The organism is Shinella curvata (assembly GCF_022899935.1).
Lineage (GTDB): Bacteria > Pseudomonadota > Alphaproteobacteria > Rhizobiales > Rhizobiaceae > Shinella > Shinella curvata.
The window spans coordinates 1-56,212 of record NZ_JALJCJ010000010.1 but is presented as its reverse complement, the minus strand read 5'-3'; the positions used below and the strand labels follow the sequence as shown (position 1 = coordinate 56,212).

Here is a 56,212-nt window from a genome sequence, read left to right as displayed (position 1 = left end):
ATTCCCCTGCAACTCGGTAGCTAGTGGGCAGCTCGAATATCTAGCCCTAGCTACCGGTATCATGCACCCCATTTGAGCATCGCCCACCGTCCGGCGCGAGCATAGACAGGTAGATTTCACATGGCCGAACGAAACCTCATCCCCATCTTCGATGGGCATAACGACGTTCTATACAAGCTTCACTATACCGACGAGGCCGACAAGGTATCCCTCTTCACCAAGGGCTCCCCTGACGACTGGCATATTGACCTGCCACGCGCGAAACAGGGAGGGTTCGCTGGCGGCATGTTTGCGGTATTCGCGCCTTCGCCAGACACGCCGACAGAAGCTGTCGTGGAGGGCGCGTCGGTCTTCGCGATCGATGAGCCATTACCACCGGCGCTTTCGATGGACGATGCACGTCGGACCACCATCGCCATGGCGTCCATTTTGTTCGAGCTTGACCGTGCCGGAGCGGTCGCTCTGTGCCGGTCTGCGGCCGACATACGAGCGGCGAGGGATCGCGGCACGATCGCCGCCGTTTTCCACATCGAAGGGGCAGAGGCGATTGATCGCGACTTGGTAATGATCGAAACGCTCTACGGAATGGGTCTGCGCTCGATCGGACCGGTTTGGAGCAGGCCGAACATGTTCGGTCACGGCGTACCTTTCCGCTACCCGTCTGCGCCAGACACCGGGCCAGGCCTGACCGACGCGGGGAAGGATCTTGTGCGCGCCTGCAATGACAAGAAAATCCTTGTTGACCTATCTCATCTAAATGAGCGTGGGTTTCGCGACGTTGCCGCGTTGAGTAACGCGCCGTTGGTCGCCACCCATTCGAATGTGCATCGCATTTGCCCACATGCCAGAAACCTGACCGATTGGCAGCTTGGTGCGATCCGCGACACCAAGGGGCTGGTGGGATTGAACTTTGAAACAACGTTTCTTCACTCCCCGCCGGCCGGATCGGGTGTCCCGGATGCTGAGATCTTGCTCCGGCATATGGATGCCCTGATCCTCGAGCTCGGTGAAGACGGTGTCGGCCTAGGTTCAGACTTTGACGGCGCCGATGTACCGAAATTGATCAGCGACGCATCCGGACTTCAACGGCTTCTCGACGTTTTTCGGGAGTATGGATACGGCGAAGGTCTCATCGAAAAAATCGCGTGGAAGAACTGGCTCTCCGTGATCGAAAGAACAATCGGCTAGCAGTCGACCGCACGCGCAAGGCCGTTCTTTCACGTCGATGCCGCCCCCGAACTTTAGAGGTTTGCTATGGATGAAGCGTTCCGATGCCTTATCGATAAGCTCGACTCTGCGAGGGGTCACGAGTTGATGGTCGGTGCGCTCCGAGATTTTGCGGCGAGTATTGGATTTGAGCGGTTTGCCTACCTGCAGAAAGAGGGAATGCGCGTCAGGACACTAAGCTCTTATCCCGAGCCCTGGAAAAAAATCTACTTGGAGCGACACCTCGTTCGTATCGATCCCGTGGTGCGGGAGGCTCGTCTCCGACGGGAGCCTTTCGCCTGGTCGGCAGATCAGTGGAAATCTACCGACGATCGAGAGATGAGGGACTTTCGCAACGAAGCGATCTCGCACGGTATCAGGTCCGGAATTACGGTTGCAGTGGAGGGTAGTTTCGCTTCAACGCTCATGCTGACCCTCGCGTCACCGCGCCGTGAGATCAGCACTACTTTTTCCCAGCATGGCGCGAAAGCTATTCAGGCTTTGCTCTCGGTCCACTATAGATCGCTGGTCCGTTCTACTCGCGTAGATGTAGGCCCGCGACAAACGCTTTCTCCAAAGGAACTGCTTTGCGTCGAATGGGCGGCGCGAGGGCGAAATGGCCCGCAGATCGCAGACATATTGGGGATGAGTCCGCGCACCGTTCAAGACCACCTAGATAAGGCGCGAAAGAAAGCGGCTGCGAGCACCGTCCCCCATCTAATCGCCATTGCAAAAGACAGAAGCTGGCTTTGATTTCAGACTGGAACAATGGGTACGTAACCTAGAGCGTCCAAAGTTTCCGCAAGGATCGCTTGTTGCTCTGCCAACTTTGTTTGTCGCGCTGAATACTCATCGCGCAGCTGTGCAGAGATGGACGCCGGCATGCTCGGATCATTTTGGGCCCTTAGCAATTCCTCATAGACAACTTCGTCAGCCGCCATTTGCCGGCGTTGTGACTGGATTGCGGCTATTGCAGCCTCTTCTAATGCGCGTTTTTCAATAAGAACTTTCATCGTCACGTCACATTCTCCATAACCCGGCGGGCATTTCACCTTGCCACACGGAGCCGAAGCCTAGGAATTATCGAAGTCAACGGCGCTCCATAGGCCTCTGTAGAGAATACTCCGTGGAGGAATACTCTTCAAGCGTTTGATCTCCGCTACATGGAGATCAAAGAAGTCTTTGCGCAAAACTTGCGAGCGGCGCGTCAACAGAAAGGCCTGTCGCAGGAGGAGCTTGCGCATCGTGCCGAGATTGACCGCACGTACATTAGCTCCTTGGAACGCAGCATTTACAACGCAAGCATTGATGTGGTTGAGCGACTCGCGATCGCGCTCGAGATCCAAGCCGCTGATTTGTTAAGGCGCCCACCAAGCGATACCTGAAGGATTTCGTTCAAAGGGCTTCAAAAATGTGGGCAGGCGCGATATATCTTCTTCCCAAGGAGAATGATTATGCCAACTTCTTATCGTGCGTATACGCCGACCGAAGCCGCAGCGTTGAGCGAAATCGCCGTCAAGTCCGTCCACAACGCCATCGACAAGCGCGTCATATCTGCCGGTTCCGTTGGCGGTGAAGGTCGCGTTTTATCCGATGACGATCTCCTTCGGTTGAAACTCTGGTATGGCGTCGGCTCGATCCTCTCAGCTGAGCGACGCAAACGTTTGTTCGACACGATCGACGAAAACCCGCACGCTGATACGGTTCGGGCGGATGACTACTTGATTGTCGATGTCGCCCGGGCGAGGGAACAATTGGCCGCGCGAGCTGAAGCTTTGCGCGAGGCAAAAGCTATTGTCGAAAGCAGCAAGGGCGTTATGGGTGGAGAGCCTGTCTTCAAGTCAACGCGCGTCCCTGTAAGGGCGATTGCAGCGATGAGGAGGCAGGGCGCGAGCATACAGGAGATCGTCGACGGGTATCCGGCGCTTACCTCCCGCATGGTTGAGCTGTCCGAAATCTGGGCCGCGGCTCATCCTGCAAGGGGTAGGCCCCGCAAGCTTTCCGATTTCGGGATCACGGCGACGTCCACCAAGCGCCTTACCCTCGGAACAAGACCAGAAGTAAAGCGCGCCGGCTCATTGTCGTGAAATTTCTGATCGACGAATGCCTTCATACATCACTCGTGGCCGTCGCGCAGGACAACGGCCACGATGGCTTCCACGTGAACTGGCTGGGACTGAGCGGTGAGGCAGACTGGGACCTCATGCCGCGCATCGTGGCAGAGGACTATACGTTCGTCACAAACAATGCGCGAGATTTCCGGAAGCTTTACAGCAGAGAACAGCTGCACGCGGGCTTGGTCATCATTGTACCCTTCGTTACCCCTGCATTGCAGAGAGAGCTATTTGATATAGTTCTTCGTGATCTGGCGGAGGGTGAGGAGTTGCTAAACGAAGTGATCGAAATCAGCTTGGACGGCAAGGAAGCTGTTTTGACCCGGTACGCGCTGCCCGCAGCGTGATCGGTCAGCTACCGGCCGCCAATCCTCGACAGGTCGATGCGCATCTCGGCCGCGCCGACTTCTGTTACTGCGACGGGCGGCTGCACGGAATCCTCTTCACCCGGCTTCGCATCAACTTCCTGAGAGTCCTCCTCGGTTTGACGTTTTGATAGTGGCTTCCCGCTCACGAAGGTCGCCCCTCCCGGGTCCTCAACCTGAAAAACCTTGGTACCCTCGAACTCGCCGGTGCGCCATGCGTAGACGGCGTCCTCGAACATCTGAGGTATAACCTCCTTGCTCGTCGGGCTACCGTACCATTTCGTCACGATACGGGAGATTTTGCCAAACAGCGCTGTGCCGCGCTTGAGATTCTCGCAGGGGTCAACAAGCGCAGTATCGAGCTCAGCGATGTCGGTGATGCCAACGCCGGCGGGATATTGCGTGAGACCGACTCGAACACTCGCCTTTCCCACATGCTGGCGCATGATCTCCAACGCTGCCTCGGGTGATTGCGGTCTTGAGACGAGGACAAGCCTGCCGCCGGATTTCACGGTGATGGCCAACGGATCGGCGGAGCCGGCTGCCGCCACGAACTGCTCGACGATGGCGGGCGTGAGCGAAGGATCGGCACATCTCTCGATAAGAGCGACGTCAAGCATAGGGAATGTCCAGTCAGGTGTTGAACGAGAAGATGACGGGTTTGCTGAAGAGGCGGCTCCAGGCCTGTGCACTTGCGCGCTGAATGTCGACGATCGAGGTCCCGGTCGTCCACCAGCCGTTGCCCACAGCAACAATGACGTCTGGATCATGCAGCATGGACTGCAGCACCGGCCAGACAATGAGCTGTTCATAGCAAATCAGCGGGGCAATCCTGGAGCCTACGACCTCGATGACAGGATTTGCGAAGAAATGCGCCCGGGCGCCGCCAGCCTCTCCCAGCAATTTATTCCACGGTTGCCACATCGATCCGGGAACCGGCATCCTCTCGCGATAGAGGATGGTGGCGCCATCAGCGCTGATCGAAACGAGCACATTATCGTAGCCGTCCGTGTCGATGAGCGCAGTCCCGGCGATCACCGTGGTGTTGGTGCCGGAAAGCGCCGTTCGCCACAACCTCGCAAGCGTGGGCGTCCAAAAGCCGAGAGCGCTCTCGGGCAGGACAACGATATCAGCCGCCGCCTGACGACCAACCATCTTGATTAGCGCTTTGTGCCGCTCGAGGCTCGTGTCCCGACCGAGAGAAGCCCCCATTTCCAAGTCGACACCCTGCCACGACGCAGGTAGACTCGGCTGCGTCCACTCAGCGGCGGACCAGAGCCAGATGCCCGTGAGGGCCATGGCTGCAGCCGGCCAACGGGGCGTCGTCATCATGGCCAGGCCGGCTGCCATCGCAACTATCCCCCACCAGCCCCAAGCCGGAAACAGAGCCCCGGCCGCGGTGATCGGATGCGCCCATCCAGTGATACCAAACGGCGGAAACGCCATGATCACACAAGCGATCAGGAAGCGAAGCGGTTTTCGCCAACCTGTGCCGTCTGTCCAGAGCGCCGTATGCACGACGACGAAGCCGACCGAGGCGATCAGCCACAGAAGCAGGCCAGGCCAGATATCCGAGGAATAGAAGTTTGCCACACCTTGAGGCAGGCCTCGCGACGCAGCCAGGAAATACGCTGCCGAAACTGCGGCCGCTTGCCAGCGCCTTCCCGAGAGCGACCACATAACCGGGAAGAAGATAACGGTCGGAAGGGACAGGATATTGCCACTCCAACCGATCCAGCCAGCCGCGACCGAGCCGATGATCAACGCCGACGTTCGAAGATGGTCAAGGCGCATAGGTCCACACCTCCTGCGCCAATCCGAGAATCCCGTCAGTTGGAAGAGGGCCGACATAACGGCTATCGAACGACCCCGGGAACTCGGAGTGCAGAAACACCATGTCAGGTGGAACGACACCACCGTCATAAGTGGCCATCACGCGCCCCTGGCCATCCCACGGTGCGACACGCGAGTGGGGTAGCGACTTCCCGTCGACACGCACCGCGCCATCGATCTCGATGGTCTGTCCGGATATCGCTGCGACGGTCTTGATCAGGGGCGCGACTTGTCCGTCGCAAAGACCGAAACGAAGATATCCACGTGAGCGCGCCTCGCGCATCTGCTCGGTATCGGGCGGGCAAATGAAGACCAGATCACCAACCAAAACCGGGCGATCAGGATCGACAATGCGCCATAGACCGAGCGGTTCGCTCGGCGTGAGATTGACCCTGAAGCCGGCTCCACCGAGCATCACGAGAAGCCCGAGCGTCAAAAGGCTGACGCTGCTGATCCGATAGAACCAGACGAGCCGATGGATGCGCCGAAGCACGCTATGTCGATGGCGCACCTTCATTTCAGCGTCAGTCCCTGGCTCTTGGTCTGACGCATGGCCTCAGCGGCTTTTAGCGCGGTCACAGTTCTTTCATGAGCAGACAACTGCTGCACGGTCCGCATCGTGTTCCAGGCCTGGCCGACCTCGCTCTTCTGCGTTGCGTTCATGCCAGACGTGACCCGTTGGAACGCCTCGCCGTTGGCATCCTTGGCGGCGAGAGGCAGGAATGTCCGTTCCCCAAAACGCTTGGTCACCGCCTTGGCAAAGCCTTCGAGTTCGGCCTTCACCATCTTGTCCGCCAAGGCATACTCAAGGCCGGCTGGCAGATCGTTTCGATCAATGGCGTCGCGAACACGTTCGAGCACGCTCTTTGCATTCGCCGAAAGTGCAGGGATTTCAAGCGCGACCTGTTTCCGAACCGCCAGCTCCTCAGCGTGGTTTCGCCGCTCTGCATCGCCGCGCTGGCGCAGATAGTCGCTGATGCTATCGGCCAACGGCGTGACATTCCTAAGCGCCCGATCTCGGTCCGACTTATCGGCCCGGCTCGCGAACACCCCTGTCTTGCCCTTCAGCGCACCGAGCACCTCCGGCTCTGCGGCAATCTTTGCAATCGCCTTCGCCGCGGTCGCCTGATCGATCAGCATTGCATCCACATTCGCCGCCTTGAAGGCCGCTTCTGGCTGTGCGTAGACATGATGGAAGCGCATCGAGACTTCTTCCCATTGCTTCTTGAGCGCGGGGTCGGCCGCGAGCTTGTCCTCGACGGCCTGATCGATCGATTTCGGGAAGGTCGTAATACCGGCAACCATGGGCCTGGCCTCCTTTGCTGCGATGGGAATTGTTCTCGCCGCCGACGTTGCGAAGCCGAGCTTGGCACCGATGGCCGCAAGCCGGCCGGCGAGATCGGCGTGCTTTTGCTTCTGCCGCACCGTCCATTCGAGACGGTCGCGCGCGATGGTCCTGGCGACGTTGACGATGTGAAGCCCGCGCGTCTCGGCAAAGCGGAGCGCCTGCTGATAGATGCTGCCGCCCGCATAATCGAGCGTGGTTTCCTTGGAATTCCTGCGCGACAGGATCTCGACGAGTCCACCGGCCTTGGCGAAGGATCGGCTGCCGTAGTAGACGCCGAGATCCTCGCGGTGACGGGTCATCGCTACATAGGTCAGGTGACGATCGAGCGAGAGAGATGCCAGCACCTTGACGCGATCGACCGTCGCGCCTTGAGACTTGTGAACCGTTGTGGCGTAACCGTGGTCGATGTTGTTGTAGAATCGCTGCTCGAGGTTGACCTCACGTAGATCATCTCCCTCGCCGATCGCCACGACGATACGACCTGACGCCGCTGCTACGATTTTGCCCAGCATGCCGTTCTTGACGCCAAGAGAACCCTCGTTTTTCAGGAAGACGACCTGATCGCCAGTGGCAAAATTGCGGTCTCCATCAGCAGTCTTGAACGCGAAACCCTGATCAATGACGCCGCGCTCTATGAGCTTTGCGCGCGCCAAATCGTTCAGCATCCGGACATCACGGCGCAAGTGAGCGAGGATCAACGTCGACTTGGCGGGATCGTAGTCGCGGTTCCAGTCGGCAATGAGGTTGGTGACGGCATCAGCCTTCAGCTCGGAGCCCATCATCTTGCCGTTCGCCTGATAGGCAGAGACAGCCTTGCCGATTTCTCCGCGCGCCAGATCGAGCGATGCCTCGCGCATCCACTGCTCGCGCTGGCGATAGATGGTCTCCAGCTCCGCATAGCCGATGCGCTCAGTGATCGCCCGAAACGCAGCACCCGCTTCGATCGGCTGAAGCTGCTCCGGATCGCCGACGAGCACGAGCTTCGCGCCAGATCTGGTGACCATTTCGACAATTGTCGCCATCTGCCGAGACGACACCATCCCGGCCTCGTCCAGCACGAAGACTGTCTTGTCATCGAGCTGCCCGCGTCGCTGGTTCCAACGGAGTTCCCAGGATGACAACGTGCACGAGACGATGCCCGCTTCCTTCTCCAGACCTTCGGCTGCCTTGCCGGCGAGCGCGCCACCGACAACACGATAGCCGGCGGCTTCCCAGGCTTCGCGGGCCGCCTTCATCATCGTGGTCTTGCCCGCGCCGGCCCGGCCGATCACGGCGGCGATCCGCTCGCGACCGGCGACATGTTCGATGGCGGCTTTCTGCTCGTCGGACAGCCGGTCGTGGAGCCCGACCGTCGCCTCGAGCACGGACTTGCGGACACCATGCGACGACTGCTGCGAGAGCCAGATCGCTCGATTGGCCATATCGGCTTCGAGCCTGAGCAGCTCGCGTGTGGTATATTTTGCGGGCGCACGCACCCCGGTCACGAAGTCCAGCCGCTCGCGATCAAGACGAAGGGTTTCGGGGCTCTGAAGGATGCGCGCCATCAAGCTACGGAAGAGGCCCGCATCGTCGATGTAGCGGTGCAGGATCTTTGCGACGTCGCGCTCATCGAAGACACTTTTTTCCCGCGTGATCAGGTCAAGGACGATCTCCGGACTGCGCTGGATCCTGCGAGCGTTCTCCGCCCGCCGCTCTTCCTGCAGTTCCAGGCGTTCGAGCGCAGCTTTCTCATCCGCCCTCCCATCCCCGCTGGCCGCCTTCCTCTCGATCGCCTTCGTGCCGACGCCGAGATGGATCGTCGGGGTCAGCTCGATGCCCTGCTTTTCGAAGGAGCGCCCGTCGACGCGAAGGTCGAGCCCGGCAAGAGCGAGATGCCGGTTCTGGCAGGCGAACCAGCCATCGCGAAACGCATTGAAGTCCTCGAGCCCGCCGGCCCAAAGCTGATAGACGATCTTGCCGCTATCGTTGCGCAGCACATTGCCGTCGGGTCCAGTGACCGCCGCCTTTTTCGAGCCGAAACCGTCCTCTGTCAGCGGCCGCAACGTTGTCATCAGATGGATGTGGGGATTGCCCGGCGCGTCATGGAAGACCCAGTCAGCCACGATGCCTTGAGCTGTGATATGCCGAGCCACGAAGTCTCGGACCATTTCAATGTTTTGCTCTGTCGAGAGTTCGATCGGAAGTGCGATGGTGACGTCCTTGGCGAGCTGCGCATCCGACCGCTTCTCGAAATCCTCCACCCGGTTCCAGAAAGCCTCCGAGGCACCGGACACCGAGCGCTCGGCGATCATGGACCGGAGCCATTCCGGCGCATCGGCGGGGATGACGAACTCCTCGTGCAGCAATCCCTGTTTGCGGGTGTAGTCGATCGTGCGGGCTTCCCGCTCATAGTCCATCTTGGCGCAGTGCCTGTAGGCAGCCGACAGCACAGCACTGCGGCCGGAGCCGCGGGCGACGATGCTGACTGAGAAATGCGGGACGGCCACGGCGGAAAGCGCTCCTTCGATCGAACGAATTCAATGTGTTCGTGGAGAGCGGACGGCCCCGCCAGGGGGCAAAAGCAGAGCGTCGCATTAGCGACGTATAATTGCGCCCTTCGGATCCGTCCTTGCGAACGGATGGGATCATTCACAAAAGCATCGCCCTTGGCGATTGTAGGATTCACAGTAGTGCGTTCCGCACTCCAGTCTGAAAACCTTTGCCTGTCGGCATCGATTTTCAGGCCAAAGGAGACAGGAAATGCGGAAATCAACGCAACAAATCAGAAATGACATCGCCAAGATGCAAGAACAACTCAAGGCAGCGGAAACCCGCGATGCCGAGCGGATCGGACGCATCGCATTGAAGGCCGGTCTTGCTGAGATCGAGATTGACGACGCCGACCTTCAGGCGGCGTTCGAGGACGTGGCGAAACGGTTTCGCGGGGGCAAGGCCGGATCGCACGGGAAGGAGAGGGGAGGTGCGAACGGCGGGCAGACCTCGGCGAACCCGGCTGGCGAGGCTGCGAGCAGCGCTGGCGAGGCTTGAACGCATGTCGAAAACCTTGACATCGGACGCCCGCAAGAAAGACACGCGCGAAAAAATCGAGCTCGGAGGGCTGATCGTGAAGGCGGGTCTAAGGTTTGAAAAGCGCGCGATGCTGCTGGGTGCATTGCTCGAACTCGCCCGCCGGCTCAAAGCGGATGCCGGCGAGCGAGCACGATTGACTGCGATCGGTGCAGAGGCATTCGGCAATGACGGTGAATAGAGTTCTTCTCGCCATCGTGCCAGCCATGCTGATCATCGCGGTCACCATCGTTGTCTCCGGGTTTGACCAGTCGCTTGCCCCGTTGGGCAAGACCGAAGCCCAACGCTTGATGTTCGGCAGGATCGGCATCGCGATGCCCTACATTGCCGCCGCCGCAGTTGGCCTTGTCTGGCTCTTCGCGTCGGCGGGATCGGGGAGCATCCGGTTCGTTGGCTGGAGCGTGGTCGCTGGAAGCGTCGGCACTATATTGGTGGCAGCGGCGCGCGAGACATCGCGCCTGGCCGCATTCGCCGACAAGGTGCCCGCGGGGAAATCGATCTTCGCCTATCTCGATACCGCCACGATGATCGGTGCGGCTGGAGCGCTCATGGCCGGTTGTTTCGCGCTTCGTGTTGCCGTGATCGGAAACGCAGCTTTCGTTCGACCGGAGCCCAAACGGATTGTCGGCAAGCGAGCGCTTCACGGAGAGGCCGACTGGATGAAGTTAAGCGAGGCCGAACGCCTGTTCGCCGATACTGGCGGCATCGTCGTCGGAGAACGATATCGCGTCGATCGCGACGGCGCCGCGGCGCGTGGGTTCCGGGCGGATGACAAGGACAGCTGGGGCGACGGAGGGAAAGCTTCGTTACTCTGCTTCGACGGCTCCTTCGGGTCATCGCACGGCATCGTCTTCGCCGGCTCCGGCGGTTTCAAGACGACATCGGTGACGATCCCGACCGCTCTAAAATGGGGTGGATCGTTGATCGTGCTCGACCCGTCGAACGAGGTAGCACCGATGGTGTCACAGCATCGGGAAGGGGCGGGGCGCAGGATCCGCATCCTCGATCCGCGCCAGCCGAAGACCGGCTTCAACGCACTCGACTGGATTGGAAAATTTGGTGGCACCAAGGAAGAGGACATTGCGTCTGTCGCGTCATGGATCATGAGTGAAAGCGGGCGCGCCAGTGGTGTCCGTGATGACTTCTTCCGAGCGTCAGGCCTTCAGCTTCTGACCGCGATCATTGCTGACGTCTGCCTTTCCGGCCACACGCCGGCAGAACAGCAGACGCTCCGCCAGGTGCGGGCCAATCTGTCGGAACCCGAGCCCAAACTGCGCCAGCGCCTGCAGGACATCTACGACAATTCCGGCTCAGACTTCGTCAAGGAAAATGTCGCGGCCTTCGTGAACATGACGCCCGAGACGTTTAGCGGCGTCTATGCCAATGCGATCAAGGAAACACACTGGCTGTCCTACCAGAACTATGCCGCGCTCGTTTCCGGATCGGCCTTCTCCACCGATGACATCGCGTCGGGCAAGACGGACGTGTTTATCAATATTGACCTCAAGACATTGGAGACACATGCCGGGCTGGCGCGCGTCATCATAGGGTCGTTCCTGAATGCCATTTACAATCGGGATGGAGCGATCGAGGGCCGTGCCCTGTTCCTTCTGGATGAGGTGGCGAGGCTCGGGTATATGCGCATCCTGGAAACAGCGCGCGATGCAGGGCGCAAATACGGCATCACGCTGACCATGATCTACCAGTCTATCGGCCAGCTGCGGGAAACCTATGGCGGGCGCGATGCATCCAGCAAGTGGTTCGAGAGCGCCAGCTGGATTTCCTTCGCTGCCATCAATGATCCAGAGACGGCGGATTACATATCGCGCCGCTGCGGCATGACGACGGTCGAGATCGACCAGGTGAGCCGCAGCTTTCAGGCGCGCGGCTCGTCGCGGACGCGATCGAAGCAGCTGGCAGCAAGGCCCCTGATCCAGCCGCATGAGGTACTACGAATGCGCGCCGACGAGCAGATTGTCTTCACCGCCGGCAATCCGCCGCTGAGATGCGGTCGCGCAATCTGGTTCCGGCGCAACGATATGAAAACCTGTGTCGGGCAGAACCGGTTTCATCGTCCAGCTACCTCATCGGAAACCATCCCGGAACCGAGCAAGGCAGATCCAAAATGAACACGAAGGGGCCGCGCATCCTGCGCTCAATTGGGAAGACCGCGATGCTTATAGCTGCTGGCATCATCATTTCCGCGACAGGTGTCGCGACGGCGCACGCGGACGGCCTGTCGGCCAACTTTACGCTTTGCGGTGAACGGCGACGGGTGAACTGCGTTGCCGACGGCGACACATTCTGGTTTCAGCGCCAGAAGATCAGGATCGCGGACATTGACGCCACTGAGCTCAGTCCTCCGCGCTGTGCCTACGAGCAAGAAAAGGGTGAGGCGGCCAAGCGCCGCTTGCTCGTGCTTCTCAACGCTGGTCCATTCTCGTATCTTCGAACGGCCGAGACCAAGATCGTTACGGCCGCAAACTCAGGATCGTGGCGCGGGGCGGGCGTTCGATTGGACTAGCATTGGTCGCCGAAGACCTTGCTAGAAAATGGTCCGGCGCACGGAAGCCGTGGTGCGAATGAGCCATAGAAAGCGACAGGATCGTCACCCGGATGGGCGGAGACCGTATGCGGGCTTCGGTCGCTTGCGACTTGAGCCGTGCGCCGTAGGCGTGTCGCCCGAACACACTTCACCGATATGAATCAATCGCACCCGAACGATTCATAACACTCGTTGGACGCCGGTAGGATAATTTCCGATTCTGTCGTCATGACCACACAGCCCTACCATCTCTACGTGGAACGAACGGATGCCTCCAGGAACATGGCTCGCTACTACGCCATGGACATTACACCTACCTTGTTCGGAGAAATCTGTCTTACCCGGCTGTGGGGACGCATTGGACGACGCGGGCAACGGATGAGCCATCACTTCGATCGGGAAGAGGACGCTGTGGCGCTTTTTCTTTCGATTACCCGCCAGAAGCGGGCCAAGGGATATCGCCCCTGCAATCAGGCCCGGACGAGCGCCACCTAGCCAAATGAACATGTTGTAGCGGGCGGATAGCGGGCCACCGAAGTGACCCGATCGTGCGTTACTCGCTCCGCTTGCCATCGAGCTCGTCGCTGACCTCGATCTCGACGAGGAACGGGATCTTGATTGCGAGCTTCAGCCCGAGTTTGCCCTTGCGAAACAGGTGACAGACGACTTTCCCGAGGTTGCGAAGCTGACGCCCGGTGGCTGCGAGGAATTGTGCGAGGCGTTGCATGATGATTTCTCCTTGTCGATTACTGACATCGCGGGGATAGGCCGCAGGCCGGGACAAGGAGGGCCGCACCGTGGGTCCCCGTTGCGCACGCGCAATGGGTGGCGCGAATGGCCGCAGCAAAGCGGAGGACCTGTCGACGACTGAATTTGCTGCGCGAGGAGCCGCGCCGCAGCGGGGAAAATTCTGGCGGCGACGGGTTTCTGCCCGACGACCGGACTGCAACATTCCCGATGTCGATGACCACTATCGGCAAGGAGAATTGCCACGCCTCGATTACATCGCGCCTGTCAATCTCATCAGCGAGTGTAAAAAAATGAGACATGTTTTGCAGGTGTACCGCTCAGAACGGCGGCTCCGCTTCCAGGCGTCCGTCCTGCTCGGCAATGATGACTGCGAGTTCCGCCTGAGCGCAATCCAGCTCGGACTGGATCTCACGGCGCTCGCTGACGTCAGAGGCATTCCGCAGCTCGGCGCGCAGTTCTCCGATGTGCTGTTCGATGGTCATCGTCGTCATCTCCTGATGTTTGAGAAAGATGACGACCGCGGGCGTGGCGCGTGGGCGGGGTCAAGGAGCGCGGCAGCGACCGCGCAGCGGCCAGGTGGGGGAGCCGAAATGCGCAGCATTTTGGGGGAACCGCCAGGTCCTTGAGGCTGCGCGCGCGACACGGCACACTCGCTCTCTTCCTGAGCAGACCTCCCCTCTCGTATGGCACCAGAAAAGCCGGAGACGGGCTCGATGCCTGTCTCCGGCTTGTCCAGGGAGAGGGAAGAGCCCCGCCCATTCGGGCGGGGCCTGGGCCGTCTCAGTCGCGGTTCGGGCGGGACCAGATCAGCTGGTATCCATCTTCACCTTCGACCTCAGAGAGCGTTGCGTAGATCGGGGCAGGGAAGCTCGGATCGTCGAGCTTGACCGAGAGGTAATCGCGGTCGGTCTGTTCCGAGCGCTTCTGCCAGGCGGCGCCGAGTTCAACGGCTCCCGCGAAGATCCGGAACTGCGGGCCCTTGTCGGAGGGGTTCTCGATGCGGGCGATGCGCGCCTTGACGTTGAGTGCGAGGGTGCGGATGGAGCCGGTGAAGCCGTTTTCGGTGGAGGTGAAGGTGCCGATGGTAGCCATTGTCGTATTCCTTTTCGCTGTTTCGGGCCGCTCCATTGCGGCCTCGATGGCAGTCGCAAAGGCCGGGGACGACCTGACCGCACCCCCCGGGGTCCCCATTGCGCGAGCGCAAAGGGTGGGCCTTAGGGCTGGAACATCGTGAAGGGCGGCGCGAAGACACTTTCTTGTCGCGCGAGGAATGACGGCGGAGCCGGCAGGGGATGAAAGTTTCGCAGCGCCGTTGCGGGATTGAGGTCGAGGCGAAGCCGGTCTCCGGTCAGACCTGCCCCATCGAGCCCGCACATGGAGCCACGGTGATTGGGCAAAAGGAAACGACAATGGCGATCCGCACAGGGGAACCCAGGCCAAATGGCCTCATCCGGTCCCGAGCACCTTCTATAGCCTCGGGGAAGATATGCACCCTCGTAGTGTGATCTCCGAACAAGTCGGCTTGCGAGACCAATCTGCCGCGATAGAGTTGCGCTGCGATTCGTCGCCTGGAGGAACAATGCGTCAGCAGACAAAGCCGTTTATCGTCGAAATCAAGCAATCCCGAAAGCTGAAACCAGCCACCCAGAAACCGTCGATCTGGGGGACGTTCGATTTGAGCGTTTCCGAAGATCATGCCGTTGCCGCAATGGTGACTGAGCCAGCCACTGCTGAGCGCGGCGACCGGCTCTAACTCACCCAAGGCACTCAGGCCGCATGGCGAGCATCCTCCCTATCCGGCTGTAGGTCATGAAGGAATGCGGCTGCGCGTTGAGCATGGGCAGCGGCCTGAAAGATCGCTCGCTTGTCGCCAGCCAATACTTTCAGCCATGACTGAAGGTATGAGGCGTGGTCAGGCCGTGGCTCGAGCTCAGGAACGATCCCGAGGTCGGCGCATAGGAAGCAACTGCCGAGTTCAGCGATCAGCTCTTCGCGCGCACGCTCGCTCCTGTCTTTGGCATAGCGCGAGAGATCTCGGCCGACGCGGCTCTCGGGCGCCGTCCAATGGGTCGCCTCATGGCTGAGCGTGGCATAGTAGCTTGCGGCGTCCTTGAACGTTTCGAAGGGCGGCATCTGGATGTAGTCCATGACCGGCGAGTAGTAAGCTTGGCTGCCGCCATGACGGATGATCGCACCTGTGTTACGGAAGAACCGTTCTGCGTTCTCGATACGTGCGATAGGATCCTCCACCGGCTCCGGTCGGCGATAGTAGTGCTCAGGAAGCCCATCGATCTGTTCCACGTTGAACACGGAATAGGTCTTGAGGAACGGGATTTCGCGATCGACCTCGCCACCTTTTTCGCCGGCCTGCGACTTCGTAATCCGGGATGCAAACACGACCGTCGACCCGGTCTCGCCCTTCCGAACGGCCGCCCCAAGCTCGAGCGCCTGCTTGAACGTCATCCACATCGACGACGCGAAGTCGCGCGACATCTGCTCCGACCAGAGCAGAAGCACGTTCATGCCACTGTAGGGCTGTCCATTGTGACGGAGCGGGCGAGTGATCCGTCCGTCCGTATTGCCGGCATTCCAGGGCTTCATCCATGGGCGCACCCCGCTGGCGAGATCCTCTATGATCCGATCGGTGATCCGGGAATAGATGTCTGTCCGCTGGTTTTCGTTCGTCGTCCTCATTTTTCATCTCCACAATTGCGAGCCGCTCCATCAGCGGCGCCGTCGCGGAGGCCAGAAGCAGGAGCTATGAGCCCGCGGCCTGCACCGGAACGGCCGAAACGACGTGGAGGACGGCGAAGCCGTTGCGGGCTGTGGGCGGCTCCTGCAGGTCCGACGCCAGAGACGGGCCGCCCGGGCGCGGGCAGAAACTCTTCTCCATCTTTCTTCCGCGAAAGCCGGCATGAAAAAAGGCCGCCCCCGAAGGTGCGGCCTGAACGGTTGCGGCGGGGCGACCCCCCTCGTGATGGCGTCAGTCGAAGGCTGACATCTGGGCTGCTGCGGCTTTGCGGTCGACGGAATGCCCAGGATTTTCGACCGGTCGATCGAACGGCTTCCAGGCCTCACCGACGATATGCTTGTAGGCTGCGACGGCACCTTCGGCAGCCATGCGCAGGGCGTGTGCCTGGATACCCATGTCAGCGGCGAACTCCCGCTTGCGGTGGGCGGCGCTGTCATAGCCGACCGGACCGTCAAGATCCTCGTCGCGGGCGTCGTTCGCAGCCTTGGCCGTGGCGTCGCGCGCCTGGGTCACGGCATTGCTGTAGAACTGGCCGGCACCATGGGCGGATCCGACATAGGCGCCTACGATCCGCTGCAGGTGGATCTGCATGGCGCGTTCGCCAAGGCCTTCGCTAAGAGCATCTGCCGTCTCGGAAATCAAGCGCTCATGGAGATCGCGGATCCCGTCGCTGTCGATGAGGGCTGTGCCAAAGCTCTCGGCGATCTTCAGCGCCTGGGCGCTGTCCGGGCATGTCAGCCGGACCATCTCGACGGTGGCGCCTTTGCGGAGCTGGACGACACGTGCGGCTGGGCGGACGGATTCCAGACTTCCTTCTGGTCCTCGAGCGATGCGGCTGCGATCGTGCGAAGCTGTTGTTCGTTCGGCATGTCCCCCCTGGCCATCTGGTCGAGCATGGCCGGCAGGACGTTGGCGAGAAGACGGAGCTTGCGGATCTGGCGGACGGGAAGCGCGAGGGCGACGGCAATCGCCTCCTCGGTCCAGCCGAGGGCAACAAGGCGCTCGATACCGCGCCACTGATCCACCGGGTTCAGTGGTTCGCGGGCAATGTTTTCCACCATCGAGCGCATGGCGCCGTTGTCGTCCGCCGCCTCCTTGACGAGGACCTCGATTTCTTCGAGACCCGCGGCGATCGCGGCCTGCACGCGGCGATGACCGGCCTGGATGATATAACCGTTTCCACCGTCCACCTGCGGTGAGACCACCGGCGGCTGGATGATCCCGACGGCCTTTACCGTGGCGAGAAGCAAGGCGTCAGCCTGGGCGGGCGATTTCGACTGGCGGGCATCGTCGGCGTTTTCGTTCAGTGCACGCGGATCGATCTTGATGATTTGCATGGAAGTTGCTCCTGTCCGGTTGCGGAACGGCACGGCTGCCGCTCCTTTCTGTCTTCATTCCTTTGGAAGACACTTTCCGGACCGCGGGGCGGACAGGCCGGCGCAACTGCGACCGAGCAGCCCTGTTCCGAAGAACGAGCGGGGTTTACAGCCCCGCGAAGGGCGAGGGACCGGGATGAGGAGGTGGCGGTTGAGTGTCAACAGCGCCAGGCTGGCCGACCTGCGATCGGGTGCCTTTCAAATTTCTTCCCTTTCTCCTTTTCTGGTCCTCCGATATAGACGGCGATCCACTCCGGATTGGACGAGCTTGAACTCCGAATTGGACGACGGTAGTTTCCGGATGGGACATATGACTAGAGATGCTTTCAGGAGTTTGACGTTTGACCGGCGATCTCAAGGGTAACGCGCTTTTCCCGAGGGGCGCATCTGCGCGCGTGGCGATCGCGATGACTGATACGCCGGTCGTTCTGGTGAACGGGCCGCGCCAGTGCGGGAAGACCACATTGGTCCGCTCTCTATTGCCTAAGGAACGACCATATTTCACTCTGGATGACGACACGACACTGGCATCGGCCAAAGCCGATCCCGTCGGCTTCATGCGGCAGATCGATACCGCAATCCTTGACGAAGTTCAGCGAGCTCCCGAATTGCTTCGCGCTATCAAGGGCGCCGTCGACAACGACCGACGACCGGGCAGGTTTCTCCTGACAGGATCCGCCAATATCCTTGCACTTCCAACAGTGTCGGAAAGCCTTGCCGGCCGAATGGAGGTTGTGACACTGCTGCCCCTGGGACAGGCAGAGATCCTGCGGGAGAAGAGTAATTTTGTCGACAGGGCATTCTCCGGCGAGCTTAAGGCTCCTAGCAACATCATTGTCGGACCTGCTCTGGTAGAACGCGCACTGACTGGCGGATATCCCGAGATGATCGCCCGCACCGACCCTCGTCGTCGCTCTGCCTGGGCGAGAGAGTACATTCGTGCGATTGTTGAGCGCGACGTCAGCGAGATTGCCGATGTCGAGCGCCTCGACCAGATGCCGCAACTTCTTCGCGCCCTTGCACATCACTCGGGGAAACTTTTGAATTTCGCGCAACTGGCCGGGCAGATCGGTCTCGATGACAAGACCGCGCGTCGTTACATCGGCATTTTCGAGAACCTCTTCCTAGTCCGCAGGATCGAACCATGGTTCCGCAACCCTCTGAAACGCCTCGTGAAAACTCCGAAGCTGTTTTTTCTGGACAGCGGACTTCTCGCGGCACTGACCGGGTTATCGCAAGATCGCATTGCGAAAGACCGATCGGTCCTTGGCGCCCTGCTGGAGACTTTCGTTGCCAACGAGATTCTTAGGCTTACGACATGGAGCGATGCACGACCGACAATCCACCACTATCGTGACAAGGATCAGGACGAGGTCGACATCATTCTGGAAGATGAAAGTGGTGACATCATCGGGTTAGAGGTAAAGGCCGCGGCGACGGTCACCGCCCAAGACTTCAAAGGGCTGCGAAAGGTGTCGGCAGCGACCGGAGGTGCGTTCAAGGCGGGTTGGGTGCTCTACGACGGCGACAAGATCCTCCCATTTGGCGAAAAACTGGCCGCGGTCCCGCTGTCCTGCCTCTGGAGCAACTGAAGACAAGTGCATTGGTCCATATCAGAGAGGAGGAAACCGTCTTGACGCCGACAGAAAAAAGGGCCGCCGGCAAAAGCCGCAGCCCATAAAGTGTGGAGATCTTGAACCTCCAGAGGGGAACAGCTGCTGCGGCGGAACTGGGAGGAAGCCGCCATGTGCATCAGCTGCGCGCATTATGATGAATTTTTGATCGGACTGCACCCACAATTTGTGCAGCGCACCTATGCAACTGGCGCTTGGCTTGCTCCTGCGATGATATCCGCAGCAAGAAGCGCCTCATTCTCCCTCAACTGCCGACGCTTCTCGTCAAGCTCGTCGGCGAAGGCGAAGACGCCGCCATCGCGGGACCGATAGGAGACAAGGCGCCGTTCGGCACTCTCGAGTTGCTGGCGATACCGACGCTGCTCGTCTTCGAACCCTTCGAGAGAATGCTCTAGCCGTGAGATCGCCCCGAGAGGCGTAACCGTGACGGCCAGATCGATCTCGTAGTCTGCACCGGTTCGCTGCAATAGGATCTGGTAGTGGAAGCTCTCCTTGCCGATCCGTTCGCCATCGAAGGCGAGATCGAAACCGCCGATCGTCGCGAGATGGACCTCTCCCTCCTGTTGGAGCTGCACGAGTGTCAGGATTTCCTTCATGATAGCGCGGCCCGCCTCCTTGCGCTCGGCATAAACCTGGCCAAGCGCCGTCATCGTGAAAGCATCTCCATGGGTCGGGACCAGCCGGTCGATATCCTGGCCGATCTCCCCGATGCGCCGGCTCGCGTGCTCGATATCGCGCTGTGCGACGCGGATCTGTCGACGCACCGCATAGAGGTCGTCGTCATGCGCGGCGCGGAGGCGCTCAAGCCGGGCGATGTCGGCTTCGAGCCCCGCCTTTTTCATCAAGCGTTCGTCGCCCGAGGCGATCGCCTTGGCCATGGCAAAATGGTTGGCCTGGCCTTCGCCGAGGTCCTCGAGCCGGCGGATCGATGTGTTTCCGGAGAGGGCGGCGGCGATGAAGCGAGCCTTGCGCTCGTTGTTCTGCCACATGCTGGCATCGAGCGAGCCCTGCGTGGCATAGGCGAAGATATCGACGACATCGTGCTGATTGCCCTGGCGGACGATCCGGCCCTCGCGCTGCTCGATCTGGGACGGCAGCCATGGGACGTCGAGATGGTGGAGCGCCTTCAGGCGAAGCTGGGCGTTGACGCCAGTCCCCATCGTTTCGGAACTGCCGATCAGAAAGCGGACCCGGCCGGCGCGGACATCGCCGAACAGACGTTGCTTGGCCTCGGTCTTCTTGAAGTCCTGCATATAGGCAATTTCCGACGGCGGGACACCGAGACGGAGGTGGCGGAACTGCACCGGCAGCTTGGCGGAGACCTCATCATCGGTCAGATCATCCAGGAGCTTCAGGATTGTCCCGTTGGCGCCACTCCAAAGCATGATCGTGCGCTGCCCTCGCACCGCCGGCGGCCAGCGATCGCCCGCGTAACCACGATATGCGTCGACAGTGGCGCTCCAGATGTGCTCGAGGCGCTCATCGCGCGTCATGGCGCGGACCGGTCGGCTCTCACGTTCGACGATCGCCAACCGCATCGCTTCCACGGCCGAGCCGTCGGACAGGTCGCAATAGCCGTGGAAATGGCGAACTACCCCGTCGATCTGAAGCGCGAAGAAGATGGAGGTGACCGAACCTGTCATGAACTCCCGCATGGCAAACATCGACCCGCGGATCCACAGCGGTGGCAGGATTTCGAACATGTAGTCGTGTTCGGCCTCCGAGATTTCGAACCACTCACCGGCGTAAAGTGCAGCGGCTTCATCCTCGCCGCGCGTCGGGCGTTTGGCATGACGATCGAAAAGCGAGAACATTTGTTGGCGGGTCGCGGGCCCCTCAAAGACCTTGCGGATGACGGAGGTGTTGGACATGGGCTGCTCCTTCGGGTTTGGCGGACCGAAGCGCCGAGATCCTAACGACCCCGCCTTCCTCTTCAGCCCTTCATAACCCCTTCCGGATCGCCGGCTTGCCCGTCGGCCGGGTCAAGGGCCGGCGCAGCCGGGCGAAGCCTCCCTTGATGCGGCTGGCGGGCATGCGGCACGGCCTTTCTCTCCACCCTTCTTCCACTCTTCTCTCTGCTTCAGCACCTCGTTCCAGTCATCAGCGGGCGGCCGCAGGCGCAACCACGAGCAACCGGCGTCTTCCGCAAGAGCGCGCAGCCGATCGGCATAGACATCACCTTGAGAATTGCCGTCCGTCGCCGCGACAAGCTGAACGTCAGGCAACTCGGAAAGGCGTCGCAATGCCGCCGCGGTTGCCGACGCCCAGCCTCCGCCTGTGCTCAGATAGGCGGTTCCCGGTCGCATCCCTTCGATCGCGGCCAAACTCATGGCATCGATCGCCGCTTCGGTGACGCACAGCCTCTTTGCGTGTCGGGCACCAAGCCGAAACAGGGTCTTGCTCCCGCCGGTCGCGAAGCCGCGCCATTCAGGTCCGCGGCCCTCCCAGCCAGTTGCATTGCCGATGTCATCCGTATGCGCCGCCCACATGCTTGCGTAGGGCCCCTCGCGCAGCAGATCTTGATTGATGGCAGCGCGAATCACGAATGCGGGAAGTGACCGCTGCCACCGCAAATACCGCCATGTGGCGGAACCCGGCCACGGTGATCGACGATGGGCCCATGCCTCGGCGATAGAGGCTTGGGGCGCGGGCAGGAGATCTTCTTGCTTCCACGTTGCATTGGTGGGCTGGAGTCCGGAAATTGTGGCGATCCGCTCGCATGCCTCCGCAAAGTCGCATCCCTCGAGCGCGGTCATCAAACCGAAGATGTCGCCTTTCGCGTCACTCAAAGGATCAAACCATCCGCGACCTGAATGCGTGACGATGATGATCTCGCCGCCACGGCGATACTTGAGTGCGCGCTTGGTGCTTTCTTTGGCATCGAGGGCGAAGCCGACAGGTTCCAGCACCACCTGGCAGCCCACCATCTCGCGCAGCTTCTCGATTTCGTCTCTCGTCATTCTTCTTTCCGGCCACGTGGCGGCCGACCTTTCATCTGTTTCCTTGCCGCACTTTTGCGCGGCAGCTTCGGACGGGCGCGAAGAGCAAAGGCCGCAAGGGCGCGCCTGGCAATTGCAGGATTCGACAATTCATTCATCAGGCGCGGCGAAGCCTCCCTTGCGGCCGCCGGCTCGCAAGCGGCAGCCGGAACGGCAAAGCGGGGCTCAGTGAGCCCCAAATGGATGGAATTCATGAATGATCTCGAGGTCGTCGCTGGCGTCGATCTCGTCAGAAGGAAGGACGCCATATTCGCCGTCGACCTCGAAGACGGTCACCGGGACCATGAGGTCGCGGGAAAGCTGAAAGGCGTGGGACTGTGCGAGAGAGAGATCGTGCGACATTTGAGAGGCTCCATCCGGGAGCGGGCCAATTCCCGCTCGATGGCTCCGAAAAGGCGCGGGGCCGGGCGCGATCACCGCGCAGGCAAAGCCAAGCGGCCGCAGCTTGCTAGCGGATCCCTTGCGGGTTGATCGTGGAAGATCCGGACCGGTGCCAGGACGCCATCACGAGAGAGCGGGATTGGTTTGTTTCCGGGCGGTGCTGTCCGACAGGCGCTCGTTGTTTTCTGTTATCATGCCGTCGTTGCGTCGTTCTCGTACCGGAATGCAGGGTGCACACCGCCATGCCACTGAACAGAATTTGTACTTAAATTTCGGACAGCCCGCGACAACGTGCTGATGTCAACGTTGATATTTGGCGAGGTCTCGAAGTTCGAGGATTTCGTGGGGAGCATCTCTGATGCTGGAAATATTTGTGAACTCAGCTGCTAGCTCGTAATAGGGCGCCGCGGTAACGCGATGTAATGTTATAACTTATCACATAAGACTTATTATGGAACTTTCGGCAGCCAGACTAGGGTATTCGTAAGATGCAGACCGTTCGACTTTTCATACCACGAACGTATCATGAACTTTTGAGTCAGCGGTGCCGTCATTCATTAAGGTCACCCGGTCGGCAGCGGCGCGGGCAAGGGCCATTTCGTGGGTGACGCAAACCATGGTTATGCCGTCGCGCGCCAGGCTCTTCATCGTATCGAGCACTTCGGACACGATTTCTGGATCGAGGGCGGATGTCGGCTCGTCGAACAGCGTGATGGCCGCTCCATGCACAGCGAACGGGCAATCCAGGAATTGCAACGCGGTCTTGCGGGGGATGCGGACGCAGCAGATGCAACTCAGACTTCGCCGTTAGGGAGTGGAGAAATCGTCTACGCATATTGGGTGAGCCAAGAATTGTCGGACCGGCTCTTTCTCAAAAGCCCCCTTCGGCGCCAACAACGAGAACTTTTGATGCGCTGATGCAGAGCCAGCCCGCGACAACAAGCCGATTTGACGACAAGAGATCGTCGATAATCGGGTGCCAGCCGAGAGCAACGCGGAGCCTCAGCCGCTCGACTTGAACTCGAGTGTAGAGCCTGCGCGCGCGGAACGCGGTGAGACGGTGCTGGTCATGGATGCGACGAACCGCTGGTGCGAATGGTCGCCGCCGAACAACCCGAGGAGCTCGCTTATACGATTCTCGAGGCCGGCGACGGCTCCTCGGCCCTGAAGATTTTAAACTCAAGCATTCCCATTGATCTCCTGATCACCGATGTGGGACTTCAGAATGGCATGAATGGCCGCCAGCTCTCCGACGCTGCCCAGGTAAAGCGCAGCGATCTGAAGGTCCTCTTCATAACCGGTCATGGCGAGAACGCGGTCCTCAATCATGGCCATCTCGACCAAGGCATGCACGTCATGACGAATCCGTTTCAGATGGGCACATTGCTCGCCGCGTGAAGGGACTTATCGATGGCGCGAGGTAGGTTCGTTCGAGATAACCGCGCCACGGTGCCGGTGCGTGTGCTTTAGGCCCCAACCTCAACCATTTCCGCGATCTTTGCAGCCAGCACCTCGATCGCAAACGGCTTAGCGATCATTGCCATGTTGGTTCCAAGAAAGCCGGCTTTCGTCGCGGCGTTTTCCGCATAGCCCGTGACGAATAGGATGGGCAAAGTCGGCCGATGCGCCCTGGCGACCTCGGCGAGCTGGCGACCAGTCATCCCCGGCAGCCCGACATCCGATATCATCAAGTTGATCAGGCGCCCGAAGGCCAAAATCTCAACCGCCGGTGCGGAATCCGCAGCTTCGAGGACCCGATAATCGAGCTCTCCGAGCGCCTCGCAGATGAGTAGCCGCACGGACGGGTCGTCCTCTACGACAAGCACGACTTGCCCCTCGCCACTTTCGGACACCTGATCGGCCAGATTCGACGAGAGCGCATCCTCACCGTCCGTTGCCGGTAAAAGCAGCGAAATCCTTGTCCCTGCGCCCGGCTCGCTATCGATATTCGCCTGCCCCCCGGATTGCTGCGCAAAGCCATAGATCATCGACAGGCCAAGCCCTGTCCCTTGCCCGATCGGCTTGGTGGTAAAGAATGGTTCGAACACCTTTTCCAGGATTTCAGGCGGCATACCGACACCGGTATCAGTGACCGAAATCGCAACATAGTTGCCAGCCTTGACCCCTTGCAGCAAGCGTGCTTCGCTGTTGTCGACAAGCCTACGCTCGCTTCTGATCGTCAACCGGCCACCGTCGGGCATGGCATCGCGCGCATTGCCCGCCATGTTGAGTAAAGCACTCTCCAGCTGGTTGACGTCCGCCAAGACATTTCCAGCATTCGGATCGACCACGACCTCGATGGCGATGTTTTCGGGGAGCGTCCGGCGCAACAGCTCCTCCGTCGCGGCAAGCTGGGCGTTGACGTCCAGCGGCTTGGAGTCGAGCGTTTGCCTGCGGGAGAATGCCAGCAGGCGCGCGATCAGCGCTGCAGCTCGGTTGGCCGACTCCGTGGCCGCGTCCATGAAACGATCGACTTCCTCCAGTCGTCCGCTGGCGATGCGGCGCTTTGCGACACTGATCCCGCCGATAATACCGGTCAACATATTGTTGAAGTCGTGGGCAATGCCGCCGGTCAATTGGCCGACTGCTTCCATCTTCTGTGCCTGCCGCAGCGCTTCCTCGGCCTGGTTGCGCGCCACGACTTCCGCCTCCAGCTCGGAGGTTCGTTGCGCCACGCGCTCCTCCAGCGTGCGGTTCAGCTGGTCGAGGGCCTCCCGCTCCGCTCGAAGCGCCGCTTCGGAAGCAGCAAGCGCCGCCTCCGTCCTCTTCCTTTCGCTGATGTCGATGACGGTCCCAATCAAGCGAACCGCTTTGCCATCGGCGAAGATCGCCCCGCCCTTGGCCGAAATCCAGCGTTCGACGCCATCGTCGATCCCAATCGCCCGATATTCGATTTCGAGCCGGCCACCGCCTTCCGGCACCAGCGCAGCCGCGATGGCATCGATCGACATCTGCAGGTCGTCAGGATGGACACCTTTCTGGAAACTGCCTTCGAAACTGATCTGTGCATTGGCGTCGAGCCCGAACATCGCCTTGCAGCGCCGATCCCACCGGAGCGCCTCCGTTGCCGGATCGAAATCCCAGATCCCGATTCCAGCGGCTCCCGTGGCGAGGCGCAATTGGGTCTCGCTATCGTCGAGATCCGTCAAGCGGTCCCGCATCTGGAACTGCTTCTGGCGCAGGCGCATCGCCGAGGCGACAGCGCTGAAGAGCGATGCGCGCCCCAGCGGTCGTTCCAGGACCACGCTGTTGCTTGCAAGATCGAACAAGGCGAGCTGCGACAACCGCACATTTGGGGTACGGCCGGTTCTCGGCGCGGCGAGCAGGGTAAAGGGAACGTCGGACCAGGATGGTTGGTGCTGGAGAGCCTCACGAAGGACCGCAACGCCACCCACAAGGGCTTCCTCGGTCAATAAGATGGCTCCGATGTCCTCGCTCAGGAGCGCGGCAATTTCGACCAAGTCCCGGCAAATGGAAACGAGATAGTCCTGTTCGCGCAGTAGGGTTGCGACGCTGTCTGCATCTCTTCCGTAGGGGGCGCTGACCAGGATACGCTGGCCTTCGCGCTGCACGTCAGTCTTTGCCACTTCGATCTTCCATCAGGGGCTCATTGGCCCCCGTGTATTCCGGCGTTCCGGTCAATATTCCCCTAAACCTGGACAACGGATCACCCACACGGACACCGTCTCGGTCGATGCGCAGCTCGCGGATCGTGTCCTCATGGACCCCACCACGGTTCTTAAGCACAGATATTGCTTTGCGTACCCTGCCACCGGCCTCGAAGAATCGAAGTAAGATGACCGCATCGGCCACATAGGAAATGTTCAGGTTCGTAGACATTGAACCGACCAGGCCATTTTGCGGATTTATCAGGAAGGTCACCACGCCCTTCTGGCTGAGATAGGACAGGAGCTCGTGCATTTGCAGGATGAGTTGTTGTTCCTGCGGCATCGCTGCCAGGTACCCGTTCAGGCTATCGACGACGATCATGCGTGATCCACGCCGTTCGACCTCATGGCGCACACGCGCGGCAAACTCCCCGGGCGAGATTTCGGCCGGATCTATCTGTTGGATCGTCAGGACGCCACTTTCGATATGCTTCTGGAAATCCAGGCTGAACGCTCGCGCGCGGGCCAGCAGCGTGCCGATCCGCTCGTCGAACTCGTAGACGGTGCAATGCTCTCCGCGTTCGCAGGCCGCGTAAAGGTATTGCAGGGCAATCGTCGTCTTGCCGCTTCCCGCGGGGCCCGTCAGCAGCGTGCTCGTCCCGCGCAACGGTCCACCTCCCAGGAGATTGTCGAGCTCGGCAACACCACTCGGGGTGATTTCGCCCAGGAATTCGGCATGGTGGGTAGAGGCAATCAAGCGTGGATAGATCTCCAAACCGCCGGTGCGGATAGTGAAGTCGTGATAACCGGCAATGAAGTCTACCCCGCGCAGCTTCTGGACCTGTAGGCGACGGCGAGCCGCGCCGAAATCGAGCGTCAGCCGCTCCAGCGTGATAACCCCGTGGCAGAGACTGTGGAGATGCACGTCGCGGCCGGAATCGTTGCCCGTCATATCGTCGACGAGGATGACGGTCGTGTCGCGTCCCGAGAAAAACTGCTTCAGCGCCAAAACCTGGCGACGATAGCGCAGCGGGTCTTGAGCAAGTAGGCGCATTTCCGAGAGGCTATCGAACACCACGCGCTTCGGCTTGACGCGTTCGACCTCTTCTTGGACGAGCCGGATCGTCTCTCCGAGTTCCAGCTCCCAGGGGTGCAGGATCGACTGTTCGCGGCCGTCGCCGAAGACCTCTGAGGCTGAGCTGAATTCGAAGATGTCGAACTCCTCGATGTTCCATCCATGCGATGCCGCGACAGCGGAAAGCTCTTCTTTCGTCTCGGAAAGGGTGATGTAGAGTGCTTTTTCGCCTTGCTTTATACCTTCGCGGAGGAATTGCAGCGCCAAGGTGGTCTTGCCTGATCCAGGAGCGCCTTCCAGCAAATAGAGGCGACGAGACGGGAGGCCGCCTGCCAATATGAGATCGAGGCCTTCGACGCCTGCACGAGCTCGGTCATTGAACTTGACCTCGGCGATCTTGCCGCGGAACCTGATCCTTGGACTCGCGAACAAGACAGAGTGGGGCGTACTCAGGCAATCGGCTCGAAGGACGCAGGCGTACTGGCGACCTCATGACCCACGACCTTTTGGTTTGGGGCATCAAGCCCTGCGCGGTGCCACTCGGGCTCCTGGTACGGCCTTTCCTATGATCGGATGTGAAGACGTACGCCTCGGGCAAGGCCACGATGATAATCTGCACGCTTGAGGACCCCTGCTTGCCTTTTGCAGGTGAGGACACGTGGTATGGGCAATCAACCGGAACCGACATAAAAGGCAGCGCTTTCGCCCGCGGACTTGCAGATGCTTGAGAAAATTCTCAACGCATGGTGCGAGGAAAATGGAGCTGCAAGAAGCTCTGTAGCAGCGCAGAAGATAGCATCCGCCCTAGTCGCTTGGTATGAGCAGGATGCAACCGCACGGAGCCGGGCTCAGTTCGAGAACGCCGATGCACAGCCATCGCCCGAGATCGAGCGCCTTTTGCGCCGGATTAACGAGTGCCCCTTGAACTGTGGATCTGAGACCATCGGTGCAGAAGCAAGACGGCCTGAGCAACAGAATCGCTCGGCCATTCACTGGTCATTTCTCACTCGCCTTGCGGTTCGCAGCGCCATGACGGTCAGCGGATCCATTGTCAATCTACGCACCTCTGCACGCGCAGCGTGGTGGAATATGGGCGGTTGGGACATTGAGAACAGCCTTCACGCCTTCTGGTCGAACGCGGACAATGCAGATCGGTTGATCGTCTGGTTTGGGCAGCATTCAGCCAGAGAATTTGCCTTTCGCCTGGCGTGAGCATGGAGAATGGCGGGTCGCTCATACGATGTGATCGATGTTACAGGCATCCGTGTGCCCGTCAGATGGGGCAATGGCACTGATGGAGTGATCCAGTCTGCTCAGGCCGTTTCCATCATACCTGGCAATGAACTGGCAACACTTTTCGGTCGCGAAAGTCTCGTTTCCGCTGATGAAGACATTCTGAACCAGCGGAAATGGGAAAAGCTTATGGCCGATAATGCACCATTCCGTATTGTAACCGCAGATGGTCTCGCGTCCGCACCTATCGATCACTTTGATGCTTTGCTACTCTCGCAAGCCACTTCGGAATGGAAAAAGGTTGCCTTTATCGTCGGCAGGGCTCTCGGCCTGAGCCACTACCCATATTTGCAGGTCGGCGACATGGCATTGCATGAGCGTCTAATTTCTTTGGTTCAGAAAGGTTCGCTCATTGCAGATGGCAACCCTTCGGAAATGAGAGATTGCCAAGTACGCCTACCAAGCTAAGCCATAAAGACTGCCGTACAGCCGTTACCCCACAAGATGAAAACACAACGGTTGTATCAACGTGCGAGCGAAGCAGCACTTACCGTTGATCCGCTATAGTGCACCACTGTCCCTACTTTACGCTGCGTGATACGCTTTTCACAACGAGGGAGAGAATCAATGGCTGAGCAACGGAAGGCACTGGATCCGCAGCTGATAAAACACATGCGCGAGGTTGCTCGCCACCTGCGGGAATTGGACGTTTCTCCCCGCGCAGCTCGCGACATCCTACGGAACTACGTCACCGATCAGGATGATGGCTTGGATAGCGCGGCCAAAGCATCGACAACGGCCAACTGAGGCTCGGCCCTCCCGTCGATGACGGCGCCCTCATTGATCTCCTCGATCATCATGGCGGCGAAGTATGGGACCATTTTGTATTTCTTACCGAGATGTCCCTCAATCCATTTGAGGTATGCCACCGCGCGCTGCTCGGTGCTGCTTAAATTGCGACGTGTTTTCTCGAACGGTTTGGTCTGGCCCACGGTTGAATCCCCCCGACTCAGTTGAGTTGTTTCAGCATGGCACAACCATGAACAAACTCAATCCCAAGGCGATAGTCATCCTGAGCTTACTCGCCTTAAAATAGAGTTCAACCATCAACCTCGTCCCCAGTCACATTACCAAAACCGACGCGAGCCCGTCCGCGCGACCGTGGGCGCGTGATCCTCGTCCATTCGGACGATCTGTACACAGTCAATCCATTTTGCGGCGGTGTTTTCGCTTGGATCGGGACTTTTCCTGATAGCAAGTCGATAGCGTGCTCGTACGCCATAGTCAAAAAATGTGCGAGGATCACATCATTTCTTGCTGCCAGCGGAAGTGCCCCGTGGAGCATGCTCTTCAAGAAATCGATATCTTCCATCGGCGTCGCCAGCGGCAACCTGACTTTTCGTCCGATTTGCATGGCTGGCGGTAACCTTACTTTTCCACCCATTTCCGTGTCCCCCATCGATAGAGCCACTTACCAGCGTGACGATATGTGCAACCTGAGGAACACGCAAGGCTGAATATTGGCAGCGCAGTACCAACCCTAACGGGAGCTGTTCTTATTCATGCCTCATTCATATCCGCAATCACATGTTGATCATGGACGCCGGGCTTGCGACCTGAGAGGGGTCCGTAGACGATGCTCCAAGCCCCGGCGGACCTCTCACATCATGGACGGGGCATCGAGGCGAAACCTATGGTGACCGCCGGTCCAATGCAACAAGAGCACCTGTCGGTGCCCGCGTCGCGATTAAATCCCCGCTCGGCAAACCTTTGGCCTACCCGCCAAATACTGGAATGGTCTGAAGCTCTTCCTGACCGACGGCCGCATCGAGATTGACAACAACAGCGCCGAGCGAGCCATCCGGCCAATAGCCTTGAAGGGAAGCCCTCTCAAGCACTGAGCTCAGTAGCCTCTGGTCGTACCCGGCTCGACTCCTGCTTGAATTAATGCTTCTCTTTTCGCGATAAGAGGGAGAGGGCCATGGGGATGGATTTAACGCGCGGGGCGACCTGCGCATTGATGGCGTTTGCGCTGACGGCATGCACGACAACACAGGCGGAGATGGGGACAGCGCCGGAAAAGGTGAGCCAAGCCGCCCTCTGTCGATCCTATGTCCAGAGCCAAGACGATACGCTGCGCTACAAGATCCAATTCGAGCTATCGCGACGTGGTATCATGCCAGCTTCATGCTTCCAGATGGTGCAGAACCAAAACCAAGCCGCTGCAGCATTGGTTGCCGTCGCCCTTGTTGGTGGCACTGTCGCTTACTGCGCCAATCACTATTGCAGCGGAGGTGGTTACACAGCGTATCGCGGAAACTGCCAATATGACTGGCAGACTGACGCGGCCGGAAATAGGTGCGGACGTCGTAGCGCTTGGTCACGCCCTGGAGGCTATTACTGACGATGCGAAGGGGCACAATCATGAGAATTGCCATTGCCTTCATCACCCTACTAATCGGCACCTCCGCTCTGGCTCATGGAGGCGGTTGCCGAAAGAGTTCGCCGCCTGGCCAATGCTGCCATATGGAGAAAAAGACTGGTAGCGTCCATTGCCACTGACTTAGCGGTCCGAACCACAAGTGAGCGGCCGTTTTGGCTACAAGAAACCCGCTTACGTTAGGAAAGGCTAGTACCCTGCCCATAGATGTTCGCATCAGAACGCACATACTGCATGGCGATAGCGAACTAGAGCCGCTCGATGATGATCCATTTGAGGCATACGGAGCGTGTCCAAATGTCGGTGATGTTGAATATCGGTCGGATTTGACCCGGTTTTCATTTGGGCCTGCCCCTGCTGAAGCGACGCAAAGGTTTGGAATTAAAGGCAATTCTATAGCTACGCGTGGGTTATGATAAACTAAGAAACCGGGTCAAATCCCGGCGATTTTCGACACCGCCAGGAGAACTGGCGCGCGGGCTAGGACAGGGCTCGGCTACCGTTCGGCCGGATCGTCACTCCGCGCACGTGCCAAGGATAGGCGTCATCAGCCTTACATGTGTATCGATACGCTCGAGAACTCTCGCCGGAGCGACACTACGTTCCGGCAGCGACCACCAAACGTCGTTGACGCGCTCGACCGTATCGACCACCGCTTTGAGCACGGCCGCTTCCGGCAAGCGCGCGCGATTGGCGAAGGCTTTCCATCGTTGCGCATTCGATGCCTTGAAGGAGCGCTCGCCAGCAAGCGACAGCGCCATTGCATCTGCTGGGATGTAAGGGATTGTCGAGAGCACGTCGTAGACAGGCGCAAATTCCGGTTTGTCGCCCGCTCCGCGATAGATCAGCGACCAGTTTTTCAGGTGCATGTCACCATTGCCTATCATGGCAGCCAGAGCCAGCCGGCGGACGAATTCGAGCGCAGCGTCGGATGAAACGGCAACGGTCAAGGCTGCGGCGATATCATGATATGCAGCTCCTTCGTATTTCCGCGAAGGATAGACGCCGAATACCTGCGCGAAATCCTCGATATGGATCCGCTCGCCGTTTGAGCCACGATCGAAACGTTTGACGAGCAGGACTCTACCGTCCGACAGCGTCTCGAACTCCTTCGGGATACCGTCGAACTCTGATTGCTCGACGAGTTCACGCTCCGGAACCTCCATGCCGATGGCTTCAGCCAGTGCAAGATTGGCATATTCATTTTCCGACACGCCGGGAAACGAGGTCGATGGAAACTTGGCAATGTAGGCCCCCTGCTCGTCGCCGATCGGTAACGTCAGTCCACCGCCCTTCCCCGTGTTCTTGATGACCGAAAGCTTCATCTGAACGCCGGCGAGCGAAAACCGGGCTTTCGGCTTGGTAGCGGGCAGACTGTCGAGACGGGCAATCGTCCCGTCGCTCGGCACGACGCGGACAGCGCCTGGCAGATCTGAACCCAGTGCGACGAGCAGATCGAAATCGTTTCCCGCGCGGACACTCCCCGCGTGGTGTTTTTCCATTGCCTCGCGCAGCTTGTCTTCCGGGAGCAGATTGGCGAAGAACGCCGGCAACGCTCTGGCGACGGGTTTCGGGTCCTTGCGCAATCCGCCAGTGACTGCTCGAAAAGACAGGCTGAGCACTGGGAAGCCGCCCGATGCGCGATAGCTGTCCTCGAAACTGAAGGCGTTGAAATCGCCGGGCGTCCTGACGATCGTGCCGACCTTCATATCGTTCAGCAGCACGTCGAGCGACGAGATGGATCTCGGATCGGATGAAGCTTCAGGCATTCTCGTCCCCATCTGCATGAGCCATGAATGCTGGGAGATCGTCGAGATCGTCATGCGGTCGCAGCAGCGCATCGACGGCCGGAACCATCGCCTGCGGTATAAGCATCAGCTCAAGTCCGAGAGCACGGGCGATGTTGATCAGGGTCGTCGTGCGCGCAGCACTGCTTCCGGCTTCTATCTCGCGATAGCGGGGACGCGATATGCCCGCCATGTCGGCAACCTGCTCCTGCGTCAGTTGCCGGCCTTTACGGGTAGCCTTCAGCAACTGTCCGATTTCCTGCAAGGCATCTGAACCAGACCGTGCCATCCTACCGACCCAATCGTTCTCTGTGGATTAGGCAATCCTATCCCAAACATTCTGAGACCGGTCAACAAAAAGATATAAATACGGATCATCCATTCAGAATTGATCTGTTTATATATCCTTCATATTATTTTCTGACTGGTGGTGCCAGATCTTCAGTCATGCCAACCTTACATGCTTTGTTAAAGGCAGGCCCCTATTTCCGCTCGCCCTCGGCACCGGTGCCAGAGAGAAACGGAATAAGCATGCCCAAACACGATCTTTCATCACGTCATTTTCAGCGAAAAATTTCGGAATTCTGCGAGGTGCGTATTGCACCGATATCCTCAAAGCGGGTGCTGGAGAATCTCCGCCCCTATCTGATCAGCCTCATCATTTACCGCGAGCGACCGCCGATCCTGAATGGCCATCTCGACTGGACCGCGATCGGAGAGGCTTGCGGGGTCGAAGACGAAATGACAGCTGAACTCAGGAAGCAGTTGCGGCCGGCACTGGACGCGATCACGCTATGGCTTAAGGCGCCTCCCGTTAGCGAAGACGCCCGGCCGGCAAAGCAGTATACCCGGATGAGCAAAACTGAAGCAGTCAAAAAGACAGCGCAGGTTTCCTCGACCAGAGAACCGAAGCGCGCTGCGGCCGACGGGGTTTTTGCTCGGAACACATCTGCGCAACGCGGTCCTGCGCCAAAGCCGATCAACCCGTTTCCGAATCCACTATTTGAAGCAACCGACGATCCCGCGAGCTTTCAGGATGCGCTCATCTACCAGATGCGCCGGTTCGGTGACAGTTACTGGCAGCTCTACCGCGCCGTAGTTCGCCTGACCGAGGCCTTTGACAGCAAGACACTTCTGTCCTGGATCCAGGGCGAGCGTGTCCCGCGATCGGTTGCCAGCTTCGACATCCTGCGGCGGATCGAGCAGCGGTATCGGTTGTCGGAAGGCTATTTCAAGGCGAAGCTGCCGCATCAGGCACGCTCCCTCTACGGCCATGACCTCGGCGACATCAGCCCGGCCGAGCGTCGGCGCATTTCCGTACATCTACCGGAAGACTTCAACACCCTGCCCTTCACAAAGCGAGAGGAGATCCTCGATTGGGTCCGCCGAATAATCATCTCAGGTTCGACTGAGTACCGCCGCTACCAGGCGGCAGCCAGCAAGCAGCCTTATGCGATCCGCTTTCCTGGTGTCACCTATGGCGGCGGTTCGCTTTCGCCCCGCACCCGGGCATCTGCAGCTAATGCCAACCAGAATATGGCTGAGGAACTCGACGATCCGGACCTTCTGTCCGGTGTCGTCGACGCGCCGCCACGTCTCGCAATGGAAATGGCCGATTTGATCCGGTTCAAGACTTCGACGTTGACGGCGATCGGCTTGCAGCGCAACGGGGTCTGGGGTGAAGAAACCGCCTCTCAAAAGATCGAACATCTCGGCCTGATGTTCGGCGCACTTGCCGCTTCCCCGTCGAGCATCATCAAAGGTCGAGGCGTGCCGCTCAGTCACCTGAGCTTTGGCTTGCTGATCTTTCCCGGTGTCTGGGACTGGTATCTGCAATGGCGCGAGCAACGGCGTGGCTTCTACACGAAGTGGGAAGGAGACATGCTGATGGTGGCTCAGGCACTCACGCGCGCGGAGGTAGGATGGATCCGACAGCACCCGGAGCTTGTGAAGAATGTCAGACCGATCGATGGACTGATTGCACCGGAGGAAATCGAGTTCGCTACCCGCGACTGGAACGGCGCGTGTGATGCGTTTCACCGGCATGCCGCCAACCGTTCGAAGGAAATCCAGCGAGTGGCGCGCGTCCATCGCGATCCGTTCGAGCCGATCATGTGCGTTCTCGAAGCCGACAGCCCGCTCGCGGAGTACCGCAAGATCACCGACGAGATCCTTAAACGCATGCCAGATGAAGATCGCTACCCGCGGCCGGCGGCGGAAGCGGTTCGATCCTTTCTGCTGTTGCGCCTTGGCCTGCATCTCGGCCTTCGCCAAAAGAACCTGAGGCAGTTGCGCGTCTGCCCGCGCGGGAATTTCCCAACATCCGAACGCCGCCTCGAAGACATGAAGTGCGGTGAACTGCGCTGGAGCGATCGTGATGGCGGCTGGGAAGTGCTTATTCCGTCGGTCGCCTTCAAGAATGCCAGCTCATCGTTCTTCGGCCAGAAGCCGTTCCGCTTGATTCTCCCGGATTTACTCGACCTATACAAATACCTTGAGGCTTATATCGACAAGCATCGCGGTGTGCTGCTCGGCAGCGCCAAGGATCCTGGCACGTTGTTCGTCAAGACGGTGAAGACGACGAGCCTTGATGCGGCATACGACTCCACCACGTTCTATGAAGCCTGGCGGACCGTGATCCAGCGGTACGGCATCTACAATCCCTATACCGGTCGTGGCGCCATCAAGGGCTTGCTACCGCATGGTCCTCATAACCTTCGCGATATCCTGGCAACCCACATCCTCAAGCAGACGGGTTCCTACGAGCAGGCGAGCTATGCGATCCAGGATACGCCGGATGTGGTGCAGCAGCACTATGGTAGGTTCCTACCACAGGACAAGGCAGCACTGGCAGCCAGGATCTTGAACCAGGTCTGGGAAGCCGAATAGGCCAGCAAGACCGAACCCACGATGATAGTACTCGAGCGGATGCGGAAAAATCCGCTCGAGAGCGGCTCGATAGGCGCGGCGCTGAAGCGATGGCCGCCGGCTCTAGAGCCAGCCGATGACCAGCCCCGCCGCGAAGAGCACGAGCGCCATGACGAGGGTACCGCGCCACACAGACGATGTGGGCTGCGCGCTAGCATAGTCATTGTCCTGTCCAGGCGATCCCATCCTGTCATTGTCCAGCCTCCCATCACGAGGGGCTATAGTAGCAAATTCACGATGACCGGGAAATCAGACTTCATTCTCACCCTAGACTTGTCGTCCGGCTTCATGTGAGCCAGAATTCGGGCGGGGATTGGGATGAAGAAGCGATACTGGCTCATAGGCGCCCTGCTGATCTACGCGTTCGTCAAACCGACGGACGATGGATCAACCGTGCCTTCGTCCCAGGATGTGGTGCCTTCTCGCGTTGAACGGGCGGCAGAGATCGAACCTGTAGAAGTCTCCGCAAAGCCGACGCGCGAGCTCTCAAGCGCGAAGGTTGAAACGCCCTCCAGCGATGGCTTGGGGCTTCGGTCTGCCGATGCACCTATCCGCTATGTGTCGGGCAAGCGCGTCGGATTTCGGTCGGGTCCTTCGACGACCGATCCTATCATCGATCGTTTCGACGCCGGGAGATTGGTCTTCCTGATGGAGCAAGCGGGAGATTGGGTCCAGAATTCGAGATGATCTCACCCAGCATGAAGGATGGATCGCCACCCGCTTCCTTTCCGAAACAGAGACCAAGACGAAGGCCGCACCGGCAAAAAAGGAGAAAAAGCCGGAGGAGATCGAGGTTGCCATCCCCGTCGTTCCGGACTCAGTCTTGATCCAGCGCATTATCGTGGAATCACTCGACTCCTATCCGAGTTCATGTGCATGTCCATATAGCCGCGACCGGGCAGGCAGGCGCTGCGGCAAACGGAGCGACTATAGCAAACCGGGCGGATATTCGCCGGTCTGTTTCCCCGGCGACGTCACAAAGGCGATGATTGAAGCGTTCAGGTCACGGTAGACCTTCGAATAGTTGGGCCGATGGCGGGTAGGCATGAACATCAGTCGAGGCCGTTCAATGGCCCCCGCACCTCGCCGATAACAGCGTCTGGCTATCCATCCGTGCTAGAAGCCATCCTGGCTTTCGATCAAATTTCGCCCGGCTGCTTTAGGCGCTGTCACATTTGGCGCCCGCAAATCGGCGACCGAGCAAAGCTCGTATTTGGCCTGCGCTCATCGCCGCTTGTATAAGTAATATAGTGCGTGAAAGTGGGCCTCGTCTTACGCGATATTTTTCTTATCGTCGGGCTCATTTTTTACCGGGCGAGCCTCAGCCCTCCCCAAATTATCAAACATTGCCCGGACGTTTTGCAGGCAGTCAGCTGCCGGAACATTCTGCTGGAAATCAGCGCGAATACGCGCAAGCAGAAGCTTTTCCCATGCCAGCATGCCACTCTCCGTCAGCCGCAATCTCACCGATAGTTAAATAAGCGTGTGGCGAATGAAAATGCAATCGATTGTTGTTGTGCTTTGCGTTAGCCTGTGTCTTGGGAACGCAATAACGGGGCAAGCACATGTCGAATGATATAGCCAACGCCATGTTCGAATTTATTGAATGCGCGCGGTGTGCGGATAACGAGGAAGCAATTCTCAAAGGGCTAACGGTATCTGCCTCATTTTTCGGCATAGAGATGTTTGCGATATCTGGAATTCCCAAGGCGAATGAGCGTATCGACCCTTACTTTATCGGACATCAATGGCCTGTTGGCTGGTTTGAGCGTTATCTCTCGCAAAACTACGTCCACACCGATCCCGTCATTCGCCGGTCTCTCCGGACAGATGACATGTTCTTGTGGTCTGAGACCGTTTGCAATGACGACATGCCCGCCAAATCAAAGCTCGTGATGGATGAAGCGGCTGAATATGGAATGCGCGACGGTCTAAGTGTCCCAATTCACGCTGCGGAAGGCATGCAGGGGATCGTAAGCTTTGCTGGGCACACGGTTGAGCTACCGCTTGAGCATCGCAATGCACTTCATGTAATCGCGATCTACGCCCATAACTATTTGAGGAATTTGATCAAGAGGAAGGCGCGGGTCGCGCCTCGAGTATCGATTACGCTCACGCCGCGCGAACGCGAATGCATAGCTTGGTGCGCCGATGGAAAAACCGACTGGGAAATCGGTCAGATTCTCGATCGTTCCGAGCGTACCATTCGTCATCTGATCGATAGTGCGGCGTCAAAGCTCGAGGCCGTCAACCGCCCACAGGCGGTCGCGGAGGCCTTTCGGCAAGGAATTCTTAAGTTGTAAATAGGCGGAACCGCCTATTTGAGGACGTCTGAAAGCTTGCCATGCTCCCTGAGCAAATGGGGGTTTGCCATGCTAAAAGTGCTTTGGGGCAAGGAGGCGACACGACAGTCGTCTCTGATGGAAGACGTTTGGCGTTTTCGACACCAACAGTTTGTCGAGCGTCTGGGATGGAATGACATCCGCCGGCCTGATGGCCGAGAAATTGACCAGTTCGACGGGCCTAGGGCTATTCATTTTCCGCAGCTAAACCACGCCGGCGAGATTGTTGGCTACTCCCGTCTGTTGCCGACCACAGAGCCCCATCTGCTTTCAGATGTGTACCCGCAATTGATGGGCGATAGATCACCCCCGCGAGGAAACACCATCTATGAATGGACGCGGTGTGTCGCAACAATCGATGGCAGTCCGATAGATGGTGTAGCAGTCTCCAGCCGTCAGATGGCCGGCGTGCTCGAATACTGCCTGCTGGTAGGCATCGAAGCCTTAATCGTAGAAACCTATCCCAAGCTGCTCAACATGTTTCTTTCCACCGGCTGGGACGTGCTGCCGCTTAATGCACCGTCTCAATTCAACGAACACTTCATCGTTCCGTTCTGCGCTTACCCAACGGCGGCAACACTCGAATGGCATCGCAGTAACTACGGCATTCGCGGAAGCTTACTTGATCTGGGCGCGGATGTTGAAAGTCCGCTCGCTGGACCTGCCCAAATATCCGAACGCCCCAGACTTTCGCGCTTGGTTGCAGCTTGAGGTAAGACGATGGAAGACTTGGATCTATCACAACTGCTGACCGACGAACAGATTTCCCAGATCGTATATAGGACCGTATCGGAGATTTTGCCGACAGTCGAACGCCACGCGCGGCATCCCACTGCTGGCAAAAAGACGAAATTTCTCGCGTATCTCCTGGAAATGGTCTGCGCAGAGGCGGCTGACCCACCAGATCCGAAGACCTGATTCGATTTACCAACCGCTGCGAGCTTTGGCGTTGTACCGGTCTGATGATGGCTCAAGCCTTGAAGCGCTCGAGAGCTGTCAGGCGCCGGATCGGCGGATCGGCGTCGGGCCAACGGTAGATCTCGGCGCGCAGATAGCGGAGTTCTTCGTCGAGCATGTCGTCCGCAACCTCGACCCACCACGATTTCGGCCTCCCGTCAGTCCCGTCCGACCATCGGTATCCACGGGCCTTGAGATTATCCTTCATCTCGAAGGGACTGTGCTCGGCAAAGATGCGCACTCGCGAGCGCTGGCTTGCCGCGAAAAGCTCGGCGAACGGTGTGTTGCCCTGGTCTGGTCCGCTTTGGGCCAGGACCTCGAGCAGCGCGAAGCAGTCGTCGACGGCGCGGCCAAGTTTCGTTCCTTCGAAGCCGCGGGCCGACCAGTCGACCTCGGAGACCGAACAGGCCCATGCCTTCGGCGCGAAGGCCCGGGAAAAGGTTTCACAGAAAGGGCGGTCGAAGCCGGCATTATGAGCGACGATGAGATCGGCGGGTGCGATCAGCGCCTGCACCCGTGCAATGTCGATCGTCTGGCCGGCCACCATGGCGTCCGTGATGCCAGTCAAGCGCGTGATGTTAGCGGGAATGGCGATGCTCGGCCGCTGCAGCCCACAATAGATACCAGTGACATCACCGATGTTTCCGGTCTTGTCGAAGCTGAAGGCGACAATCCCGATCTCGATGATTTCGTCCTTGCGGGCACTAAGTCCCGTCGTCTCCGTATCGACGATGACGCCGCGCATTGGAAAGCCGGGCCGCGGCGCATTCGCAATGGCGCGTGCCTTGAGTTTCCGCAGAACACGATAGCGGCCGGTTTCTTCAAGCCAGCGGACCATCTCGATTTCGTCCCCGATACCTCGCACATCGTGTGTGGACGGAGATTGGGCTTTCTTTTCCGGATCCCTCGTCTCCCCCGTTCCGAACAAGTCGAACTGCTAAATTCGCCATATCGGGTGAAACCGAAAGAAGCCATGTGCGATCCATATTAAGAAAGACCGGCATGACGCGTCGGGTTGATCTCGTGCGCTTTCTCGGCGGGCTTTCTGCACCTGATTGAAAAATTGAAGCTTTTCGACGGCCTGCACCCGGATCACGGATGCAATTGCGATATTCTGGAAACGAATGAATACTTGGAGCGGAAGCCTCCTGTTTGGGAATGATAGTGGCCATATCGTAAGCCTATACAGTGGCTTACGATATGGAAAAGGTACTGCGAGGCGGGGTGCAGTGTGCCGCCTGTCCAACCTCCAAACCGGTCTCCTCAGAGTCCGAGATAGCCGGTTTCACGAACCCTTCATCATCGCAGCCGGAGGGTTCTTCCAGTTGCAGTTCCCCGTCAATCAGCCACCAGTCGCTATAGTGCGATGAAGCGCTCGCGCATTACCGGACGTGCCGACTTCCGCGAGGATTTCGATGAACCGTTTCAGCGTCACAGCCATGATCGGCAGCTTTCCATTCTCCGGTGCTATGAGGTGCCGGACGAAGCTAGCCGCGACGGTCTCGCGGGCGCTACATAAGGAGCTTCATCAGGCCGAGAACATTACCGTCACCCCGCGCTGGCGGAAGTAGGCCTGCATCAACTTTCTGCCAGAACGATTGCCGTGCGGGAGCCTGGCCGGGTCGAATACAGCCTCCTTCAAACCCTCTCTGGCCAACGCCGCCTTGAGAGCAACGATGTGCAGGTCAATGTCCACGTTGTCCGACTCAAGCGATTGATAGATGCGGGCTGTTGTCTCGGCCACGGTCGGTTCGCTCACGATAAAACTCCTGTTCTTGTTCGACCTGCGCTTAACACGATTTACCGCCTGAGTACGGCTCTGTGCAAATTAGCGTAGGAATATCCTGCAGTTTGAGGACTTCTGACACGCCGCTTCGTAATTGTAGACGTCGCTAGTGCGCATCGTTCTTCATCGCGGGGGCGCACTAGCGCCGAGATCGGTAGCGTCAGTGGAAGTTGCGGCTCTTTATCTTGAGGCGATCGATCAGCAGATCAGGAATGAATATGTCCCGGGCAGGTGCCGCAGCCTTCGGCCGCTGCTCTCGCGAATCCGATGCCCCGTTTCCATGCGCGAATTCATCGCCCCGCCCATGAGGCAACGGAAACTTCTCATCCCGTTCACCGAGGCGGCTCAGGTCTTCAGACAGGTCAAAAAGCCGCTGGGCAACGAGATGCACGACATCCCCTTCCCGCTGAATCTTCCCGTTGATCGCCAGCATGGATGCCGAGAGTACCAGCCGCCGCTGGCGCTCGAAAATTGTCGGCCATACAACTGCGTTGACGATGCCCGTCTCGTCCTCGAGCGTCATGAACATGACGCCCTTGGCGGAACCCGGCCGTTGGCGAACCAGGACCAGCCCGCCGGTCATCAACCAGCGACCGTCGCGCTCAGACATCGCCTCCGCGCAGGTGACCATGCGCTTTCTCCGCAAATCCTCGCGGAGGAACGAAATCGGATGCTGGCGAAGGGTAAGCCCAACATGGGAATAGTCCTCGACCACCTCATGCCCGGCCCGCATCGATGGGAGGTCTACGCCGGGCTCCTGCAGTTCAGCGACCTCGCGCGCCTCTCGATCGGCGGCCGCGGCCCAGAGCGCCAGCGGCTCGTCGCGCAGTCCCTTGATCGCCCATAAGGCGTCTCGACGCTGGAGACCGAGTGACGGCAGGAACGCATCCGCTTCGGCAAGCTTCACAAGAGCGGCCGTTGGCACGCCGGATCGGCGCCAGAGATCATCAGTCGAAGTGAACTGCTCATCCGCACGGGCCGCAACGATACGGGCGGCGTCCGCGATCGACAGCCCCTTCACCATGCGCATGCCGAGGCGGACAGCGTGGCATTTGCTTCCTTCCACCTCCTCGATCATGCAGTCCCAACGTGAGGCGTTCACGCAGACCGGCCGGATTTCCACACCGTGTTCCTGCGCGTCGCGCACGATCTGGGCCGGGGCATAGAAGCCCATCGGCTGGGAGTTCAGAAGCGCGGCACAGAAGGCATCGGGATGATGGCATTTCACCCAATTGGAGGCATAGGCAATGAGCGCGAAGCTTGCGGCATGGCTTTCGGGAAAACCGTATGAACCGAACCCCTCCAACTGACTGAAGGTCCGTTCGGCGAACCCTTCGGTGTAGCCGTTCTTCACCATGCCCGAGACGAGCTTGGCCTTGAATTTCGAAACGCCACCCGAAAACTTGAAGGTCGCCATGGATTTGCGAAGCTGGTCCGCCTCACCGCCGGTAAAGCCGGCGCAGACCATCGCCACCTTCATTGCGCTCTCCTGGAACAGTGGAATGCCGAGTGTCTTCGAAAGAACCGCCTCCAATTCCGGCGTTGGATATTCCACCTTCTCCTTGCCCTCGCGCCGGCGAAGATAGGGATGGACCATATCGCCCTGGATCGGACCCGGCCGGACGATGGCCACCTGAATGACGAGGTCGTAGAAGGTATTGGGTTTCAGGCGCGGCAGCATGGACATCTGCGCGCGGCTTTCGATCTGGAAGGTGCCGAGCGTATCGGCCTTGCGGATCATCGCATAGGTGCGCGGGTCCTCCGAAGGGATCGAGGCGAGATCCCAGACCTCGCCCTTGTGTGCAGCCATCAGCGCAAAGGCCTTCGACATGCAGGTGAGCATGCCAAGCGCCAGCACGTCCACCTTCATGAACTTCAGTGCCTCTATGTCATCCTTGTCCCATTCGATGACCTGGCGATCGTCCATGCGAGCCGGCTCGATCGGCACAAGGTCGTCAAGGCGGTCATGGGTCAGCACGAAGCCACCCGGGTGCTGGCCAAGATGCCGCGGCGCGCCCATCAACTGCTGCGCCAGTTCCAGGGCCAGCTTCAGCCGATAGTCGGCCGAATTGAGATTGTTCTCTCTCAGCTGTCGCTCGGAGACGCCCTCCGACCAGCCCCAGACGCCGGATGACAGCTGGCCGATCATGTCCTCCGGCAGTCCGAGCGCCTTGCCGACATCCCGTAGCGCGCCCTTGGCGCGATAACGCGTCACCGTGGAGCAGAGCGCCGCCTTGGTCCGGCCGTAGGTGTCGTAGATCCATTGGATGACCTCCTCGCGGCGCTCATGCTCAAAGTCGACATCGATGTCCGGCGGCTCGTCGCGTTCCTGGGAAATGAAACGTTCGAACAGAAGATCATTGGTTTCCGGATCGATCGACGTCACGCCGAGGCAGTAGCAGACGGCCGAGTTTGCCGCCGATCCCCGGCCCTGACAGAGAATGTCTTTTGAGCGGGCAAAGCGAACAATCGAGAAGACTGTCAGGAAGTACGGCGCGTAGTTCATGGCCCGGATGAGCTCGAGCTCATGTCGTAGCGACTGTCGAACCTTGTGGGGAATCCCCTCGGGATATCGGTCGGCAGCACCTTCCCACGTGAACTTGGCGAGCGACTGCTGTGGGTCGAGACCAGGCACGATCGCTTCTTCCGGATACTGGTATCGCAATTCACCGAGATCGAATGTGCAGCGGGCGGCGATCTCGCGGGTGCGGGCCAGAGCTTCCGGATAGTCGCTGAACAGTCGATGCATCTCTTCAGGCGCTTTCAGGTAGCGATCCGCATGGCGCTCCCGATCAAAGCCGACATCGTCGATGGTGGTTCTGGTCCGGATGCAGGTCACGACATCCTGCAATTGCCGCCGGCCGGGCTCGTGAAACAGGACGTCGTTTGTGACGACGGTCCTCACCTTGAAGCGGCGAGCCATAGAGGCGATGCCATGCAGGCGCATGCGGTCGTTCGGCCGCCGGCGAAGGCACAGGCTGACATAGGCGCGGTCGCCAAACAGGTCCGCCATCTTGCGAAGCTGGACACCACAGGTCTCGTCGGCTTCGTCAGGCACGAGAACACCGATCATTCCGGCGGCATGGTCCGCCACATCGGCAAAATCGATCAGGCAATTGCCCTTCCCGCCCCGGCTCTTGCCGACGGACAACATCCTCGTCAGACGCGAATAGGCCGGCCGATCCATGGGATAGACGAGGATGGACATGCCATCCGTGAGATCAAGGCGGCAACCCACAACGAGCCGCACGCCGGTGGACTTGGCCGCCTCCCAGGCGCGCACGATGCCGGCCAGGCTGTTGCGATCGACGACGCCCAGCGTGTCGATCCCGAGAGCGGCCGCAGTCCCAAACAGTTCTTCGGCACCCGACGCGCCGCGCAGGAACGAGAAATGCGTCGTGACCTGAAGCTCGGCATAGTTCATCCGAACACCCCATGCACGAACCAGAGATGCGAGCCGGTTTCGGGATCGATGCCGTCACCGGCGCGATAGACCCAATAGCGCTCGCCAAGTTCATCCTCGACCACGAAATAGTCTCGCACTGCCTGGAATTCGCGCGGCCGCCGCCACCATTCCCCAAAAATCCGTTCCGGGCCGTCGGCGCGAGCGACTTTCCGACGCTTGCCGCGCCAGGTGAACACCGCCGGCGGCTGGTCCGGCAGAAGCGCGATGACCTCGATGCGCTCGGGATTGGCGAACAATCGTGTCGGCCGGGGCCATTTGACGGCCCAGGCCTCGCCAATATCGGGCGCTGTTGGAGCAATCCGCCGCACGGACCGTTCCGGAACATCAGAGGCGACCGGTGCGACCCGGAACAGCCGGTGGCCGCGATTGCCGAGAATATCGACGAGTGGCGAGACATCCGCGATCTCCTCCTCGATCAGGCAAGAGGCGACCTGACGCTCCTCGAGCGGTTCGGCAAAGATGGCGACGAGCACCATCTTCTCGATGCCAAAGCCCGGCTCTATGGTCTCAATGCGATCGCACAGGAGTTTCGACAGGCGCGCCGGATCCCGGACAGGTTTGGCAAGGCCGGCACGAAGATGCTGCCGCGTATTGTCGACCCGGTGAATGACAAGATCGCACCGGCGCACACCGAGCCCCTCGTCGGCAAGACGGGTGGACAACTGACCAACGAGCCGACGGACATATTTCGCGATCGTCTCCGGCGCACCGATCGGCTCGGCAAAATTCTTGGCAACCTCGATGAGCTCTGGAGTGCGGATCGGCTCGATCGGCTCGGCGACGCGGCCAAACATCTGGTCGAGCCGGCGCGCCGGTTCCGGCCCAAACCGCAGGGTCAAAGGCGCCCGCGGCATGGCGGAGAGTTGGCCGACGGTGTCGACGCCGAGAACACGCAGACCTTGGATGGTCTCCGCAGGAAGACGCAAGGCAACGATCGGCAAGTCGATGACGGCCTGGCTGATGTCACCGATCGGCACGACAGTCGTGTCCGAAGCCAGCAATCGTGCAAGCGCGTGCGCGGCGCCCCAACTGTCGGCTACGGCTGCGCGCGCAGTCAGGCCCCGGGCGCGCAGCCGGTTGGCGAGGCCGGAGAGCAGAAGCGCTTCGCCCCCCTGCAAGTGGTCTGCCCCCTCGGTGTCGATGACCAGACCATCCGTTCCATCGATGGCGACGACGGGGCTGTACTGTCTGAGTGCCCAGAGCGCCAATCGCTCGAGCGCTGCGGCATCCTCGGCGGGTGCAGCATCGACCATCACGAGATCGGCGACCATGGCCTGCGCCTTGCTGGCCGGCATTCCAATCCTGAGGCCAAGTTTGAGCGCTGTGGGATCGGCCGCTGAAATCCAGCGTTTTGAGCCGCTGCGGGATATCACGACCAGCGGCTTGTCAGCCGGCAAGGCTTCGCCAGCCTGCCGCCTGATCCGCTCGACCGGTAGAAGTGGGAAGTAGACAGACACGACCCTTGGCATCGGGAGCTCCAATTTCAAACTCGGCGCACTCACCCGCCTTCACACGCATTATCTCCGCCAGCCACCGGGCCCTCCCGACACCCGCGACCGGCAATCGTTCGGACGGCAGCGTGCTGATGCGCCACCGTGTCGTCGAGGCCGTCGGCTGCCCATAGTCCGAGGCCTCGTTCTGCCTTCGCCATCGCCGAAGAACGATCGCCATGGCGCCTGTCTTCTCCGCCGCCAGTTGAAGACGCCGGGAGGCATTCATCGGCAGGCGCACAAGCTCGCCCACCACGGCCGCAAGCCCGCCGAACGAAAGCCCCTCTTCCATTGCCGAAAGGACCTGTTCCTCCTTGTCGCTCTCGCACCAGATCACGCGATCGGGATGAAGGCCCGCCTGCGAAATCGCCGGAAAAAAGAGGTCTGGGCGCGTCATGCACCACAACACCTTGCCACGTGTTCGAGCGGCAATCCCCGCGACGAACAACGCCGCCGCCGCCCCATCGATCGTACCGCCTCCCCCACCCGCAATCTCATGCAGGGCGCCAAAGGCTAGGCCACCGCCCGGCAGTGCCCTGTCCATTTCCGGCACTGCAAATGGCAGCACAGCCTTGGCGCGGGCGGCTTTGCCTTCCAACTGGCCGATCCGCTCGCGAAGCTCGGCAAGCACAGGATTGTGAGCAGGCTTCGACACGGCAGAAAGTGCGCTCCTTCAGGGGTTTCCAGCGGCTGTTTAAGCTGATATGTTCCTTTTTTGTTCCCAATGCGCGGGTGAGTCAATCCACCCGAAACGGCGCTCCCGACCATGATGGTCGCCTTCAACGGGTCGACTTTTGCGATTCAGCAAGGCCGATCAAAGGGATGGGTGGAGGGAACGGATGAGGAATTTTTTCTTAGGAAAATTTGGGGTCAGATGACGGCAGCCTATCTGGAGAAACTGAATGACCGCCAGCGCGCGGCGGTCGAGCACGGGATCGGGCTACCGGATGGCGGGATAGGCGGACCGCTGCTGATCATTGCTGGCGCAGGGTCGGGAAAGACCAACACGCTTGCCCATCGGGTCGGTCACCTGATCGTCAATGGCGCGGATCCGCGCCGCATCCTGCTCATGACCTTCTCGCGGCGTGCCGCATCGGAGATGGCCCGTCGGGTGCAGCGCATCTGCCGGCAGGTGCTCGGCGACAACTCTGCCGTCATGACCGACGCGCTGGCCTGGGCAGGTACCTTTCACGGCATCGGCGCCCGGCTCCTGCGCATGTATGCCGAGCAGATCGGCCTGAATGTCGACTTCACCATCCACGATCGGGAAGACAGCGCCGACCTGATGAACCTCGTGCGCCACGAACTCGGTTTCTCGAAGATGGAAACCCGGTTCCCGACCAAGGGCACCTGCCTTGCCATCTATTCGCGCGTGGTCAATTCCGAGAGCTCGATCAACGAGGTCCTAAAATCGGCCTATCCCTATGTCATGGGCTGGGAAGAGCAGTTGAAGCAGCTCTTCGCCGGCTATGTCGAGGCCAAGCAGGCGCAGAACGTGCTCGATTACGACGACCTGCTGCTCTACTGGGCGCAGGTGATGGCAGACCCCGAGCTTGCCGATGATATCGGCGGCCGCTTCGACCATGTACTTGTCGATGAGTACCAGGACACCAACCGCCTGCAGGCCTCAATCCTCATGGGTATCAAGCCCGGCGGCCGCGGCCTGACCGTTGTGGGCGACGACGCGCAATCGATCTATTCCTTCCGCGCCGCGACGGTGCGCAACATTCTCGACTTCCCGAAGGAATTCTCGCCGAAGCCGGCCGACGTGATCACGCTCGATCGCAACTATCGCTCGACGCAGCCGATCCTCAAGGCCGCCAATGGCGTCATCGATCTTGCCCGTGAACGCTTTACCAAGAACCTTTGGACGGACCGGGAATCCGAACAGCGCCCTATGCTCGTCACGGTGAAGGACGAGACAGACCAGGCCAACTACATTGTCGAGCAGGTCTTGGCGAACCGGGAAGTGGGAATGACCCTGAAGCAGCAGGCGGTCCTCTTCCGGACATCGAGCCATAGCGGCGCCCTGGAAGTGGAGTTGACCCGCCGCAATATCCCGTTCGTGAAGTTCGGTGGGCTTAAATTCCTCGACAGCGCGCATGTGAAGGACCTGCTGGCGACATTGCGTTTCGCGCAGAACCCGCGCGATCGCGTTGCCGGCTTCCGCCTGCTGCAGATGCTACCCGGTATCGGGCCTCAGACGGCGGGCAAGATCCTCGACACGATTACCGCCGACCCCGAGCCACTTCAATCACTCGCCGAAATCCCGCCGCCGCCCAAGACAGGCGAGGACTGGCCCGCCTTAGTCGAACTGCTGACAGCCCTTCGCAAATCGGAAAGCGGATGGCCCGGTGAAATCGGCCTTGCGCGCCTTTGGTATGAACCGCATCTCGATCGCATTCATGAAGACGCGGATACCCGTAAGGCTGACCTCATTCAACTTGGGCAGATCGCCGGCGGTTATGGTAGCCGGGAGCGTTTTCTCACCGAACTCACCCTCGACCCACCGGACGCGACCAGCGACCAGGCCGGTGTTCCCCTACTCGATGATGATTATCTGATCCTCTCGACGATCCACTCCGCCAAGGGGCAGGAATGGCGCGCCGTCTTCATGCTCAATGTGGTTGACGGCTGCATCCCCTCCGACCTCGGCGCCGGCACCACCGCGGAGCTCGAGGAAGAGCGCCGTCTGCTCTATGTCGGGATGACCCGGGCGAGAGACAGCTTGAGCCTCGTCACGCCGCAGCGCTTCTTCACGCATGGCCAGAATGCCCAGGGCGACCGGCACGTCTATGCCTCGCGGACGCGTTTCATTCCGGCGACGCTCCTGCAGTTCTTCGAGACCACCAGTTGGCCGAAAGTCTCGGCCGCCGCCAGCGAGCGAAGTGCAAAGCAGATCCGGATCGATGTTGGAGCACGCATGCGCTCGATGTGGAAATGAGAAATGAAATGAGCGGGGACGATGGCACACCGACGAGGAAGATCATCCATGTCGACATGGATGCGTTCTATGCCTCGGTGGAGCAGCGGGACAATCCGGACCTGCGCGGCAAACCTGTCGCCGTCGGTGGCGCGGCCGCCCGCGGCGTGGTCGCTGCAGCAAGCTACGAGGCACGCGCCTTTGGTGTTCGCTCCGCCCTCCCATCCGTGACAGCAAAGCGCCGCTGCCCCGACCTCATTTTCGTGCCACCGCGTTTTGACGTCTATCGTGCGGTTTCGGGACAGATCCGCGAGATTTTTGCTGAACACACCAACCTGATCGAACCCCTCTCCCTCGACGAGGCCTATCTCGACGTGACGGACAACAAGCAGGGCATCCCGATCGCAACCGAGATCGCCACGATCATTCGCACGCGCATCAAGGAAGTAACCGGCCTCAACGCGTCTGCTGGCATCTCCTACTGCAAATTCCTCGCCAAAATGGCGTCGGACCTCAACAAGCCGAATGGTCAGGCCGTGATCACGCCGAAGAATGGAGCGGCCTTCGTCGAAGAACTCGCGGTCAAGAAGTTTCATGGAGTCGGACCGGCAACCGCAGCCAAGATGGAGCGGCTAGGCATCCTGACCGGCGCCGACCTCAAGGCGAAATCGCTTTCCTTCCTGCAGGAGCATTTCGGTAAGTCGGGCGCCTGGTACTACAACATCTCTCGAGGCATCGATCACCGGGCCGTTCAACCGGATCGGCCGCGCAAGTCCGTCGGCGCCGAGGACACCTTCACGATCGATATCTTCGATCTTGACGCCGCGCGTGCTGAGATCACACCGCTCGCGACCAAGGTATCCCGCCATTGCGAAAGCAAGGACCTGAAAGGTCGCACAGTCACACTGAAAGTGAAATATGCCGACTTCCAGACCATTACGCGCAGTCGCACGGTCCCAACGTCGATCAACGCCGCCGATGCGCTCGAAGCCATCGGCTACGCTCTCCTTGCCCCCCTGTTTCCGACGGCCAAGGGCATTCGCCTTCTCGGATTGACGCTTTCCTCGTTCAGCGAGGAGGAGGAAAACGAAGCCAGTCAGTTCGAGCTGCAGATCTAGAATTGGGGCCACAATCGCCGCGAAATGCGTCGAAATCTCATCCGGCCGCGTTACATGCAACTGGCCACCCTGCGCTGATCAAAAGGATGGAGCCGAAGATCGATGTGCAATGACTATCGCCTCATGGTCGAACTCGCATCTGTGATCGAGGAGTTCGAGCACCTGAAGATCAAGATCCGGTTTCCCGAGGGACGGCCGAACATCGAAGCGCGCGAGGACATCAAGATTACCGACACGGCGCCGATTGTCCGATCCGTCGAAGGCGAACGGGGCGCCGGCGAGCTTGTCCAGCGTCGGTGGAGTTGGCCGAGCCCGGCCCGCAAACCCGTCTACAATTTTCGCTCGGAAGGGCGAGAGTTCGCCTCCAACCGTTGCCTCATCATCGCCGATGGCTTTTACGAATTCACGACCCCGAAGGACCCGAAGAAGAAGCGTAAGGACAAATGGCTCTTCAAGAAGGTCGGTGAGCCGATCTTCGCGATTGCGGGGATCTGGCGGGAGACCGATGACGTCGGCGAGGCCTTCACGATGCTCACCATGGAGCCGGGTCCCGACATGGCGCCCTATCACGATCGTCAGATCGTGATCCTGGAGCGGGACGCGTGGGTCGATTGGCTCGATCCCACCGTTTCGGCAAAGCCCCTGATCAGGCCGCTTTCAGGGCGCGCCTTGTCGGTGGAGCAGGTCGGCTGAGCCTGATCGTCCGAGATGGAGCAGGGTGATCGCTGCGGCCTGAATGATAAAGGGCGCTCAACCCTTTCGGGGAGCGCCCTTCTGACCCGGACAACTACGAACGCGCGACAAGACCTCGTCGCTGCAGGCAGTCATCGATAACGGGTGATAAGCGATAGATGGGGGAAGGCCGCCGAATAATCAAGACCATCCGGATTGTCTGCCGCCAAAGCCGGCATGCCCAGGCATCCATCGCAGATGCCACAGCCATCGTCATCCATGGGTTGCCCACTCTCGCCGCAACAGGCGCAGACCATTGCGCGGCGGGCCTGGGCGCATCGGCGGGGCGGTATGATCTCGGTTGCATCCAGCAGGATGTCGATCGCAACGTCCTTCATCGCACCATTCTCCGTCAGCTCGTCAGTTCCGTCAGCTCGTCAGTTCCGTCAGCTCTACAAGTTTTCGACGAGAGATAGGATCGGTCTAGATCTTTGCAATGGTGAAGATTGACCATCGATAAAGTCATCTGCATTGGATTTGGCCGATCATCGCAACGCTCCAGTCCGCTCGGAACGTTCGAAAATCCGGGGCGGTTTCCTGCTTCTAAATACCGCCCGACCCAGAAGAGAGGCGCTTGAAATAGCCAGCTACAATGTAAACGGCACTAACGAACGACTTTGAATCCTCGTGCGATGGGTGGACGAAGATAGACCCGACATTGTTTGCCTGCAGGAGTTCAAATCCCCCTATGAGCGCTTTCCTCGGCACGAGGTGCGAAAGGCGGGCTATGAAGCCGGCTGGCACGGCCAGAAAAGCTGGAACGGGGTCGAAGCCATTTTTGAAGGAAGCGCTACCGGGCATCAGCGGGATTTTTCATTTGTCATTCGTCCACGCCCTTGCCGGAGCAGCATCTACGACCTAGTTCTTGCGCGGCTCCTTATCGGGATGACTACGCAAGTCCCTCCACCCGAAAAACAGATATTTGCACATACAGCGTGGGGAATTTTGCCCCGATGCTCCCAACCTCTTGATGGAGGGAAAAGTAGAATTGGCTATTAGCGAACGACGGTTTGAGCTTAGGGAACGTACTCAAGCGGCGCATCAGCGCCTTGACTCAATTGTAGGTGGCTTTGATACCATCGATCAATATCGACGTTATCTGGTGGGGCTGACAAGGTTCCGCGCTGCAATGGATGAAGCACTGAGACACGTTGCCTGGCCGGTCTGTTGGGAGTGGCGGCCGACTGCCGTCAGCGATGTGCTTGAGCGCGACAACGTTGACCTGGGCCTGTCTGCAATTGACATCCGCAATGCCCATTTCGGCATGAGACTTGCGAACCAAAGCGCCTTGCTAGGTGCGCTTTACGTGATCGAAGGTTCCACCCTCGGTGCTCGAATCCTCCAAAAAAGGGCTGCTGCGCTCGGTTTCGATGAATTTCTTGGCGCACGCCATCTCGCCGTTATGTCAAAGGACATAGCGCACTGGCAGTCCTTTCTATTACTCTTGGACGAAGCTCAGAACTTTGACGTTGAACGGGCCGCGGCGTCTGCCAACGCAGTCTTCGCCTTCGCCCTGCAATGCTTTGAAAGTGAAATCGTTGTCGCCCAATGAACCTGTAAATCTGGATACCTGCGACCGAGAGCCTATCCATATTCCCGGCAGCATACAGTCGCATGGTTGCCTACTGGCCTGCGATATCGGCCTAACGACGATCGAGCGCGTGTCAGAGAATGCGCAGGCAATCCTGGGCTTCGAACGCGATTTACTCGGTCGCGGTGTCGGCGAGGTCGTCGGCCAGAAGTTGCTGCATGACCTGCGCAATGCGCTCGCAACCGCATCGACGGCGGCGCGGCCCGCGCTCCTTCTGGACGTAATGTGCGGCGAGCGCGCCTTCGATATTGCAATCCACCACTATAAATCCGCCGTCATCATCGAGTTCGAGCCGGCGCCTGTGGTCGGCCAGCCGCTGCATATTGCGCGCGAAATGATCGGCCGCATCAGCGACATCACCGATGTCGACCGTCTCGTGCAGCGCGCAGGTCGAATCGTTGCGGGTGCGACCGGCTACGACCGCGTCATGATCTACCGTTTCGAGCAGGACGGCTCCGGCAAGGTCGTCAGCGAAACGAAACGGGCCGATCTTGAGAGCTTTCTCGGCCAGTATTTCCCGGCAAGCGACATTCCTCAGCAAGCCCGTGCTCTGTATCTCAAAAACACGATCCGCGTGATTGCTGACGCCAGCGGCGAGCGGGTGCCGGTAACCCCTGTCCTGGATGCGTCCGGCGAGCCGCTCGATCTCAGTTTTGCCCATCTGCGCAGCGTTTCGCCCATTCATTGCGAGTATTTGCGCAACATGGGGGTCGCGGCCTCCATGTCGATCTCGATTATTGTCGATGGCACGCTTTGGGGCCTGATTGCCTGCCACCACTATTCGCCGCTTGCGCTTCCCATGGCACAGCGCGTGGCGATGGAGGTGTTCGGTGAATTCTTCTCGCTTCACCTGAAATCCCTCAAGGAACGCAAGCGCGTCTCAGCCGTTGCCGGTACTCGTGAAGCCCTCGACCGTTTTCTCATTCTCTCGGCTCATCACGAGGATGTCGGAGCGCTGCTTAGTCAGAGCCTGGAGGAGTTTTCCCGGCTCCTGCCGAATGACGGGGTCGGCTTGATGTTTGACGGGAAATGGACGGGCCTTCGTGCCACGCCGCCCGAGGATGCGGTCGCCCGTCTTCTCGAGGTCGTCAGGATTGCCAGCGATGGCCGCGTCTGGGCAACGCACACGCTATCCCTGAAGGTGCCGGAAGCCGCAGCCTATAGCGACCGGGTGTCCGGTCTGCTCGCCATTCCGCTCTCGCAGACAGGCTCGGATTGCCTCCTCTTTTTCCGGAAGGAACTGGTGCAGACGCTGGACTGGGCAGGCAACCCTGAAAAGACCTACGAGACCGGTCCGCTCGGTGACCGGCTCACACCCCGGAAGAGCTTCGCGATCTGGAAGGAAACCGTGAAGGCGCAGGCTCAGGCCTGGACGGAGGCCGAACGGGAAATCGCCGAAATCGCGCGGGTTTCGATCGTCGAAATCGTTCTGCGCCACAACGAACTGATGGCGGGCGAGCGGCGCAAATCCGAGGTGCGGCAGCGCATGCTGAACCAGGAGCTGAGCCATCGTGTGAAAAACATCCTGGCCGTCATCAAGTCGCTGGTGACGAGCCCGCAGCATCACAAGAGCACCCTGGAGGACTATGTCGCCACGCTGCAGGGCCGCATCGAGGCCCTGTCGGTGGCTCATGACCAGGTGGTGCGCGGCGATGGCGGCGGCATTCTGGCTGATCTGTTGCAGGCGGAACTTCAGCCCTATCGGACCAAGGCATCGACCGTCAGTTGTTCCGGGCCCGCCGTCTGGCTCGACAGCAGAGCGTTCTCCGTCATGGCGCTGGTGTTTCACGAGCTTGCAACCAATGCCGCCAAATATGGCGCCCTGTCGGTCGCGACTGGCTCGGTGGAGATTTCCTGGACGATGGCGAACGACACAGTCTGCGAAATCCGCTGGCGGGAGCACGGCGGCCCCATCGTACACGTTCCCTCGCGCAGCGGCTTCGGCAGCGCCCTGATCGAGCGTAGCGTTCCCTACGACCTCAATGGCGAAAGCGCGATCCGCTTCGAACCCGCGGGGCTGGAGGCGACCTTCAAGATCCCACCGCCTCATGTGAAGCTCACCGTCTCGAGGTCGGCACTGGCAACCGACACGCCGAACGACCTGTCCACACACCCGAACGCCCTTAAGGCCGCCAACCCTTCCGTGCTCATCGTCGAGGACCAGATGCTGATCGCTCTGGACCTCGAGGCCATGCTCGCCGATGAGGGCTTGTCGAAGGTCGTGACGACCAATTCCGTAAAGCAGGCAATGGTACAGATCGGGGCTAGCCCACCGGACCTGGCTATCCTCGACATCAATCTTGGTCCAACGACTTCCTTCGCGGTGGCTGAAGAATTGCACAAGAGGGGAACGCCTTTTGTGTTCGCGACCGGGTACGGCGAGGGTGCAGAACTGCCAGAAATGTTCGATAGTGTCCCTATTGTACGCAAGCCCTACAGCCGAAAGGCAATCGTGGCCGCACTTTCATCGGTGCTCTACCGTTAGGCTTGGCCTCGTCGCTTCGAGATTATCGATGCTAGCTGAGAGGCAGGTGTTCACAAAGGTATCTCCCCAAGCTCCTGCAGAGCTCTCACAACATAGGCGGGGCACCGAAGCCAAACCTATGGTGACGGCCTGCCCTAACGGAACAAGATCGCGCGTCGGCAGTTACTTTGCTGCACTGGTCCAAACCTCATTGCCCCGCTAGATGCGGGGCTCTTCTTTTTGGAGAGCAAATGCCCCGACGCATCAACATTATCGGCTTATGCCTGCTGTCGATGTTCATTGTGATATTCGGTTCGATCTTAGTCATGCCTTTCCTCAGCAGCGAAAGCGGCGCGCCGACGGAAATCAACGTTGATGCTGTAGCCGCCACCGCTAGTGAATGAGAAAGTGTGGTAAAGCCGGCCTGCAGAAAATAACTGGTCGCGTCGTCAACCCTGCTGGGGTTCGGCATCCCAACCTAGCTTACGACAATGGTCTTCCGCCGCGCCGATAGCCTCCCGCTGGCTCTTGTATGGTCCTTCAAGATAGTGCGAGCGTCTCCTGAACTCGACGAACACACCCTTTTTCAGAACGTCGTAGATAATCTGCATTCCGTTTTCGTACGTCATGTCGATACGCCTCCGCCTTGATTGGGCGCGTCTTCTTATCAAAACGCAATTCATACTCAACATTAACCGAAACAATTCAGGTTAATCGTCCCCTTGTTTACACGCCCGTTGCGGACGTGGGACCGAACTCCTATGTTCGGCCGAGGTTCCCTTTGAAACGTTCTTGGGAACCCAGGGGGTTTGGATGAATTCTGGGATTTTCGAGCCATCGGAACTCGCAGAGATGCGCGATGTTTTCGATGAGATCACGTCACAGCCGTGGTTCAGTCGCGACCCGGGCGCGAAAAAGGCTTTCGCGAAATATTTGCTTGACGCATATCCTGGCGGTACCTTCAACCCAGCGACAGACAAACCGATGCTCGAAGCCACAGCGAGAGCACATTACGGCCGCGACGCTGGCTAACCGACGGCTTTGAGCCGGTCTCGGACCTAGATCATGCATGGACTGTCGGATTTCATCGCAGAGCTTATTCGCGCTGCAAATGATGTCGAACGGTTGCCGGAGAGTACGAAGCTTAGGCTTCTGGGTCGCGCGTATGTGACCATTATCAACGCACGCGAAGAAATCGAAAGCCAGCGTCAGGAAGCCTATCGGCAGGCGGGCGCCGACCTGATCAGCGTGACAGGTCACGTTGGCGCGCTCTCAAGCCAGGACGTGAAATCGCTCTTGTTGGACGCCGCCGAGATGATCCGGCAGATCAAGATCGTCATTGATTCCAAAGGCAAGAGTTCTGGAGAGGGGGATTAGATGTGCACACGTCAGTCAACATGCTGTGACCGCGTTCTTATCCATCACCCGTATGGTATTGTGTGACGTCCACTTGAGTGGTTTAGGCCGATACGCACAGACTGCCCCGCTCCGGCGGGGCTCTTTTTGACCAGCACACCAGGCGATCATTCTCGGAACACTTGTGGATAGTGCGTCGTTTGCAAATCCACCACTCGGAGGACGCCATGACGATTTCAATTCCTTCTCCTCGCAACTCCGCCAGCGACGTTGATATGCAGATCGACTGCCAGATCGCGATCGACGCACCAGTCCGCGACCTATTCGACGCAATCATTCAGGCTGGCTGGGCTCCAAAGGTAGCATACGCGGCGCTGAAAAACGTCGCAGAGCATCAAGCCATCGCTTATCAGCAAGACCCGGACCCAGCCGACGATCCAGCGCACGGGGAAATATGAGCGATGGAAGTTGTGACCTGCCACTGAATTTTCATCCGGCTGCGATTAGAGCCTCGGTGGTTTTTGATACGCCAAATGGCGGGGTGGGA

At 59.5% G+C, this 56,212-nt stretch carries 55 protein-coding genes and 5 pseudogenes; 29 read left to right on the top strand and 31 right to left on the bottom strand.

Annotation, left to right across the window (positions count from 1 at the left end):
- The first annotated feature begins 120 nt into the window (after window positions 1-120).
- Both MUU55_RS27390 and MUU55_RS29445 read left to right on the top strand, forming a co-directional pair.
- The gene (locus tag MUU55_RS27390; RefSeq protein WP_244763938.1) at window positions 121-1,188 is read left to right on the top strand and encodes a dipeptidase; all 1,068 of its coding nucleotides are present in this window, start codon (window positions 121-123) and stop codon (window positions 1,186-1,188) included.
- A 66-nt stretch (window positions 1,189-1,254) separates the two neighbouring features.
- A complete protein-coding gene (locus MUU55_RS29445) occupies window positions 1,255-1,959 on the top strand; it encodes an autoinducer binding domain-containing protein (RefSeq protein WP_367892218.1) in 705 nt (234 codons plus the stop codon).
- A gap of 2 nt (window positions 1,960-1,961) precedes the next feature.
- On the opposite strand, the gene MUU55_RS27385 is transcribed toward MUU55_RS29445, so the two are convergent.
- Window positions 1,962-2,219: a transcriptional repressor TraM gene (locus tag MUU55_RS27385; protein ID WP_244763993.1), complete on the bottom strand. Its 258-nt coding sequence runs from the start codon at window positions 2,217-2,219 to the stop codon at window positions 1,962-1,964.
- Between the two features lie 150 nt (window positions 2,220-2,369).
- Between MUU55_RS27385 and MUU55_RS27380 the strand changes: the two genes are divergently transcribed.
- The 3 genes from MUU55_RS27380 (at window position 2,370) to MUU55_RS27370 (ending at window position 3,667) form a co-directional block, all read left to right on the top strand.
- On the top strand, window positions 2,370-2,591 hold the full coding sequence (locus MUU55_RS27380) for a helix-turn-helix domain-containing protein (protein ID WP_244763937.1): 222 nt from the start codon (window positions 2,370-2,372) through the stop codon (window positions 2,589-2,591).
- Between the two features lie 69 nt (window positions 2,592-2,660).
- Window positions 2,661-3,293: a DUF433 domain-containing protein gene (locus tag MUU55_RS27375; protein ID WP_244763992.1), complete on the top strand. Its 633-nt coding sequence runs from the start codon at window positions 2,661-2,663 to the stop codon at window positions 3,291-3,293.
- Entirely contained in the window at window positions 3,290-3,667 is a 378-nt protein-coding gene (locus MUU55_RS27370) for a DUF5615 family PIN-like protein (RefSeq protein WP_244763936.1), read from the top strand. The genes MUU55_RS27375 and MUU55_RS27370 overlap by 4 nt, the downstream gene beginning before the upstream one ends.
- An 8-nt stretch (window positions 3,668-3,675) precedes the next feature.
- Here MUU55_RS27370 and MUU55_RS27365 read toward each other — a convergent pair whose 3' ends face one another.
- Genes MUU55_RS27365 through traA form a run of 4 tightly spaced genes read right to left on the bottom strand, consistent with a single transcriptional unit; the run spans window position 3,676 to window position 9,352 of the window.
- Complete coding sequence (locus MUU55_RS27365; RefSeq protein WP_244763935.1) at window positions 3,676-4,305, bottom strand: TraH family protein; 630 nt, start codon at window positions 4,303-4,305, stop codon at window positions 3,676-3,678.
- 13 nt (window positions 4,306-4,318) lie between these two features.
- Complete coding sequence (locus tag MUU55_RS27360; protein ID WP_244763934.1) at window positions 4,319-5,479, bottom strand: conjugal transfer protein TraB; 1,161 nt, start codon at window positions 5,477-5,479, stop codon at window positions 4,319-4,321.
- A complete protein-coding gene (gene traF, locus MUU55_RS27355) occupies window positions 5,469-6,035 on the bottom strand; it encodes a conjugative transfer signal peptidase TraF (RefSeq protein WP_244763933.1) in 567 nt (188 codons plus the stop codon). Before traF ends, MUU55_RS27360 begins: the two co-directional genes overlap by 11 nt.
- Window positions 6,032-9,352 carry a Ti-type conjugative transfer relaxase TraA gene (gene traA, locus MUU55_RS27350; protein ID WP_244763932.1) on the bottom strand — a complete coding sequence of 1,107 codons (3,321 nt, stop codon included), beginning with the start codon at window positions 9,350-9,352 and terminating at the stop codon, window positions 6,032-6,034. Before traA ends, traF begins: the two co-directional genes overlap by 4 nt.
- Before the next feature lie 253 nt (window positions 9,353-9,605).
- On the opposite strand from traA, the gene traC reads away from it, so the two are divergent.
- From traC to MUU55_RS27325, 5 genes are all read left to right on the top strand, one after another.
- Window positions 9,606-9,893 carry a conjugal transfer protein TraC gene (gene traC / locus MUU55_RS27345; protein WP_244763931.1) on the top strand — a complete coding sequence of 96 codons (288 nt, stop codon included), beginning with the start codon at window positions 9,606-9,608 and terminating at the stop codon, window positions 9,891-9,893.
- Between the two features lie 4 nt (window positions 9,894-9,897).
- Window positions 9,898-10,113: a type IV conjugative transfer system coupling protein TraD gene (gene traD, locus MUU55_RS27340; protein WP_244763930.1), complete on the top strand. Its 216-nt coding sequence runs from the start codon at window positions 9,898-9,900 to the stop codon at window positions 10,111-10,113.
- Window positions 10,100-12,061 (top strand): Ti-type conjugative transfer system protein TraG, encoded by a 1,962-nt coding sequence (gene traG / locus MUU55_RS27335; RefSeq protein WP_244763991.1) that lies wholly within the window; start codon window positions 10,100-10,102, stop codon window positions 12,059-12,061. The genes traD and traG overlap by 14 nt, the downstream gene beginning before the upstream one ends.
- Complete coding sequence (locus tag MUU55_RS27330) at window positions 12,058-12,456, top strand: hypothetical protein (RefSeq protein ID WP_425314238.1); 399 nt, start codon at window positions 12,058-12,060, stop codon at window positions 12,454-12,456. Before traG ends, MUU55_RS27330 begins: the two co-directional genes overlap by 4 nt.
- 249 nt (window positions 12,457-12,705) lie before the next feature.
- On the top strand, window positions 12,706-12,972 hold the full coding sequence (locus MUU55_RS27325) for a WGR domain-containing protein (protein WP_342346080.1): 267 nt from the start codon (window positions 12,706-12,708) through the stop codon (window positions 12,970-12,972).
- 58 nt (window positions 12,973-13,030) lie between these two features.
- Here the strand turns inward: MUU55_RS27325 and MUU55_RS27320 are convergent, their stop codons facing one another.
- The 3 genes from MUU55_RS27320 to MUU55_RS27310 form a co-directional block, all read right to left on the bottom strand.
- The gene (locus tag MUU55_RS27320; RefSeq protein WP_244763929.1) at window positions 13,031-13,204 is read right to left on the bottom strand and encodes a hypothetical protein; all 174 of its coding nucleotides are present in this window, start codon (window positions 13,202-13,204) and stop codon (window positions 13,031-13,033) included.
- Window positions 13,205-13,544: 340 nt separating this feature from the next.
- Window positions 13,545-13,709: a hypothetical protein gene (locus MUU55_RS27315; RefSeq protein ID WP_244763928.1), complete on the bottom strand. Its 165-nt coding sequence runs from the start codon at window positions 13,707-13,709 to the stop codon at window positions 13,545-13,547.
- Between the two features lie 298 nt (window positions 13,710-14,007).
- Window positions 14,008-14,319, bottom strand: coding sequence for a DUF736 domain-containing protein (locus MUU55_RS27310; RefSeq protein ID WP_011654735.1), 312 nt, complete (start codon window positions 14,317-14,319; stop codon window positions 14,008-14,010).
- Window positions 14,320-14,806: 487 nt separating this feature from the next.
- Here MUU55_RS27310 and MUU55_RS27305 point away from each other — a divergent pair, with 487 nt between their 5' ends.
- Window positions 14,807-14,980 (top strand): hypothetical protein, encoded by a 174-nt coding sequence (locus tag MUU55_RS27305; RefSeq protein WP_244763927.1) that lies wholly within the window; start codon window positions 14,807-14,809, stop codon window positions 14,978-14,980.
- 14 nt (window positions 14,981-14,994) lie between these two features.
- Here the strand turns inward: MUU55_RS27305 and MUU55_RS27300 are convergent, their stop codons facing one another.
- The 3 genes and pseudogenes from MUU55_RS27300 to MUU55_RS27290 form a co-directional block, all read right to left on the bottom strand.
- Window positions 14,995-15,921, bottom strand: coding sequence for an ArdC family protein (locus MUU55_RS27300; RefSeq protein WP_244763926.1), 927 nt, complete (start codon window positions 15,919-15,921; stop codon window positions 14,995-14,997).
- Between the two features lie 289 nt (window positions 15,922-16,210).
- Window positions 16,211-16,786: a hypothetical protein gene (locus MUU55_RS27295; RefSeq protein WP_244763989.1), complete on the bottom strand. Its 576-nt coding sequence runs from the start codon at window positions 16,784-16,786 to the stop codon at window positions 16,211-16,213.
- Window positions 16,783-17,316: pseudogene (locus MUU55_RS27290) on the bottom strand (ParB/RepB/Spo0J family partition protein); the annotation flags it as partial. The gene MUU55_RS27295 and the pseudogene MUU55_RS27290, both read right to left, overlap by 4 nt.
- A 446-nt stretch (window positions 17,317-17,762) precedes the next feature.
- Between MUU55_RS27290 and MUU55_RS27285 the strand changes: the two are divergent.
- Window positions 17,763-18,947, top strand: a complete 1,185-nt coding sequence (locus MUU55_RS27285; RefSeq protein ID WP_244763988.1) for an ATP-binding protein — start codon at window positions 17,763-17,765, stop codon at window positions 18,945-18,947.
- A gap of 221 nt (window positions 18,948-19,168) precedes the next feature.
- Here MUU55_RS27285 and MUU55_RS27280 read toward each other — a convergent pair.
- The 5 genes and pseudogenes from MUU55_RS27280 to MUU55_RS27260 form a co-directional block, all read right to left on the bottom strand.
- Window positions 19,169-20,278 (bottom strand): annotated as a pseudogene (locus tag MUU55_RS27280) (helicase-related protein); the annotation flags it as partial.
- 258 nt (window positions 20,279-20,536) lie between these two features.
- Window positions 20,537-20,860, bottom strand: a pseudogene (locus MUU55_RS29440) (DUF1419 domain-containing protein); the annotation flags it as partial.
- Window positions 20,861-20,971: 111 nt separating this feature from the next.
- On the bottom strand, window positions 20,972-21,949 hold the full coding sequence (locus MUU55_RS27270) for a DUF3991 and toprim domain-containing protein (protein WP_244763924.1): 978 nt from the start codon (window positions 21,947-21,949) through the stop codon (window positions 20,972-20,974).
- Window positions 21,950-22,153: 204 nt separating this feature from the next.
- Window positions 22,154-22,330 (bottom strand): hypothetical protein, encoded by a 177-nt coding sequence (locus tag MUU55_RS27265; protein ID WP_062557342.1) that lies wholly within the window; start codon window positions 22,328-22,330, stop codon window positions 22,154-22,156.
- 585 nt (window positions 22,331-22,915) lie between these two features.
- Window positions 22,916-23,083: pseudogene (locus MUU55_RS27260) on the bottom strand (AAA family ATPase); the annotation flags it as partial.
- A gap of 381 nt (window positions 23,084-23,464) precedes the next feature.
- Between MUU55_RS27260 and MUU55_RS27255 the strand changes: the two are divergent.
- Complete coding sequence (locus tag MUU55_RS27255; RefSeq protein ID WP_342346079.1) at window positions 23,465-23,767, top strand: response regulator; 303 nt, start codon at window positions 23,465-23,467, stop codon at window positions 23,765-23,767.
- Window positions 23,768-23,835: 68 nt separating this feature from the next.
- Here MUU55_RS27255 and MUU55_RS27250 read toward each other — a convergent pair whose 3' ends face one another.
- Together MUU55_RS27250 and MUU55_RS27245 are read right to left on the bottom strand one after the other, a co-directional pair.
- A complete protein-coding gene (locus MUU55_RS27250) occupies window positions 23,836-25,956 on the bottom strand; it encodes an ATP-binding protein (RefSeq protein WP_244763923.1) in 2,121 nt (706 codons plus the stop codon).
- On the bottom strand, window positions 25,943-27,448 hold the full coding sequence (locus MUU55_RS27245; RefSeq protein WP_244763987.1) for an ATPase domain-containing protein: 1,506 nt from the start codon (window positions 27,446-27,448) through the stop codon (window positions 25,943-25,945). The genes MUU55_RS27250 and MUU55_RS27245 overlap by 14 nt, the downstream gene beginning before the upstream one ends.
- Before the next feature lie 324 nt (window positions 27,449-27,772).
- Here MUU55_RS27245 and MUU55_RS27240 point away from each other — a divergent pair, with 324 nt between their 5' ends.
- The gene (locus MUU55_RS27240; protein WP_244763922.1) at window positions 27,773-28,264 is read left to right on the top strand and encodes a hypothetical protein; all 492 of its coding nucleotides are present in this window, start codon (window positions 27,773-27,775) and stop codon (window positions 28,262-28,264) included.
- Between the two features lie 9 nt (window positions 28,265-28,273).
- A complete protein-coding gene (locus MUU55_RS27235) occupies window positions 28,274-28,753 on the top strand; it encodes a DUF3658 domain-containing protein (protein WP_244763921.1) in 480 nt (159 codons plus the stop codon).
- Window positions 28,754-29,040: 287 nt separating this feature from the next.
- On the opposite strand, the gene MUU55_RS27230 is transcribed toward MUU55_RS27235, so the two are convergent.
- Both MUU55_RS27230 and MUU55_RS27225 read right to left on the bottom strand, forming a co-directional pair.
- Window positions 29,041-29,277: a hypothetical protein gene (locus MUU55_RS27230; protein WP_244763920.1), complete on the bottom strand. Its 237-nt coding sequence runs from the start codon at window positions 29,275-29,277 to the stop codon at window positions 29,041-29,043.
- A gap of 107 nt (window positions 29,278-29,384) precedes the next feature.
- Window positions 29,385-29,729 (bottom strand): hypothetical protein, encoded by a 345-nt coding sequence (locus MUU55_RS27225; protein ID WP_244763919.1) that lies wholly within the window; start codon window positions 29,727-29,729, stop codon window positions 29,385-29,387.
- Window positions 29,730-30,019: 290 nt separating this feature from the next.
- Between MUU55_RS27225 and MUU55_RS27220 the strand changes: the two are divergent.
- A pseudogene (locus MUU55_RS27220) lies at window positions 30,020-30,162 on the top strand (IS66 family transposase); the annotation flags it as partial.
- Between the two features lie 1,078 nt (window positions 30,163-31,240).
- Here MUU55_RS27220 and MUU55_RS27210 read toward each other — a convergent pair.
- Together MUU55_RS27210 and MUU55_RS27205 are read right to left on the bottom strand one after the other, a co-directional pair.
- The gene (locus MUU55_RS27210; RefSeq protein ID WP_244763918.1) at window positions 31,241-32,494 is read right to left on the bottom strand and encodes a type II toxin-antitoxin system HipA family toxin; all 1,254 of its coding nucleotides are present in this window, start codon (window positions 32,492-32,494) and stop codon (window positions 31,241-31,243) included.
- Window positions 32,487-32,801: a helix-turn-helix domain-containing protein gene (locus MUU55_RS27205; protein WP_244763917.1), complete on the bottom strand. Its 315-nt coding sequence runs from the start codon at window positions 32,799-32,801 to the stop codon at window positions 32,487-32,489. The genes MUU55_RS27210 and MUU55_RS27205 overlap by 8 nt, the downstream gene beginning before the upstream one ends.
- Before the next feature lie 242 nt (window positions 32,802-33,043).
- Between MUU55_RS27205 and MUU55_RS27200 the strand changes: the two genes are divergently transcribed.
- Window positions 33,044-35,401 carry a hypothetical protein gene (locus MUU55_RS27200; protein ID WP_244763916.1) on the top strand — a complete coding sequence of 786 codons (2,358 nt, stop codon included), beginning with the start codon at window positions 33,044-33,046 and terminating at the stop codon, window positions 35,399-35,401.
- 102 nt (window positions 35,402-35,503) lie between these two features.
- Here the strand turns inward: MUU55_RS27200 and MUU55_RS29255 are convergent, their stop codons facing one another.
- Complete coding sequence (locus MUU55_RS29255; RefSeq protein WP_280519151.1) at window positions 35,504-35,626, bottom strand: hypothetical protein; 123 nt, start codon at window positions 35,624-35,626, stop codon at window positions 35,504-35,506.
- Between the two features lie 132 nt (window positions 35,627-35,758).
- Here MUU55_RS29255 and MUU55_RS27195 point away from each other — a divergent pair, with 132 nt between their 5' ends.
- Window positions 35,759-36,127, top strand: a complete 369-nt coding sequence (locus MUU55_RS27195; RefSeq protein WP_244763915.1) for an SH3 domain-containing protein — start codon at window positions 35,759-35,761, stop codon at window positions 36,125-36,127.
- Window positions 36,128-36,712: 585 nt separating this feature from the next.
- On the opposite strand, the gene MUU55_RS27190 is transcribed toward MUU55_RS27195, so the two are convergent.
- The gene (locus MUU55_RS27190; protein ID WP_244763914.1) at window positions 36,713-36,880 is read right to left on the bottom strand and encodes a hypothetical protein; all 168 of its coding nucleotides are present in this window, start codon (window positions 36,878-36,880) and stop codon (window positions 36,713-36,715) included.
- A gap of 125 nt (window positions 36,881-37,005) precedes the next feature.
- Between MUU55_RS27190 and MUU55_RS27185 the strand changes: the two genes are divergently transcribed.
- Together MUU55_RS27185 and MUU55_RS27180 are read left to right on the top strand one after the other, a co-directional pair.
- Complete coding sequence (locus MUU55_RS27185; protein WP_244763913.1) at window positions 37,006-37,743, top strand: helix-turn-helix transcriptional regulator; 738 nt, start codon at window positions 37,006-37,008, stop codon at window positions 37,741-37,743.
- 69 nt (window positions 37,744-37,812) lie between these two features.
- Window positions 37,813-38,493, top strand: a complete 681-nt coding sequence (locus MUU55_RS27180; protein WP_244763912.1) for an acyl-homoserine-lactone synthase — start codon at window positions 37,813-37,815, stop codon at window positions 38,491-38,493.
- Between the two features lie 259 nt (window positions 38,494-38,752).
- On the opposite strand, the gene MUU55_RS27175 is transcribed toward MUU55_RS27180, so the two are convergent.
- The 5 genes from MUU55_RS27175 to MUU55_RS27155 all read right to left on the bottom strand — a co-directional run bounded on the left by MUU55_RS27175 (window position 38,753) and on the right by MUU55_RS27155 (window position 46,136).
- Entirely contained in the window at window positions 38,753-39,667 is a 915-nt protein-coding gene (locus MUU55_RS27175) for a 3'-5' exonuclease (RefSeq protein ID WP_280519150.1), read from the bottom strand.
- 600 nt (window positions 39,668-40,267) lie between these two features.
- The gene (locus MUU55_RS27170; protein WP_244763985.1) at window positions 40,268-40,501 is read right to left on the bottom strand and encodes a hypothetical protein; all 234 of its coding nucleotides are present in this window, start codon (window positions 40,499-40,501) and stop codon (window positions 40,268-40,270) included.
- Window positions 40,502-40,685: 184 nt separating this feature from the next.
- Window positions 40,686-43,949 (bottom strand): error-prone DNA polymerase, encoded by a 3,264-nt coding sequence (locus MUU55_RS27165; protein ID WP_244763910.1) that lies wholly within the window; start codon window positions 43,947-43,949, stop codon window positions 40,686-40,688.
- A complete protein-coding gene (locus tag MUU55_RS27160; RefSeq protein ID WP_244763909.1) occupies window positions 43,946-45,460 on the bottom strand; it encodes a Y-family DNA polymerase in 1,515 nt (504 codons plus the stop codon). Before MUU55_RS27160 ends, MUU55_RS27165 begins: the two co-directional genes overlap by 4 nt.
- Window positions 45,378-46,136, bottom strand: a complete 759-nt coding sequence (locus MUU55_RS27155; protein WP_244763908.1) for an ImuA family protein — start codon at window positions 46,134-46,136, stop codon at window positions 45,378-45,380. Before MUU55_RS27155 ends, MUU55_RS27160 begins: the two co-directional genes overlap by 83 nt.
- Before the next feature lie 219 nt (window positions 46,137-46,355).
- On the opposite strand from MUU55_RS27155, the gene MUU55_RS27150 reads away from it, so the two are divergent.
- The 3 genes from MUU55_RS27150 (at window position 46,356) to MUU55_RS27140 (ending at window position 50,215) form a co-directional block, all read left to right on the top strand.
- Window positions 46,356-48,425: an ATP-dependent helicase gene (locus MUU55_RS27150; RefSeq protein WP_244763907.1), complete on the top strand. Its 2,070-nt coding sequence runs from the start codon at window positions 46,356-46,358 to the stop codon at window positions 48,423-48,425.
- Window positions 48,426-48,433: 8 nt separating this feature from the next.
- A complete protein-coding gene (gene dinB, locus MUU55_RS27145; RefSeq protein WP_244763906.1) occupies window positions 48,434-49,522 on the top strand; it encodes a DNA polymerase IV in 1,089 nt (362 codons plus the stop codon).
- A 102-nt stretch (window positions 49,523-49,624) separates the two neighbouring features.
- Complete coding sequence (locus MUU55_RS27140) at window positions 49,625-50,215, top strand: SOS response-associated peptidase family protein (protein WP_244763905.1); 591 nt, start codon at window positions 49,625-49,627, stop codon at window positions 50,213-50,215.
- Between the two features lie 131 nt (window positions 50,216-50,346).
- On the opposite strand, the gene MUU55_RS27135 is transcribed toward MUU55_RS27140, so the two are convergent.
- The gene (locus MUU55_RS27135; protein ID WP_244763904.1) at window positions 50,347-50,592 is read right to left on the bottom strand and encodes a hypothetical protein; all 246 of its coding nucleotides are present in this window, start codon (window positions 50,590-50,592) and stop codon (window positions 50,347-50,349) included.
- A gap of 650 nt (window positions 50,593-51,242) precedes the next feature.
- Here MUU55_RS27135 and MUU55_RS27125 point away from each other — a divergent pair.
- The 3 genes from MUU55_RS27125 (at window position 51,243) to MUU55_RS27115 (ending at window position 54,713) form a co-directional block, all read left to right on the top strand.
- Window positions 51,243-51,806, top strand: a complete 564-nt coding sequence (locus tag MUU55_RS27125) for a biliverdin-producing heme oxygenase (protein WP_244763903.1) — start codon at window positions 51,243-51,245, stop codon at window positions 51,804-51,806.
- Entirely contained in the window at window positions 51,793-54,330 is a 2,538-nt protein-coding gene (locus MUU55_RS27120; protein WP_244763902.1) for an HWE histidine kinase domain-containing protein, read from the top strand. The genes MUU55_RS27125 and MUU55_RS27120 overlap by 14 nt, the downstream gene beginning before the upstream one ends.
- A gap of 230 nt (window positions 54,331-54,560) precedes the next feature.
- Window positions 54,561-54,713 (top strand): hypothetical protein, encoded by a 153-nt coding sequence (locus tag MUU55_RS27115; RefSeq protein ID WP_244763901.1) that lies wholly within the window; start codon window positions 54,561-54,563, stop codon window positions 54,711-54,713.
- Between the two features lie 45 nt (window positions 54,714-54,758).
- On the opposite strand, the gene MUU55_RS27110 is transcribed toward MUU55_RS27115, so the two are convergent.
- Window positions 54,759-54,938 (bottom strand): hypothetical protein, encoded by a 180-nt coding sequence (locus MUU55_RS27110; RefSeq protein WP_244763900.1) that lies wholly within the window; start codon window positions 54,936-54,938, stop codon window positions 54,759-54,761.
- 184 nt (window positions 54,939-55,122) lie between these two features.
- Between MUU55_RS27110 and MUU55_RS27105 the strand changes: the two genes are divergently transcribed.
- The 3 genes from MUU55_RS27105 to MUU55_RS27095 all read left to right on the top strand — a co-directional run bounded on the left by MUU55_RS27105 (window position 55,123) and on the right by MUU55_RS27095 (window position 56,123).
- Entirely contained in the window at window positions 55,123-55,341 is a 219-nt protein-coding gene (locus tag MUU55_RS27105) for a hypothetical protein (protein ID WP_244763899.1), read from the top strand.
- 33 nt (window positions 55,342-55,374) lie between these two features.
- The gene (locus tag MUU55_RS27100; RefSeq protein ID WP_244763898.1) at window positions 55,375-55,686 is read left to right on the top strand and encodes a hypothetical protein; all 312 of its coding nucleotides are present in this window, start codon (window positions 55,375-55,377) and stop codon (window positions 55,684-55,686) included.
- A 206-nt stretch (window positions 55,687-55,892) separates the two neighbouring features.
- On the top strand, window positions 55,893-56,123 hold the full coding sequence (locus MUU55_RS27095) for a hypothetical protein (protein ID WP_244763897.1): 231 nt from the start codon (window positions 55,893-55,895) through the stop codon (window positions 56,121-56,123).
- Window positions 56,124-56,212: the final 89 nt, after the last annotated feature.

Coding starts and splice junctions, on each gene's coding strand:
- MUU55_RS27390 (WP_244763938.1), top strand. CDS start 121: ATGGCCGAACGAAACCTCATCCCCATCTTCGATGGGCATAACGACGTT.
- MUU55_RS29445 (WP_367892218.1), top strand. CDS start 1,255: ATGGATGAAGCGTTCCGATGCCTTATCGATAAGCTCGACTCTGCGAGG.
- MUU55_RS27385 (WP_244763993.1), bottom strand. CDS start 2,219: ATGAAAGTTCTTATTGAAAAACGCGCATTAGAAGAGGCTGCAATAGCC.
- MUU55_RS27380 (WP_244763937.1), top strand. CDS start 2,370: ATGGAGATCAAAGAAGTCTTTGCGCAAAACTTGCGAGCGGCGCGTCAA.
- MUU55_RS27375 (WP_244763992.1), top strand. CDS start 2,661: ATGCCAACTTCTTATCGTGCGTATACGCCGACCGAAGCCGCAGCGTTG.
- MUU55_RS27365 (WP_244763935.1), bottom strand. CDS start 4,305: ATGCTTGACGTCGCTCTTATCGAGAGATGTGCCGATCCTTCGCTCACG.
- MUU55_RS27360 (WP_244763934.1), bottom strand. CDS start 5,479: ATGCGCCTTGACCATCTTCGAACGTCGGCGTTGATCATCGGCTCGGTC.
- traF (WP_244763933.1), bottom strand. CDS start 6,035: ATGAAGGTGCGCCATCGACATAGCGTGCTTCGGCGCATCCATCGGCTC.
- traC (WP_244763931.1), top strand. CDS start 9,606: ATGCGGAAATCAACGCAACAAATCAGAAATGACATCGCCAAGATGCAA.
- traD (WP_244763930.1), top strand. CDS start 9,898: ATGTCGAAAACCTTGACATCGGACGCCCGCAAGAAAGACACGCGCGAA.
- traG (WP_244763991.1), top strand. CDS start 10,100: ATGACGGTGAATAGAGTTCTTCTCGCCATCGTGCCAGCCATGCTGATC.
- MUU55_RS27330 (WP_425314238.1), top strand. CDS start 12,058: ATGAACACGAAGGGGCCGCGCATCCTGCGCTCAATTGGGAAGACCGCG.
- MUU55_RS27325 (WP_342346080.1), top strand. CDS start 12,706: ATGACCACACAGCCCTACCATCTCTACGTGGAACGAACGGATGCCTCC.
- MUU55_RS27320 (WP_244763929.1), bottom strand. CDS start 13,204: ATGCAACGCCTCGCACAATTCCTCGCAGCCACCGGGCGTCAGCTTCGC.
- MUU55_RS27315 (WP_244763928.1), bottom strand. CDS start 13,709: ATGACCATCGAACAGCACATCGGAGAACTGCGCGCCGAGCTGCGGAAT.
- MUU55_RS27310 (WP_011654735.1), bottom strand. CDS start 14,319: ATGGCTACCATCGGCACCTTCACCTCCACCGAAAACGGCTTCACCGGC.
- MUU55_RS27305 (WP_244763927.1), top strand. CDS start 14,807: ATGCGTCAGCAGACAAAGCCGTTTATCGTCGAAATCAAGCAATCCCGA.
- MUU55_RS27300 (WP_244763926.1), bottom strand. CDS start 15,921: ATGAGGACGACGAACGAAAACCAGCGGACAGACATCTATTCCCGGATC.
- MUU55_RS27285 (WP_244763988.1), top strand. CDS start 17,763: ATGACTGATACGCCGGTCGTTCTGGTGAACGGGCCGCGCCAGTGCGGG.
- MUU55_RS27270 (WP_244763924.1), bottom strand. CDS start 21,949: ATGACGAGAGACGAAATCGAGAAGCTGCGCGAGATGGTGGGCTGCCAG.
- MUU55_RS27265 (WP_062557342.1), bottom strand. CDS start 22,330: ATGTCGCACGATCTCTCTCTCGCACAGTCCCACGCCTTTCAGCTTTCC.
- MUU55_RS27255 (WP_342346079.1), top strand. CDS start 23,465: ATGGTCGCCGCCGAACAACCCGAGGAGCTCGCTTATACGATTCTCGAG.
- MUU55_RS27240 (WP_244763922.1), top strand. CDS start 27,773: ATGCTTGAGAAAATTCTCAACGCATGGTGCGAGGAAAATGGAGCTGCA.
- MUU55_RS27235 (WP_244763921.1), top strand. CDS start 28,274: ATGGCGGGTCGCTCATACGATGTGATCGATGTTACAGGCATCCGTGTG.
- MUU55_RS27225 (WP_244763919.1), bottom strand. CDS start 29,729: ATGGGTGGAAAAGTAAGGTTACCGCCAGCCATGCAAATCGGACGAAAA.
- MUU55_RS27210 (WP_244763918.1), bottom strand. CDS start 32,494: ATGCCTGAAGCTTCATCCGATCCGAGATCCATCTCGTCGCTCGACGTG.
- MUU55_RS27205 (WP_244763917.1), bottom strand. CDS start 32,801: ATGGCACGGTCTGGTTCAGATGCCTTGCAGGAAATCGGACAGTTGCTG.
- MUU55_RS27200 (WP_244763916.1), top strand. CDS start 33,044: ATGCCCAAACACGATCTTTCATCACGTCATTTTCAGCGAAAAATTTCG.
- MUU55_RS29255 (WP_280519151.1), bottom strand. CDS start 35,626: ATGGGATCGCCTGGACAGGACAATGACTATGCTAGCGCGCAGCCCACA.
- MUU55_RS27195 (WP_244763915.1), top strand. CDS start 35,759: ATGAAGAAGCGATACTGGCTCATAGGCGCCCTGCTGATCTACGCGTTC.
- MUU55_RS27190 (WP_244763914.1), bottom strand. CDS start 36,880: ATGCTGGCATGGGAAAAGCTTCTGCTTGCGCGTATTCGCGCTGATTTC.
- MUU55_RS27185 (WP_244763913.1), top strand. CDS start 37,006: ATGTCGAATGATATAGCCAACGCCATGTTCGAATTTATTGAATGCGCG.
- MUU55_RS27180 (WP_244763912.1), top strand. CDS start 37,813: ATGCTAAAAGTGCTTTGGGGCAAGGAGGCGACACGACAGTCGTCTCTG.
- MUU55_RS27165 (WP_244763910.1), bottom strand. CDS start 43,949: ATGAACTATGCCGAGCTTCAGGTCACGACGCATTTCTCGTTCCTGCGC.
- MUU55_RS27160 (WP_244763909.1), bottom strand. CDS start 45,460: ATGCCAAGGGTCGTGTCTGTCTACTTCCCACTTCTACCGGTCGAGCGG.
- MUU55_RS27150 (WP_244763907.1), top strand. CDS start 46,356: ATGACGGCAGCCTATCTGGAGAAACTGAATGACCGCCAGCGCGCGGCG.
- dinB (WP_244763906.1), top strand. CDS start 48,434: ATGAGCGGGGACGATGGCACACCGACGAGGAAGATCATCCATGTCGAC.
- MUU55_RS27140 (WP_244763905.1), top strand. CDS start 49,625: ATGTGCAATGACTATCGCCTCATGGTCGAACTCGCATCTGTGATCGAG.
- MUU55_RS27135 (WP_244763904.1), bottom strand. CDS start 50,592: ATGAAGGACGTTGCGATCGACATCCTGCTGGATGCAACCGAGATCATA.
- MUU55_RS27115 (WP_244763901.1), top strand. CDS start 54,561: ATGCCCCGACGCATCAACATTATCGGCTTATGCCTGCTGTCGATGTTC.
- MUU55_RS27110 (WP_244763900.1), bottom strand. CDS start 54,938: ATGACGTACGAAAACGGAATGCAGATTATCTACGACGTTCTGAAAAAG.
- MUU55_RS27105 (WP_244763899.1), top strand. CDS start 55,123: ATGAATTCTGGGATTTTCGAGCCATCGGAACTCGCAGAGATGCGCGAT.
- MUU55_RS27100 (WP_244763898.1), top strand. CDS start 55,375: ATGCATGGACTGTCGGATTTCATCGCAGAGCTTATTCGCGCTGCAAAT.
- MUU55_RS27095 (WP_244763897.1), top strand. CDS start 55,893: ATGACGATTTCAATTCCTTCTCCTCGCAACTCCGCCAGCGACGTTGAT.